The organism is Streptomyces sp. NBC_01497 (assembly GCF_036250695.1).
Classification (GTDB): domain Bacteria; phylum Actinomycetota; class Actinomycetes; order Streptomycetales; family Streptomycetaceae; genus Streptomyces.
The window spans coordinates 6,963,579-7,021,249 of sequence record NZ_CP109427.1; the positions used below are offsets into that span (position 1 = coordinate 6,963,579).

A 57,671-nucleotide genomic window follows, 5' to 3' on the forward strand; every position below is an offset into this window, starting at 1 on the left:
GTACCGCCGGACCCGGTGCTCCCGCCGGGCCGGGACCGCGCCGGCCACGCGATCCGGCGCGTCGGCCGGCCTCGTCGCTACGGGCGAATCGGGGCGGCCCAGCGGGCGTCCGGGGCGAGGGCGGCGAGGATCGCGGGCAGGCCCGGCGGTTCGACCCGGTCCGGCAGTGCGTCCAGGTCGGGCCGGGCCACCCACCTGTGGCCCTGGAGCGAGTCCCGTTCGCCGGGGAGCAGACCGTCGCGGCCCAGCGCGGGGCGTTCCTCGCGAAAGCGCGCCACGAAGAAGTGCTCCGTACCGACGTGCCGGCGGCCCATCCACCACACGTCGCGGTCGACGGGCACCCATCGGTCGAGCACCGCCGACGGATCGAGCCCGGTCTCCTCCACCAGTTCGCGCCGCGCCGCGACGAGCGGTGACTCGCCCTGCTCGATGCCGCCGCCTGGCGGTTCCCACAGCAGTGAACCGTCCAGTGAATCGCGCCAGTTGAGGAGCAGCAGGCGGTCGGCGAGGTCCAGGCACAGTACGCGTGCGGCCGGCCGGTGTGGGGTCTGCATCGGTGTGCGTCCCTTCATGCCGGGGGCGCCCCTTGCCTGCCGGGCCGTCCGTCGCGGAGGAGCCCGGACCTGATGGGTCCGGGGCGGTGGGAGATGACACGGGCCGGTCCGTCCACGCCAGGCCGTGACGCGCCACAGTCTGGCAGCGACCGGTGCGGGAGCCGTCGGCTTTCGGCGGTGACGGGCGGGCAGCGAGGCGTTGGCGCAGGTCGGACGGGGGTTGTCGTAAGCGTGTTTCCGATATATCGTTGAGGCATCGCGATCGATCAAAGATCGTACGTGGAAGACCTTGTGACATGAGAACGGGAGTATCACCATGCACGGAACACACGGACACGACCATGGACACGGACACGAGCGCGGACCCGGCTTCGGGCCCGGACCCTGGGGTGGCGGCCCGCACGGCCGCGGCGGGTTCGAGGGACTGCGCGCGGCCTTCGGGCCGTTCGGACCGCCCTTCGGCGGACCCGGGGGACCGTTCGGCGGACCCGGTGGACCCTTCGGGGGCGGTGGCCGCGGGCGGGGCGGCGGCCGGGGGCGTGCGCGCCGCGGTGACGTACGCGCCTCGATCATCGCGCTGCTCAAGGAGCGGCCGATGCACGGCTACGAGATGATCCAGGAGATCGGCGAGCGCAGCGGTGGGGCCTGGCGGCCCAGCCCCGGCTCGGTCTACCCGACGCTCCAGCTGCTGGAGGACGAAGGCCTCATCGAGAGTCGCAGCGAGGGTGGCAAGAACCTGTTCACGCTCACCGACACGGGACGCACCGAGGCCGAATCGGTCCCGGACGCGCCGTGGGAGGACGCGGGACGGGGGATCGACTGGGACACGATGAACGAGATCCGGCAGGCCGGGCTCGGCCTGATGGAGGCGTTCGGCCAGGTCTGGAAGACCGGCAGCGCGGACCAGCGCAAGAAGGCCCTCGCGGTCATCAACGACACCCGTAAGAAGCTCTACCTGATCCTCGCCGCCGACGACGAGAGCACCGAGAACACCGGGAAGACCGAGAACACCGAGGACTGACCGGCCTCGATGAACCGACGGCGACGACGGGGGAGAGGCAGGGGCACGACAGCGGGGGGCGGCAGGGCTCCGCGGCGACGCGCCGCGGGGCCCTATCGTGTGGTGGGACCGCTGCCCGACTTCGGGCAACGGGCCCCTCAGCGCCGCGGGCCGCGCGCGACCGACGGGCGGCCCGGCGCGAGAGCGGAGCCGGACCGGTACGACCGACGGGCGGCCCGGTGCGAAGTTCGACAGCCGGACCAGTGCGACGACCGATCGACGGACCGATGCGAAGTTCGACAGCAGGACCGGCGCGAAGACCGATCGACGGACGCCCGCGGGGACCTTCGACGACGGGCCCGGCGGATCCATGGACGGCCCGGAGCGGGGGAACGGCGACAACCGGCCGGCGGATGGACGGATGGACGGTCCGACGCAGCGACCGGCCGGCGGATGGACGGATGGACGAACCAGTGGAGGAGACCGCATGACGGACGCTCGATGGACCGCCGTGGACGCGTACTTCAGCGACCGGCTCGTCCCGGAGGACGAGGCGCTTCAGGCCGCGCTGCGCGTGAGTCGCGAGGCAGGGCTGCCCCCCATCAACGTGGCCCCCAACCAGGGCAAGCTGCTTCACCTCATCGCTCAGATCCAGGGAGCGCGCCGCATCCTGGAGGTCGGCACGCTGGGCGGCTACAGCACGATCTGGCTCGGCCGCGCGCTGCCCGACGACGGGCATCTCGTGTCGCTGGAGGCCGATCCCCGGCACGCCGACGTGGCGCGCGGGAATCTCGCGCACGCGGGCCTCGCCGGTCGCACGGAGGTTCGGCTCGGGCCCGCGCTGGACACGCTCGCCGCGCTCGTCGAGGAGGGTGCCGAGCCGTTCGACCTGGTCTTCATCGACGCGGACAAGCCCAACAACCCGCACTACCTGGAGTGGGCCCTCAAGCTGACCCGGCGCGGCAGCGTGATCATCGGCGACAACGTCGTGCGCGGGGGAGCGGTCGTCGACGGGGACGCGGCGGACCCGACGGTGCGGGGCGTCAGGGATTTCCTGGAGCTGATGGGGCGCAACCCGAGGCTGTCCGCCACCGCCGTGCAGACGGTCGGCGCGAAGGGGTACGACGGGTTCTCGCTGGCGCGCGTGATCGCCTGATCCGCGCGTGCCGGGCCATCGGGCGGGCTGGGCGGGACGGAGGTGTGAGTGTCCGCGTGGGCGGGGTCACAAGGCGGCGCGCCTGCCCGCGCGGACGTTCAGGGGTCGTGCCCCGGGATCTCCTTCGCAAGGATGACGGCCGGCCCCCGCGCACCCACCCAGTGGCGGATGCGGGGATGCTTCCCGGCGGGGATGCCCTCCTGCCGTGAAGCTGATGTGGTGGAAGGGTGCAATGCCCCACCTCGCGGGTGACCGAAACCCCCGCCGCCCTCCGCGCCGACCTGGACGCCCGCATCACCGTGGAACTCGCCTCGGTGGTGGCGGGTGCGCGCCGGCGTGCGCACCGGGACGGGGACGGCCAGATCGACACCGCTCACCTGCTGCACTCGCTGGTCGAGTCGGATCCCGAGGTGCGTGACGTGTTCGCCGACGACGGGCAGGTCGTGCGGGTGCTCGGCTACCTGGTGCAGCGGAGCATCGGCTACGGGCTGCGCTGGCACGGGACGGTCGAGGACTCGGGCGCGATGCCCCGCGTGGCGCCCGGGGGACTGGGCGGATGGTCGCCGCCTGCCGTCCTGGCCATGGAGCGCGCTCTTCGCCGCGCCGGGCGCCGGGGCGCCGAACGCGCGGCAGGAGTGGACCTGTTGGCGAGCCTGGCGGCGGACGCCGAGTGCCGGGCGGTGGAGGTCCTGTCGCGGGCGGGCGTCGACGCGGCTGCGCTGGCGTGGCGGATCGCGGGCGGCTGACGGGGCCGATCGCGGTCCGGTGGCCGGTGCGGACCGGGGGCTGGTGACGGCGCCGCCGTGCTCCGCGCGCGGGCGCCCGGCGGGGGCCGCTGTGCGACAGGGCTCTGGGTGCGGACGCTCCTGACGGCACCTGTCATGATGGCGTCATGCGTGTCACTCAGGGCAGTCTCCCCGGCGGCAGGGGCACGGGCCTCGGCCTCGCGCTGATCTCCGCCCTGGCGTTCGGCGGCTCGGGTGTCGCCGCCAAACCACTGATCGAGGCGGGCCTCGACCCGCTGCATGTGGTCTGGCTCCGCGTCGCGGGCGCTGCCCTGGTCATGCTGCCCCTCGCCGTGCGCCACCGCGCGCTCCCACGGCAACGGCCCGCGCTCATCGCCGGGTTCGGGCTGTTCGCGGTGGCGGGCGTCCAGGCCTGCTACTTCGCCGCGATCTCCCGCATTCCCGTCGGGGTCGCGCTGCTCGTCGAATACCTCGCGCCCGCGCTCGTCCTGCTGTGGGTCCGCTTCGTCCAGCGCCGCGTGGTGACCCGGTCGGCGGCCGTGGGCGTCGTGCTCGCGGTGGCCGGCCTCGCGTGCGTCGTCGAGGTCTGGTCGGGGCTGAGCGTGGACCCGGTCGGACTGCTGCTCGCGCTGGGCGCCGCCTGCTGCCAGGTCGCGTACTTCGTCCTGTCCGACCACGGCAGCCAGGGGTCCGACGCCGCCGATCCGCTGGGAGTGGTCGCCTACGGCCTGCTGGTCGGCGCGCTCGTGCTGACGGTGGTGGCGCGGCCCTGGGAGATGCGGTGGGGGGTGCTGGGCGGCACGGCCCGTATGGACGGCACACCGGTCGCCGCGGGGCTGCTGCTGTGCTGGATCGTGCTGATCGCGACCGTTCTCGCGTACATGACCGGAGTGGTCTCGGTGCGCCGGCTCTCGCCGCAGGTCGCGGGCGTGGTCGCGTGCCTGGAGGCGGTCGTCGCGACGGTCCTGGCCTGGGTACTGCTCGGCGAGCACCTGTCGGGGCCGCAGATCGCGGGCGGGATCGTGGTGCTCGTGGGCGCGTTCGTCGCGCAGAGCAGCACCCCGGGCAAGCCCGCCGAGGCCGTCGTGGCGACGGGTGGGAAGCGGGCCGGCGGCGTGGTGCCGGAACACACCGTCAAGGCCGGTGCCGGGAGCCCCGGGGATCCCGGAGGGGCGGCGGACGCCGAAGGGGCGCCCGGCGCGGACGGGCTGCCAGGTGCCGACGGGACGGGGGAACGGGGCACGCCGCAGGAGCGGTTGTCCGGCGGCGGGGCCGGAACGTAGGGTACTGATCATGCATTCGACCGTGCTGCCTCCGCCCGCCGCCTGACGCGGGCGGAACCCACCGACGAAGACCCGGCTCGGGCAGTCCCCGAGCGGCTCGCCGCTGCCCGCGCACCGGAGCAAGCGACCAGTCCGCGCTTTTCGTCCACGGAGTGCCCACGTGTCAGGTTCGTCCTCCCCGTCGTCCGCGTCCTCCGCGTCGTCGGAGTCGTCCTCCGCATCCCCTTCGTCCCCGTCCGTCCCCGCGTCGTCGGAGTCGTCCTCCGCATCCCCCTCGTCCCCGTCCGTCCCCGCGTCCCCTTCGTCTCCGGTCGTTCCCGCGTCGGCGGCCGTCCCCCCGTCCTCGGCCTCCCCTTCCGGCACCCCCGGATCCCGGCCGGTTCCTGCCGATCCTCCTCCTGCTTCCCCCCTCGCCTCCCCCGGTGGTACCCGCGCCGTTTCCTCCCTCGCTCGTTCGGTCACCTCCCGCGCCGCCGTGGAGATGTCCGTCGGGCGGGGGCTGCTGTACCTCGCCGTCGCGGGCCTCGCCTGGGGTACGGCGGGCGCCGCCGGCACGCTCGTCTACCGCGTCAGCGACCTGGGCCCGTTCGCGCTGTCCTTCTGGCGTTGCGCGGGAGGCCTCGTGCTGCTGCTCGGCGCGCTCGCCCTGCGCCGGCGCGGTGGCGCCGGCGGTCGGCGTGATCACACGAGGGAGGGCTCAGCGCCGCGTCGGGCGCCGGTGGAGCCGTGGCGCCGGAGGCTGCTGCGGATCTCCGGATCGGGGATCGCGTTCACGGTCTTCCAGACCGCGTACTTCGCCTCGGTCCACTCCACGGGTCTCGCCGTCGGCACGGTCGTCACCCTCGGCGCGGGCCCGGTGTTCATCGCCCTGGGCGCCCGGGTGCTGATGGCGGAACGGCTGGGCGCCGGCGGGCTGTCGGCCGTACTGGGCGCGCTCGCCGGACTCGGTGTCCTGACACTGGGCGGTGACGGTACGGGCTCCGCCGCCGTACGCCCGCAAGGGGTGGCGCTCGCGGTGCTCTCCGCCGCCGGATACGCGGCGATGACACTGCTCACGCGGTGGCTCGGGCGCGACGGCGGCCGTTCGGACGCGCTCGCCACGACGGCCTGGGCGTGCGGGATCGGCGTGGTGGCGCTGCTGCCGTTCGCGCTGGTGACGGGTGCGGGGGCGGTGCCGCACACGGCACACGCCTCCGAGGTGATCTGGCTGCTCGTGTATGTGGCCGCCGTGCCGACCGCGCTGGCGTACGCGCTGTACTTCGCGGGTGCCGCGGTCGTCCGGGCCGCGACGGTCTCGGTGATCATGCTGCTCGAACCGGTCAGCGCCGCGATCATCGCCGTCTGGGTGCTGCGCGAACGGCTCACCGCGGCGACTGTGGCGGGCACGCTCCTGCTGCTGGCGGCGGTCGTCGGACTCGCCGGGGCGGAGGCGCGGGCTTCGCACCGACGCAGGCGGGGGACTCCGGTGGCGTGAGCGCGAGACGGCGCCGGAGATACGGCGCCGGATCGGGCACCGACGGGCCGCACCCGCGCGGCCGGACCGGTGCCCGGCCCGGTGTCCTGCGGTCCCGTCGACGTGACGTGCCCTCACCGACCGCGGCCCCCGCGCCCGTGGCCCCCCCGGCGCCCGGCCCGGTGACCCACTCCCGTTTCCCGGCCCTGGCCGCGCCCGTGTCCCCTAACCCCCGGCAGGACCGGGGTGCCCGTGACCGGTGCCCGTCCGGTGCCGGGTGTGGTGGGCCAGTGCCGCCTGGTCCCGCGGGGTGGCCCGGGCGCGCAGTCCCTCCGCCGTGCGCGCCTGCGCGCTCTCCGGTTTGTGCGAGCCGTATTTGAACTTCGCCCGGACCTCGCTCACTTCGAGCCGCAGCACCCTGATGCCCGGCAGCATCCGGCCGAAGGGCGGCTCGCCCGGCGTGGCCGGCGTGGTGACGCCGTCCTGCTGGAAGTGGGCGACCTGCCGGTTCAGCAGGGCTGCCTTCTCCCGCGCCTCGTCCACGATCCGTGCCCGGCACGTCAGCTGGACGGCCGTGTAGAAGCTCGTCGGCGTCCCGTGCTCCGGCGGGGTGTCGTCCGGCGCCTGCCAGGGGCCCGGCACGAACACGTAGTCGTCGACCACACTCAGCAGCACGGTCGGGCAGGCCTCGACCGCCGCCCAGATCGGGTTCGGGCGGGCCAGGTGCGTGAGCACCTCGCCGTGCGCGCCGGCGTCGGCGTCGTAGGCGAAGTGCAGCGGCTGTACGAAGGGCGGTTCGCCGGGCAGGCCGTTCACCGCCAGTTGGCCGAAGTCGTGTTCCGCGAGCCAGGCGCGCCAGATCCGGTCCTCTTCCGGGGCGTCCCAGGGATGGATCAGCATCAGGAGCTCCACTCCGCCAGGTAGCCGGGGAGCCCGATCGCCGGGTCGAGGTCGTCCGCCGGCAGTGGCTTCCCGTAGCCCGCCGTCACCGGTACCACTCCGCTCCAGTACGGCAGGCCGCTGTCCTCCGGCTCGTCGTTGGGGCCGCCGGTGCGTATCTTCGCCGAGACCTCGTCGAGGTCGAGCCGGACGACGGACGTCGCCGCGAGCTCCTTGTCGTTCGCGCGGCGGGAGTCGTCGGCGCGGCCGGGCAGGATGTGCTCCACGATCGCGTCCAGCGCGGTCCGCCGCTCCGCCTCGTCCGTGACCTGGTGGGCCACGCCGTGCACGACGACCGAGTGGTAGTTGATCGAGTGGTGGAAGGCGGAGCGCGCCAGCACCAGGCCGTCGACCTGGGTGACCGTCAGGCAGACCGGCAGGCCCGGGGCCGCCTCGCCGGCTCCCCGGGCGCCCGCCGCGCGCAGCGGGCGCGAGCCGGTCGAGCCGTGGACGTAGAGGCTCTCGCCGATCCGCCCGTACAGCGTGGGCAGGACGACGGGCGCGCCGTCGCGGACGAATCCCAGGTGGCAGATGTACGACGCGTCGAGCACCCGGTGCACCAGTTCCCTGTCGTAACGCGCCCGCTCCTTGGATCGGGTGGGGACGGTGCGGTCCGTCGGGCGGTAGTCGATGTCGATCGGATGGGGGGCCGCCACGGCATCCGCTTCCGGCATGTGGATCTCCATTGCACTAGTGCATAATCTTCTTTGTGCTAGGAGAATATCGAATCGAAGGTCGGCGCGCAGCCGAAATCGCCGCCAGCGTGGAGCGAGGGGTGGCGGCCGGCGACCTCGCGCCCGGGCAGATGCTGCCCCCGCTGAGGGAGTTGGCCGACGAGGTCGGTGTGAATCCGAACACGGTCGCGGCGGCGTACCGGACCCTGCGCGAGCGCGGAGTCATCGAGACGGCCGGACGCCGGGGCAGCCGCGTGCGGCACCGCCCCGCCAGCACCCCGCGCGGTTCACTGGGCATGGACGTGCCGCGGGGCGTACGCGACTTGTCCGACGGCAACCCCGACGTCGCGCTGCTGCCCCCGTTGCACGACGCGCTCGCCGCCGTCGCCCGGCGCAACGCGGAACGGCCCGCCCTCTACGGGCGGGGCTCCCAGCTCGACGCCGACCTCGGACGCCTCGCCCGGGCCGGCTTCGACGCGGACGGTGTCCCCGAGGGACCGACGGGCGTCGCGTCCGGGTCCCTCGACGTGGTGGAGCGCGTGCTCGCCGCGCACCTCAGACCCGGTGACGCCGTCGCCGTGGAGGATCCGGGCTGGGGCAGTCTCCTCGACCTCGTCTCCGCTCTCGGCCTGCGGCCGGTGCCCGTGGGCCTGGACGACGACGGTCCGCTCCCCGGGGACCTGGCGCGGGCACTGGAGTCAGGAGTACGCGCCGTCGTGGTCACCGACCGCGCGCAGAACCCCACCGGCGCCGCCGTGGGCGCCGTGCGCGCCGCCGAACTGCGTGCGCTGCTCGCGGGCCACCGGGAGGTGCTGCTCATCGAGGACGACCACGGACACGCGATCGTCGACGTGCCGCTGCACCCGCTCGCCGGGGCGACCTCCCACTGGGCGCTCGTGCGCTCCGTCGCCAAGGCGTACGGGCCCGACCTGCGGCTCGCGGTCTTCACGGGGGACCGCCTGACCGTCGACCGCGTGACGGGGCGCCAACGGCTCGGGCCCGGCTGGGTCAGCAACCTGCTCCAGCGCACCGTCGTGGAGTTGTGGGAGGCCGGGGCCGTGGACGTGCCCGCCGTGGCGGCCGCGTACGGCGCGCGCCGCGACGCCCTCGTGGCGGCGCTGGCGGAGCGCGGCGTCCCGGCGCACGGGCGCAGCGGGATGAACGTCTGGGTGCCGGCGTCCGACGAGACGGGCGCGGTGGCCCGGCTGCTGCAGGCGGGATACGCGGTGGCGCCCGGCGCCCGGTTCCGTATCGCGGCGGCGCAGGGTCTGCGGATCACGGTGTCCGCCCTCACGGCGGACGGCATCGCGCCGCTGGCCGGGGCGGTGGCGTCGGCGGTGCGCCCGGCGCCCGCCCGCAGCTACGGATGAGACGCGGCCAGGACGACCGGGGCAGACGCGCGACGAGGGGCCCCGCCGTGCGTGTGCCCCGGCCCGGCCCCCGGTGGACGGCCGGGCGGCGACCCGGCCCCGCGCTCTCTCCACGGGAGTGGCGGGGCCGGGGCAGCCCGGCGCGGTGCGCGCCCGGACCGCTCGCGTCAGGCGAGCGAGATCGACCCGCCGGAGACCTTGATCTGCTCCGGCGGCAGCGGCTTGGGGGCGGGCCCGCCCTTCACGCTGCCGTCCACGATGCTGTACTTGCTGCCGTGGCACGGGCACTGGATGGTGCCGTCGCTGACCGAGCCCACGGTGCAGCCCTGGTGGGTGCAGACCGCCGAGAACGCCTTGAACTCGTTGGCCTTCGGCTGCGTCACCACGACCTTCTGGTCGGCGAAGATCTTGCCGCCGCCCTCCGGGATGTCCGACGTCTTCGCGAGCACTCCGTCGTCGCCGCCCCCGGAGGAGCCCTTGGCGGGATCCGAGGCCGCGCTGTCCGAGCCGCCACCGCAGGCGACGAGCGCGGCCCCGAGTCCTGCCGCCCCCGCGGCCGCGACCACGGTCCTGCGCGTCACGATCCGCGCGGCTTTCTGCGTACCCGTCATGGCTTGCTCCCCTTGTTGCGATGTGGTGGTGCGATCGTTCCCGGGACGGCCGCGGGACGCGCGACCGGGTCATCCGGAGATACGGAAGAGCGCCGGCCGGCGTTCACCGGTGCCCGGGGAGAAGTTACTGCGGGTGCGGGTGAGGCCCGTGTGAAGGGGGCGAGCGTGTCGGGACGAAGACCGATTTCCGCGCGTCGGCGCGGGTGCGGATACCCGCCCGCCCTGGACCGGACCGGGAGCCGGTTCCTCGCGCGGACGCCGGACGCCCGGCGGGGCCGGTGGCCCCGCCGGGCGGCTGTGCGCGGGCGGACGGGTCCGAAGGGGATCAGGCGGTCCGCACCCGCCACGCCAGCAGGCCCCCGGAGACCTGGTCCCGCAACCGGACCGAGATCCGCAGCGCCGTGGTGCGCACCGCGTCGAAGCGGACGTCGTTGAACGCGTCCGGGGCGAGCCCGTAGGCGGACGCGCCCGTCACGGGTGTCCAGTCACCGGCGGCGGAGCGGTACTCCACCGTCCAGGAGGCGGGTACGCGGCAGGAGCCGTGGCCCGTGTCGTCGTACCAGTACACCGACACACCGTCCGCCGCCAGCGCCTCGTCCCAGGTGTACGCGACCCACTCGGCGCTGCCCGTGTGGTCCCACCAGGTGAAGCGCGGCAGGTCCTGGTCGTACGAACTCGCGGGTACGGACGACTCGTTGAGGATGAGCGCCTGGGGTTCGTCCACACCGCTGAAGGAGGCCGTGCAGGACGCCCAGGACGTCGCGTCCCTGCCGCTGCCGGCCGTGGGGAAGGAGGTGACGCGCAGCCGCGCGGCGCCACTCGGTATGAGGGTCAGCTGCTCGGCGCGCTCGGCGGTGCGCACCGGGCTGTCCCGGAGCGGGGTGACGACGTTCTCGTCGTCCGCCGTCCAGGCCGGAACCCGGCGGCCCCTGGCCCGCAGGACGACCGGTGTGCCCTGCGGGGTGAACGGATCGGCGCTCGCGGACGCGTGGGTCCTGCTGAAGGCGAAGGAACGCTCCGGGTGCCGCGCGTCGAGGTCGAGGGTGTAGTTCCAGGGGGAGCCCGCCCGCACCTCGTACTCGGGCCAGTCGTCGGTGCCGGCGTAGCGCGACCACTGCTCCTCGATGCGCAGCGAGTAGGTGAGCGGGCCCCGGTCCACGGAGACCGCGTCGCGGTTGCCGTCCCAGGTGCGCACGCGGACGTCCATCGGCAGCCGCAGTTCGACCCGGTCGCGCGCGTGCCACTCGCGGTCGAGTACGAGGTACCCGCCGTTCCTGCGGCCCTTCGTGGCAGCGCCGTTGACCTTGAGGGAGGGGGCCGCGCACCAGCCGGGCACCCGCAGGTGGAGCGGGAAGCGCACCGGCTTCGGCGACGACAGGACCAGGGTCACCGTCTCGTCGAAGGGGTAGTCGGTGTGTTCGGTGAAGGTGACGGTGGTGCCGTCGCCGACCTCGGCCGTGACGCTCGACTCCCCGTAGAGGGAGGCGCAGAGACCGCCGTCGGTGCCGGCGAGCCACATCTCCTCCGCGTAGTAGGGCCAGCCCATGCCGTAGTTGTGCGGGCAGCAGCGGTACTGGTGGATGCCGGGCTGGTAGGACTGCATCGCGAAGGAGTTGTCGAACTGGCCGTGCGACTTCGGGACGTTGTCGAGCTGCACGCTGTTGGCCGCGGTCACGTAGTGGGTGCCCCGCTGCCGCGGGTCGAAGGCCGCGGGCAGCATGTTCAGGGCGAGTTCCTCGCAGCGGTCGGCCCACACCGAGTCGCCGGTGATGCGGGTGAGCAGCTGGTGGCTGTGCATGAACTCGACGATGCCGCAGGTCTCGAAGCCCTGCCGGGGGTCGTGGTAGCCGCTGCGGGCGTTCTCGTCGCCCGCGAAACCGCCGCCGGGGAACTGGCCGTAGGTCCCCATCACCGTGTCGTAGACCCGGTGGGTGGCGGCGGTGAAGGACGGGTCCCCGGCGAGCACACCGTACTGTGCCGGTTCCCGGAAGCCCTGCGCCAGGTTGACGTTGTGCCAGGTCGGGATGGTATGGGTGTAGTCCGCGCCGTTGTCGTGCAGGGCGTGCACCAGGTCGAGCAGCCACGCGTCGCCCGTGCGGTTGTAGAGCCAGTAGGCGGTGTCGATGGTGTCGCCGCAGCGCGCGGAGCCCCAGCCCTGCGAGAACAGGGCGGGCGGCTGCGCGTGCAGGAACTTCAGCCAGCCGGTCAGGGCCGGCACCACCCGTTCGTCGCCGCTGTACTCCTGCCAGGTGCGCAGGGCGTCGAGCACCGGCATGTGCGGCCAGAAGTCCACACCGCCGTTGAGCGCGGTGCGCACGGAGGTGGGGCCGAAGAACCCGTCGGGCTGCTGCGTCGCGAGGATGCGGTCGATCCAGGTACGGGTGAGGTCGAGGGTCGCCGCGTCACCGGTGACGTAACCGAGGTCACCGAACCCCCGCAGCCAGTAGGGGAGTTCCTCCCACCCGGGCTGGTCGGGAACGGCCCAGCCGCTGGTGGTGAGGCCGAGGTAGTCGGACACCTCCGGCATCCGGCCGTTCAATCCCTTGAGTTGAAGGTCCAGTTGGGCGCGCAGCCAGCCCTTGGGGGTGATGCTGCCGGGCGGCAGCCGCAGGAACGCCTCGCGTTGCAGCGGCGCTCGGTTGGTGAGGTACCTGGCCTGGCCGTTCCCGCTCTTCGCGGGGTCCGCCGGCGCGCTGGGTGCGAGGCCATGCGGTGTGCTCGCGGAGGCAGCGGGCAGGCCCAGCGAGCCGGCCAGCGCGGTGCCTCCCGCGACGGTGGCGGTGTGGCTCAGGAACGAGCGTCGTTCCACGGGATGTGTCCTTCCTCGCCCCGGTGGCGGGGCAGCGCACGGCCCGTCCGGCCGCCACCGTGGGTCCGGTGCCTGTGTCGCGGTGGCGGTCGGCGGGCGGGTGAACGAGGTCCGGTGGGCAGGGGCCGGGGCCGCCGCGCGGGACCCGGCGGGGAGAGCCGGGCCCGGCGCCGCGGATCCGGCGGACGGGTGAGCTGGGCGGGCGCCGGGCGATCGGGGCCCGGTGGGCCCGGTGGTGCGTGTTCCGGAGCGCGGTCCCGGAGGCGGGACTCCGCGACGCGCGCTCCGGAACACGGTTTCGGGGGCGCCGGCCGGACGGCGCGGGAGAGCCGGGAAAACACCGGCTGGGGGCGCGGGCGTCAGGAGCGCAGACTCAGCAGGGCGAACACACCGCCGACGACGGGCCTGGCCTGGAAACCGCCGCTCTGCCGGTCGTTGATGGTGTCGTACCAGTCGGTGAGGGGCACCCGCGAGGGCGAGGTCGTCACGAAGTCGTAGAGCGAGTCGATCAGGTAGTCGCGTACCGGGTGGTCGTGCAGCCAGGCCGCCGTCCACATCTCCCAGTCGCCCTTGGTGTACGAGTGCCGGATGTCGAGCGGGATGCCGTACTGGTTGGCGCGGCTCAGGTACCAGTCGCCCTCCGCGGTGGCGACGGACCGGGGGATCAGGTTCAGCCCGAGCAACTGGTCCGGGTAGCCGTTGTACTTCAGGCTCCAGGTGGCCGGCTGGTCGTAGGCGAGCTTCAGGTGCCCGGCGTCGCCGTCCGTCGCCTTGTCCACCCACTGCGCGATGTAGCTCTTGGCGGTGGAGGTGTACGTGGCGGCGTCCGTGGGATGCCCGGCGAGGGTGGCGATCCGGCCCATCGCGCCGATGGCGAGGATGCCCTTCAGCGCCAGGTTGACACTGTGGCCGATGAAACCGGTGAAGTCGTCGGTCTGGTTCTGGAAATCGGGGTCGAGCGCGTTGGCCACCAGGTAGTCGGCCCACTGCTTGAGGATCGGGTAGTGGGCCGCCGCGAAGGACTTCGCCGTCGCCGCGGACGTCCGCGCCAGGTAGGCGGCCGTCATGATGACGATGTTGGCCGACTCCTCGATCGGCATGTCCTCCTCGTTGCCGTCGTTGTGCCCGTCCGCGTTCGGGTAGTGGCTGCCGAGGTCGTGCTCGGCGAACTGCTTGGGCCAGCCCCCGTTCTCCGCGTAGTCGAGCATCGGCGCGATGAGCAGCCCCAGGTACTCGGGATCGGTGGCGAGGAAGGCCGGTATGGCCGGGTAGGTGACGTCGAGCGTCGACATGTTGCCGTCGGACGAGATCTCCTTGAGGAACGCCCACGGCTTGCCGTTCCTGCTGACCAGCTCCGTGCCCGCGTAGGCCTGCCGCAGGGCGAGGGCGCATATCGCCGCGTACTTGGGGCCGCCCGCCGCCGTCGCGTCGCGCTGGATGCGCCGGTCGAGGGAGGCGGTACGGCTGCGCGCGCCGGAGAGTCCGGCGTGGAACGCGGACACCATCGCCTGCCACGAGTCCCAGTAGGACTTCCACAGCGGAGGCAGCCGCTCACCCAGGTAACCGACGGCCGGTTCGCGGACATGGCCGACGGAGAGCACCGCGCTCTCGCTCCCGGAGCCCACGGAACCCAGGTCGAAGTGGAAGGCGAACACCGGCCACTTGTCGTTGATCGCCCGGGGCTGCCCCCCGTCCATGGTGTTCGCCAGGGCACTGTTCTTCAGTGCCGCCGGGCGTACGTCGGTGTCCGCGCCGATCTGCCAGGTCAGTCCCGGCCGTTCGGTCGCACTCCACACGAGCGTGCCCCACGTCGCCATGTCGTTCTTCTCGGAGACCAGGACGGGCGCGTCGGGCGAGAACGACAGGGCGGTCACCCCGGCGCCGCCGCTCAGGTGGTCCTTCGCCCAGCCGATCTTCGTGCCCGCGTCGCCGCTCGCCCACTCCCCGGAGATGTCGAAGTACAGGCCGACCCGGTGCCTTCGGCCGTCGGTGCTGCGGACGTCGGCCGTGACGTACGACAGCGGCGCCGACTGCCACCGCAGATCGCCGGGTTCGACGGGCGAGAGGAACGTCAGGGTGAGTTCGACGCCGCCGCCCGTCAGCACGTACACCGAACGGGTCGCCGTCACCGTCAGCGAGGTCTGCACCATGCCGCGGGGCGCGGCGGCCGCGGCGTTCGGCGTGCCGAGGAAGAGGAACGGGTCGCCGTCGACGACCGCGATCCCCACCATGGCCGTCGTACGGCCGGTCCAGAAGCCGGGCCAGCTGCCGGCCAGGTTGTCCGCGGCGCTCCAGGTGCTCAGGTACGGCGAGCGCACCGCGAGCGGTACGGCGGGCGGCCGCACCGGGTCGAAGGCCGGCGGCTGCGGCCGCCCGGCCGCGGCGTCGGACACCTTGGCGGCGGGGTGGTCCGCGGCGAAGGCGGTACCGGGCAGCAGCGTGCCGCCGGCGGCGGCGAGGCCGGCCGCGCCGGTCCAGCGCATCAGGCCGCGCCGGCTCATCCGCCCCTCGCGGCCCTCCTGTCTGTCCCGGCCGCCGGACGCGGGTACGTGCGGTGCGTCGGGCGTGGGCGAGGCGCCCTGCGGCTCGTCGGCGGGGTCGTGGCCAAGAGGCATCTGGTGTTTCCTCCACTGCTGCTGGGGGCCGTGCTGCCGGGTGTCCCGTGTCCCGGCGGCCGGGCCGCTACGGGGGGAGTGCGGTGCGGGGGGAGGTGCGCCGTGCGGGAGGTGGGTGCGGGGGGAGGCACGCCGTCGGGGCAGGTGCGGTGTGAGGGAGGTGCGCCGTGCGGGCGGTGCGGTGCGGCACTGAGCGGTGCGGTGGACGGGCCGCTGGGCGAGAGGGACCGGGCGGTGTCGCGTGGACGGGTTCCGGGCCCGCTCGTCGAGTCGTCGTCCGCTCTGCGGTGGCAGTCCGTACAACGTTGGAAAGCGGGGCAGCCAGCATGACAGCACGCCGCCTCGACCGGTGTCCAGAGGTGCGACACGGCCTCGGGCCGTCGGCGTACGGATCGTGGCCGGCCGGCCCGCGGCGCTGACTCCGGGGCACCCGCCGCGCTCCACCTCAGGGTCGGCGGGGCGTAATAGCAGCTCAGGGAGGGCGTGTTGGGGACTGCTCGGCGCGCTGCGGCCGGCGATCCGGTGCCCGCGCCCCAGCGGAGGCCGACGCGGCGCCGGGCGGCCGCCGTCCGAAACCGTAGGGGTCCTGGCGCCGCGCCGCCGGGCCTGGCCGCCGTTTCCGACCGTAAAGGAATCGGTTCCCGCAAGGGCCTTGACTCCCCGTCGGACGTCGCGCAATCTCCTCCTTACATCGTTGGAAAGATCCGACGGCACCCGCCTCCACGGGAGGTGCCGGCCGGGGTGACGTATGCCGCGCTCGACGCCGCGCGGGGTGCGTTCCAGCCGTCCAGCTCCGTGTACGGCCGCGTCGGCCCGTACGAACGCGGACCTGTCCGCACCGCACCGATCGGTACCCACACGTACCGGACAGCGACGGTTCGGGCAGATCCGCACCCTGTGTACCGGCCTCGGCCGACCCGAACTGATCCGCACCGACCCGTATCGACGAGGATGTGATCCGCGCATGAACGCCTATCTCCGGGCCAGGTCCGCAGCGGCCGTGGTGGTGACCGCCGGCCTGTGCCTGGTGGCCACCGCCTGCACCAACTCGGGCTCCTCGGACTCCGCTTCGTCCCAGAACCCCCAGAGCGGTGCCACCAACTCGGCGGCCGAGCAGAAGATCGCGTCCTCCGCCGCCGCCGGGCCCGCCTGCACCTCCGCCACGTACGCGGGGGGTGTCCCGAAGCTCGACATCACCGACGGGAAGACGGTCGTCGGCTTCTCGCAGTCGGAGTCGACGAGCAACCCCTTCCGGGCGACCGAGACGGCGAGCATCACGGCCGAGGCCAAGAAGCTGCACGTCAAGCTCATCCAGCGGAACGCCAACGCCGACGTCAACGCGCAGAACTCGCAGATCGAGGACATGATCGCGCAGGGCGCCAAGGTCCTCGTCGTGGCGCCGGAGAACTCCGACGGGCTCGGCCCCGCCCTCGCTCAGGCCAAGGCGAAGAAGATCCCCGTCCTGACCATCGACCGCACGGCGGGCGGCACGGCCTGCACCGACTTCATGTCCTTCGTCGGCTCGGACTTCTACGGCCAGGCAGGGATCGCGGCCGACGACCTCGCCACGGCCACCGGCAAGAAGGCGCAGGTCGCCATCCTGTCCGGGACACCGGGCAACAACGTCACCACCGACCGCACCAAGGGGTTCCAGGACCGGATCAGGTCCACGTACCCGGACGTGAAGGTCGTGGCCTCGCAGACCGCCAACTTCGACCAGACGGACGGCCAGAAGGTCATGGAGCAGCTCCTCCAGGCCCACCCCGGCATCAACGCCGTCTACGCGGAGAACGACGAGATGGCGCTCGGCGCCCTCCAGGCGGTCCGTTCGGCCGGCAAGACACCCGGCAAGGACGTCAAGGTCGTGTCGATCGACGGCATCAAGCAGGTCGTGCAGGACGTCTCCGGCGGGCAGGTGGTGGCCGACATCGAGACCAACCCCCGCTTCGGGCCGCTCGCCTTCCAGGCGCTGCAGGACTTCTACGGCACCAAGGGCGTGCAGGCCAAGGTGATCATCCAGGACGGCCATTTCACCGCCAAGAACGCCAAGCAGGCCCTGGACCAGGGCCTCGTGTACTGACGAAGGACCCGCCGCCCGGTGGCACCCGCCACCGGGCGCGTCGCGTCACCACCGCCCACCAGGGCCCCTGAGCGACCGCGGCACCGCAAGGGGACATCACCGGGGGCGGGGTGCCGGCGGCAGTCCGTGCGAGGAGGAGAACGGAGACCATGGACCAAGGCGACAAGCAGGCCCCGCCCGGCACGGCCCCGGTACTCGACGTCGTCGGTGTCGGCAAGAGCTTCGCCGGCGTCCACGCCCTGCGGGGGGTCGACTTCAGTCTGCGGCCCGGCGAGGTGCACGCGCTCATCGGGGAGAACGGCGCGGGCAAGTCCACCCTCATCAAGGTGATGACCGGGGTCTACCGGCCCGACGCGGGCCAGGTGCGTTTCGAGGGGCGGCCCCGGGAGTTCCGCAATCCCCTGGAGGCGCAGGCCGCCGGGATCTCGACGATCTACCAGGAGGTCAATCTCGTACCGCTCATGTCGGTCGCCCGCAATCTCTTCCTCGGCCGGGAACCGCGCCGCCTCGGGCTGATCGACGTGCGCAGGATGAACCGTGACGCGGCCGAGGCGCTGGGCCGCTACGGCGTCGACGTCGACGTGACGCGCCCGCTGCGCACCCTGGGCCTGGGGGCCCAGCAGATGGTCGCGCTCGCCCGTGCGGTGGGGATCGACGCGCGCGTCGTCGTCATGGACGAACCCACCTCCTCCCTCGAACCCAGGGAGGTCGAGACCCTCTTCTCCGTCATCCGTGACCTGCGCGCGCGGGGGATCGCGGTGGTGTACGTCAGCCACCGCCTCGACGAGCTGTACGCCATCTGCGACCGCGTCACCGTGCTGCGCGACGGGGCCCTGGTGCACACCGGCGCGATGGCGGATCTGCAACGGCTGCGGCTCGTCTCGCTGATGCTCGGCCGCGAGATGTCGACCGTGCGCAGCGAGGGCGCCACCGCCTTCGACAGTGACCGGCACGAGCGCGCCGGTTCGCGGCCCGTGCTGCGCGCCACCGGACTCGCCGTCCGCCACCGGGTGCACGACGTCTCCCTCGACGTGCGGCCCGGCGAGGTCGTCGGCCTCGGCGGCCTGCTCGGGGCGGGCCGCAGCGAGACGGTGAAGGCCGTTGTCGGCGCGCTGCCCACGGACGCGGGTTCCGTGGAGGTCGACGGGCAGGTCATGCGGCGGCGCAACCCCGCCGCGGCGATCCGGGCGGGCGTGGTGCTGCTGCCGGAGGACCGCAAGGCGGAGGGGGTGATCCCGAACCTCTCCGTGCGCGAGAACATCACCCTGGCCGCGCTGCCCCGCCTCTCCCGGGCGGGCGTGGTCTCGCGCGGCAGACAGGACGAGGTCGTCCGGTTCTTCATGGACCGGCTGCGCATCAAGGCGTCGGGCCCCGACCAGAAGGTCAGCGATCTCTCCGGCGGCAACCAGCAGAAGGTGCTGCTGGCGCGCTGGCTCTGCCTCGGCCCCAAGGTGCTGCTCCTCGACGAACCGACGCGGGGCATCGACGTCGGAGCGAAGGGCGAGGTGCAGGCGCTCATCGACGAACTGGCGGGCGACGGGCTCGGCGTGCTGCTCATCTCCTCGGACCTGGAGGAACTCATCGAGGGGTCCGACCGGGTCGTCGTCCTGAAGGACGGCCGTGTGGTCGGGCACCTGGAGGGCGAGGAGGTCGACGAGGAACACCTGATGCGCGCGCTCGCCGACGCGCCGTCCCCGGACGCGCCCGTCCCTGGCTCCGGCCCCACCCCTGACGCCGGCCCCGATCCCGTCCCGGACGCTGATCCCGACCCCGTCCCCGACCCCGACCCCGGGCCCACCCCCGTCCCCGATCCCGCCCCGGCCGCATCGGCCGCGGAGCGCGGGGACCCGGGCCGTCCCGCCGCCGGCGGACCCGGCCCCTGCGACCCTGGCACCATCGAGGAGGCAAACCGGTGAGCGCGACCACCGTGGGGCCCGCGGCCCCCGCCCGCGACCGGGACCGGATGTTCGTGCTCCTGCAGGAGTACGGCGTCTACGCGGCGCTCGTCGTGCTCGCCGCCGTCGCGGTGGGCCTCGACCCGCACTTCATGTCCCCCGACAACGTCCGGGTCCAGCTGTTCCAGGTCGCTCCCACGCTCCTGGTGGCCCTCGGCATGGCCCTGGTGATCGGCACCGAGGGCATCGACCTGTCCGTCGGCGCGGTCATCGCGCTCGCCGCGTCCATCGTCCCGCTCTACGTCGGCTACGGGCTGCCCATGGCGCTGCTCGTGGCCCTTCTCCTCGGGGCAGCGTCGGGTGCGGCGGGCGGTGCGATGGTCGCCCTCACCCGGGTGCAGCCCATCGTCGCCACGCTCTCCCTGATGATCGGTGTCCGCGGCCTCGCGGAGATCGTCAACGGCAACTCCGCGAAGTCCGTCAGCCAGAGCGGTGTCCTGGGCCTCGGCACCCGCAGCGTCGCCGGGGTCCCGCTCATGGCGTGGATCGCGCTGGCGGCCGCGGTGCTCACCGCCCTGCTCGTACGCCGCACCACGTTCGGCAGGCGGCTCGTCGCCATCGGCGACAACCGGCAGGCCGCGGGCCTGTCCGGGCTCCCGGTCCGCCGGGTGCTGATCACCGTGTACGTGATCTCCGGCGTCCTCGCCGCGCTGGCCGGGGTCCTGATCGTCGGTCACGGCGCGGAAGCCGACCCCGCGAACCAGGGCCTCAACATGGAACTCGACGCCATCACGGCCGTCGTGGTGGGCGGGACACCGCTGAGCGGCGGCCGGGTCCGGGTGCTCGGCACCGTCGCGGGCGCGCTGTTCATGCAGCTCATCAGCGCGGTCCTGACGCAGCACAACGTGCCTGCCTCGTACACCCAGATCGTCGAGGCCGTCATCATCTGCTTCGCCGTCTACGCCTCCCAGGAGCGTGGTACCCGATGAGCACCACCCTCAGCCCGGCGCTCGCCCCGGTACCCCCCGGCGCGGGTCAGGACTCCCGGGCGCCGCTGCGCGAGCGGCTGGCCGGCCGGATCCAGCAGCACGGGGCCCTCGCCGTCCTGGTGCTGGTGGTGATCGTGGCCTCGGCCACCTCGTCCGGATTTCCCACCTGGGCCAACATCAGCAGCATCCTCGGCGGCAACGCGTTCGTCTGGCTGCTCGCCCTCGGGATGACCTTCGTCATCATGACGGGCGGCATCGACCTGTCGGTCGGCTCCCTGTACGCGCTGGGCGGGGTGCTCGGCGCGGAGGGCGCGCGCAGCGGCACGTGGCTCGCCATCCTGCTGCCGCTCGCGGTCGGCGCCGCCTGGGGCGCCGTGCAGGGACTGCTGGTGGCGCGCGCCAAGATGGCGCCGTTCATCGTCACCCTCGCCGGCCTCCTCGGGGCGCGGGGCCTGCTCCAGGCGCTCACCCACGAGGGGTCGACGACCTACCTGGTGCCCCCGGGCTCCGCCTTCCGCCATCTCGGCGACGGCACCTGGGTACCGGTCCTCATCGTCGCGGCGCTGTTCTGTCTCGGCGCGCTCCTGCTCACGAGAACCCGCTTCGGCGCGAACCTCACGGCCCTGGGCGGCAACGAGAGCGCAGCCGCCCTGATGGGGCTGCCCGTCGTGCGCAGCAAAGTCCTCGTCTACCTGCTGTCCGGCACGCTCGCCGCGACGGCGGGGGCCCTGGGCAGTGCCCGGCTCGGCTCGGGCGTGACCACCATCGGGGTCGGCTACGAACTGACCGCGATCGCCTCCGTGGTGATCGGCGGTACGCTCCTGACCGGGGGGAGCGGCTCGATCGCCGGCACGGTCAGTGGTGTCCTGCTCCTCGCCGTGATCCACAACCTGATCGACCACTACTTCTCCCAGTACGGCTCCGCCTTCACCTATGCCGTCAACGGGGGCTTTCTGGCGCTCGTCGTGCTGTCGCAGACGCTGCTCAGCAGGACGCAGAAACTCCCCTGACCCTCTCCGGCCTTCCCCCGCGGCCGGCCGGACCGGTCGTCGGGGAGCGCCGCCGGAGCGTGCCGGGAGCGGTACGGAGCAGCACAACGCCCGGGTCCGACGGCCCGGCACAGGACAAGGAGCGCCGTGGGCGTCAGCCTCAAGGATGTCGCGCAGCGAGCGGGCGTGTCGGTCAAGACCGTCTCGAACGTGGTCAACGACTTCCCCCACGTCACACCGGGCACGAGGGCACGGGTGCAGCAGGCCATCGACGACCTGGGCTACCGGCCCAACCTGAGCGCGCGGCACCTGCGCAAGGGGCGTACGGGCATCATCGCCCTCGCCGTCCCCGAACTCGGCAACCCGTACTTCGCCGAGGTCGCGGGCGCGGTCATCGACGCGGCGGTGCGCCACGAGCACACCGTGCTGCTGGACCACACCGCCGGCCGCCGGGAGCAGGAGGTGCTGGTGTCCCAGGGGTTCAGGTCCCACGTCATCGACGGCCTGATCCTCAGCCCGATCGAGCTGGAGAACGAGGACCTGGCCGGCCGCCCCGACGGCCCCCCGATGGTCCTGCTGGGGGAGCGCGAGTACGACGCGCCCTACGACCACATCGCGATCGACAACGTCGCCGCCGCGCGCACCGCCGTACGGCACCTCCTCGACCTGGGCCGCCGGCGGGTCGCCTTCCTCGGGGCCCGGCACGAGAGCGCCCGGCAGCCCGCCCACCTGCGGCTGCGCGGCTGGCGGGCGGAGATGGCCTCGTACGGGATCGACCCGCCGGAGTCGCTGGTCGTCGCCACCGACGGGTACGGGCGGCACGACGGGGCGGCCGCGATGGCCGCCGTGCTCGACCGCGGCGAACGGCCCGACGCGGTCTTCGCCTACAACGACATGGTGGCCGTCGGCGCCATGCGCACGCTGTACGAACGCGGCCTGCGCGTACCCGAGGACGTCGCGGTGGTGGGGTTCGACGACATCGAGGAGGGCCGCTACGGTGCCGTCTCCCTCACGACGATCGCCCCCGACAAGGCGGCCATCGCCGAACTCGCCGTGGAGTGCCTGGTCGCCAGGATCGCGGCGCCGCCCGGCGAACCGCCCGCGCCGCGGCGGGTCCACCCCCCGTACCGGCTCATGGTGCGGGAGTCGACGCGGCTGCGGCGGGGCTGACCCCCACCGCCGGAATCCCGCCGCGTACCGTGGCCCCGGCCCGCCGTCCGTGTCCTTTCGCCCACCGCCGCCCGGTACGCGCCCGGATCCGGGCCGCGCTCCGCACGCTCGTCCCTTCCGCCCCCGCCCCCTGTGAGGATGACCCATGCCCCCAGAGTTGTGGACGCTTCGGTCGCCCACGGGTGTCCGCGCCGAGATCCTCGGCTACGGAGCCGTCCTGCGCTCCCTGCGGGTGCCGGACACCGGCGGTGAGAGCGCCGACGTGGTGCTCGGGCTGCCCACCGCCGCCGCGTACGCACAGCCGCACCCGTACTTCGGAGCGACGGTCGGGCGGTACGCGAACCGCATCGCACACGGCCGCTTCACCCTGGACGGCACGGCACACCGTGTCCCCGTCAACGACCGGGGCCACGCGCTGCACGGCGGACCGGAGGGGTTCCACCGCCGGGTGTGGCGGGCCCGTCCGCGCGCCGCCGCCGGGACGGACGCGCTGGAACTGACGCTCCACAGCCCGGACGGGGACATGGGCTTTCCCGGCGCCCTCGACGTCACGCTGGTCTACTCGCTGGACGAACACGGGACCCTGGCCCTCGACTACACCGCCCGGTGCGACCGGCCCACCGTGCTGAACCTGACCCACCACAGCTACTTCAACCTCCTCGGCGCGGGCGAGGGGGACGTCCTCGGGCACACCCTCGCCCTGGACGCCGCCGCGTACCTGCCGGTGACACCCGAGGGGATCCCGTACGGGCCGACGGCCGCGACCGCGGGGACGCCCTTCGACTTCGGGCGACCGCGCCCCATCGGCACGGACATCGACGACCCCCACCCCCAGGTGGCGGCGGCGGGCGGATACGACCACTGCTACGTCCTGTCTCCGGCCCGCCCCGACGGTGCGCCGCGCAGAGCCGCGCGCCTCACGGCCCCGGGCGGCGGCCGGCGCATGGAGGTGTGGACGACCGAACCGGGGATGCAGCTCTACACCGGCAACACCCTGGACGGATCGCTGCCCGGGGGATCCGCCAAACCGTACGGGCGGCACGGCGGCATCTGCCTGGAGACCCAGTCCTTCCCGGACTCCCCGAACCGGCCCGCGTACCCCTCCACCGTCCTGCAGCCGGGCAGCGTGTTCCACAGCCGCACCGAGTACCGCTTCCCCCATCTCGCCGGCGGGCCCGACGCGGCTCGCTGATCCCGGGGGCGGCCCCCGTCCAACGGCCTCGCGGCCGGCGCCGGGCGGCGCCGCGGGCTCCGGCACCCGCCCGTGCGGGGCAGGCCCGCGGTCGCGGGACGCACCACGGGGGCGTCAGGCGAGCGACGCGACCCGTCGCATCGCCGCGCCCGCGGAGCTCTCCCGCAGGGCCACTTCGCGCAGGATCTCCCGTACACACCGCACGAACCTGGTGACGTTGGCGGCGGCGAGCTCCGTATCGGGGTAGCGGCCGAAGAGGTAGAGGCCCTCCAGCGTGCACACGACCCACAGGCACGCCTTGCCGCTGTCGGAGAGACGCAGGAGGGCCCGCGCGTTCCAGTCCGCCCAGTCCCGGGCCCCGGGGGAATCCCGCACGTCCATGTACGACAGCAGCGAGAAGGGGTCGGGAGTCGTCTTCTTGAAGTCCATCCCGAGCAGTTCGCACACCCGGAAGAACGGCACCCGCGCCACCTGCCTGGCCTCGCGGGCCGAACGCTGCGCGAGGCGCACGGCGGAGCGGAAGTCGGCCGCGGGCGGAAGGTCGATCTCCACCGGGCCGCCCTCCACGTACCAGCCGACCGAGGACGACCACTCGGAGCGCGAGCGGGTGTGGAACGGCATGACCGTACGGTAGGGGTCGGGCGCGCCCAGCCGCCGTGCGGCCAGGGCGTTCGCCGCGAGCACGCCCGCGGGCAGGGCGGCGCGCTCGGCCCGGCAGGCAGCCGCGAAGGCGTCCGTCTCGTCGGGGTCGAGCAACCACTCGAACACGGACCTCTGGGGCAGCAGTTCCTCCCCGGAGGTGCCCAGGGGCAGGGGGAAGCCCGGCGGCCTGCCGCCGCTGTCCGCGATGAAGCGCTCCCAACGCAGCACCGCCGGGTGGTCGCGGCCGACGAGGGCCGCCTCCCGGCGCTGCTCGTGGCTGTAGTTGACGTGGCTTCCGGTGTCGGGCAGCGAGGGGGCGCGCCGCTCCAGGGCCGCGCGGTAGAACTCGTGGATCTCGTGGACCATCGCGAACAGCGTGTAGCCGTCCGTCTGCGTGTGGTCGAAGGCCAGCACGACCGTGACGGAGTCGGCCCGTTGCACCGTCTCCACCACGTAACTCGGCCACTGGAGCGTGTCGGTCGCCGCGTCGAGCCGGTCGCGCAGGAACCGGTTGAGGACGCCGGCGTCGCGGAAGTCGCCCAGCACGGCGCTGTCCACGCCGACGACTTCCTGCGGCAGCGTGAAGCGGTGCAACTCCTCGCCCACGCTGCGAAATCCGCTGCGCAGGGTCTCATGCCGGCCGATCCAGGCCACCAGCGCACTGCCGAACGCGTCCAGTCGGAGTTCGCCCGGCATCTCGAAGGCGACACCGCCCCAGTCGGGGGTGCGCACCCCCCGCTCCTGGAGGCGCGCCATGGTGCGGACGTGCGACTCCTGGTTGTACGAGGGCGCTACGGCGTCCCGCACCGCCGCTCGCGCGGCTGAGAGGGCAGGCGGGTGGAGCGTCCACTCCCGCACCTGCCCGGGACGTACGAGGTACTGGTTGAGTTCGGTCATTTTCACGCACGGCACAACGACGCCCCGCGGGGACGGGCACGTGACCCCCGGCGGGGCAAGAGTGTTCGGCGGCACCCTCCGACGGTTCGCGGATGCCCGCGCGCCCCTGCGGCGCCGGGCGGGCGGTGAACGTCCGTGTCTCCGTTGCGCTTTCGCGCCGAGCGCCGGTGCACGCCCCCGGGCGCGCCGCGTGGCGCAGTGCCCGGGTCCGGCCACGGCCGCGCGCCGCGGCGCACCCGTCGCCCCGCGCGTCGCGCCGGACGGGGTGACCTCGTCGCCGTAACGAGTCACGGAGGTCGCGGCAGCGGGGGCGGAGGCGGGGCCCGCCCGGAGTGCGGGCCCCCTCGACTCCCTGAGGCCGTACGTCCTACCGTGACGGAGCGCGCTCGGCCAGTTCCTTCAGCAGCGCGTTCGCGGCGGCCTCGCCCGAGGCGGGGTTCTGCCCGGTGACGAGGTTGCCGTCGACGACCACGTACGGAGCCCACGCGGGTCCGGCCTCGAACTGCGCCCCCGCGCCCCGGAGCCGCTCCTCCAGCAGCCAGGGCGCGTTCGCCGCGAGGCCGACCTGCTGCTCCTCGTCGTCGGTGAAGGCGGTGAGCCTGCGTCCCTTGAACAGCCAGCTGCCATCGGGGTTGCCGGCGGCCATGAAGCTCGCGGGTCCGTGGCAGAGGGAGGCGACGACCTTGCTCGGGTCGTGCAGCATGGCCGCGAGGACGCGGCCCACGTCGGGGTTGACGGCGAGGTCCTGCATGGGCCCGTGGCCGCCGGGAACGAGGACGGCGTCGTAGTCGTCCGGGTCGATGTCCTCCAGTCGCGCGGGGGAGGCGAGCACGTCCTTCGTCTCCTCCAGGTAGGCGCGCAGCCCGGCCACCTTCTCGGCGTCGCCCCCGTTGGCGGACAGGGACAGCCCGAGCTCGTCGGCGACGGCCGGCAGGCCGCCCGGCGTCGCGAGCGTGAGCTCGGCTCCCGCCCGGCTGAGGATGCCGTGGGGAACCGCGAACTCCTCCGCTCAGAATCCGGTGGGCCGTTGCGTCCCGTCCTTCTGGCTCCAGTACTTCGCCGAGGTCAGCACGATGAGTACCGATGGCATGGCATGACGTCCTCCTGTTGTTCACGAGGCCCCGGAAGGGGCCGGATGCGCACGGCTCACGCGTGCGGGCGTGGTGCGGCGGCACCGGTGGCGCTGATGCGGCCCGGTTCCTGGTTGCCGCGTGGACTCCCCTGCCTTCACCAGCATGCCTTCCACAGAAACGAGCTTCCATGGAAGTCGTGAGGTCAGGGGAATGCCCGTCTTGGAAAAGCACCGGGCCCCGCGGAAAACTTCCCCCGCGGCCCGCCAGGGCGGATGCCCCGTGGCGCGGCGAGCGGCTGCCCCGACGCGCCCGGTGGCCGTCGGGGCAGCCGCACAGGCCCCGCAGCGGCGCCGGACGTCAGGACCCACCGGCGGTGGACTCCTCGACGAGCTCCTGCAGCCGGGTGAGCAGGTCGAGGCAGATGTGGATCTGCTCCTCGCCGAGCTGGTCGAGTCCGCTGTAGCGCGATGAGCAGATCTCGCGCATCGCGGCGTCGGCGATCTCCTTCCCCGCCGGTTCGAGGCGTACGAGCAGACCCCGCAGGACGTCCGGGTCCGCGACCCTGGTCACCAGGCCGATCTCGACGAGCCGGTCGATCTGCTTGCTCACCGCGCCCGAGGTGATGAGCAGTTGGCGGAACAGCTCCGTCGGGCTCGCCGCGTACCTGGGAGCCGACCGGCCGAGGACCAGCAGGATGCGCATCTCGCCGGGCCCGAGCCCGTACGTCCGGGTGAGCGTGGTGAAGGCCCGTTCGAAATGCTGCGCCAGACGCCGTACGGCGGAACCGATCAGGAACGGGGAGACGTCCAGCCCGTCGAGCTCGGCGGCCCACGCCGCGGCGACGCGTCGCGGATCGGGCCGGGGGGCGGGCGCGGCCCCGGTCGGGTCAGCCGTCGAGGACACGACATCCGCCTTTCGACTCCGGGTGGGCAGGCCGCCATCGTATCGCCGCCTGTCAGGGGCTCGCGGCGGTCCGCGGGCCGGGCGGCGCAGCAGGTGCGTCCGCCGCTCCCGTCGTGCCCGCGGTGGCGGACCGGCCGCCACGGGCGCCGGGACGTCCGGCGCCACTTCGGTCCGTCGCAGGTCTTTACGCGAGTGCTACGCATGGATTACAACAGGCAATCATCCGATGTTATTTGATGCCCGCGCCGATCGCTGTCGCGTGGGCCCGGTGAAGAGCGCGCATCGCAGAACATTCGTCGGACCACTGTGGGTGTCACGGTGGGCGGCCCCTCGACGCCCTGGAGGGCATCGTGCAGACAAGACCTCCGCACCGGCGGCGGCCAGGACTCGGCAGAGTCCTCCCGCTCTGGCCGGCCCTGCTCGCCGTTCTCGCCGGCCTGGTCCTCGCGGCCCCCGGCACGGCGTCCGCCGCGAGTGCGACGACCGCGTGGCGAGGCGGCGCCTTCCACCTCGACCCCGAGGCCGTCGTCAGCCGCTCGGACATCGTGCTCGGGGCGCCCGGCCTGACCGGCAGCGCCTCCATGCCGCTCGGCAACGGTTCCCTCGGAGTCGCCGCCTGGGCGGAGAACGGCTTCACGGCCCAGCTCAACCGGTCCGACACCATGCCCGACCGCAAGTCGCCGGGCCAACTGGCCATCCCGGGCCTGTCGGTGATCACCCACGCGCCCGACTTCAGCGGCCGCCTCGACCTGACCGACGGCGTACTGCGCGAGTCGGGCGGCGGGATGTCCCTGAAGGCATGGGTCGCCACCGACAAGGACGAACTCGTCGTCGACGTCTCCGGAGCCGACCCGCGCATCCCGCAGACGGCCACGGTCAGCCTGTGGAACGGGCGCAGCCCCGCAGCCGCCGTCCAGGGCACCACCGCCACCCTCGCGGAGACCTGGAAGGACAGCGACCCGGCCATCGGCAGCGGCAGGACCTTCGGCTCCCTCGCCGCGCTCACCGCCGGCGGCCGGGACGTCCGGGTCGGCGTCGCGAGCCCCACACAGGTGAAGGCCTCCTTCACGCCGCACGCCGACGGCACCTTCCGTGTCGTCGTGGCCTCGCCGGCCTGGACCGGCGGCGACGCCGCCAAGAAGGCCCGGAAGGTCATCGGGAACGACGCGTCCACCGCGGCCACGAAACTGATGTCCCGCCAGAACGCCTGGTGGAAGGGGTTCTGGAAGACCTCGGGGCTCGTCACCATGGACTCCGCCGACGGCAGCGCCGCGTACATCGAGAACCTGCGCACGCTGTACCTCTACGAGGAGGCGGCGTCGATGAAGAAGGGCATCTACCCCGGCAGCCAGGCCGGCGAGGCGGACATGTTCGCCTGGGACAAGGACACCCAGACGTGGACGCCCTCCGCGTACTGGCTCTGGAACCTGCGCACCCAGATCGCCGCGAACATGAGCTCGGGCAACTACGACCTGAACACCCCGATCTTCGACATGTACGCCGAGGACGTGCCCGGGATCGAGGCGTGGACCAAGCTCGCCATGGGCGGCAGGCCCGGTTCCTGCGTGCCCGAGACGATGCGCTTCAACGGCAACGGGCTCGACGTGGCGACCGGCAACTGCAGTGAGGCCAGTTCGCCCAACTGGAACGCGCTGGACATCTCCAGCGGGCCCGAGGTCGCCCTCTACATGTGGGAGCAGTACGAGGCCACCGGTGATCGCGCCATGCTCCGCACGTACTGGCCGTTCATCAAGTCGACCGTCCGCTTCCAGCTCGCCTACCAGAAGGTCGGCGCGGACGGCCTGCTGCACGCCAACGCCAACGCGCACGAGACGCAGTGGGCCGTACAGGACCCGACCACCGACATCGCGGTGGACAAAGCCGTCTTCCCGGTGGTCGTGGCGGCGGCGAAGGCCCTCGGCACCGACCTCACCGGTGACGCCGGCCTCGTACGGCAGGTCAAGAAGGCCGAGACGCAGATCCCCCCGTACCCGCGTACCGACGACGCCACCCGCACGCAACTGCTCAACCCGCACTACACGCAGGCCGAGACGGACGCGGCCGACGCCACGGGCACCGACATGGTCGGGATCTCGTACGAGCCGGCCGCCCAGCGCCAGAACGGCGAGAACATCGAGCTCGAACCGCTGTGGCCCTGGAACACCGTAAGCGACCAGGACACGGGCCTCTTCGCCCTCGAACAGCGCTCCTACGACCACCGGCCCAACAAGGGCGGCAACGACTGGTCCATGGACGCGATCGACGCCGCCCGCCTCCAGCGCCCCGACGAGGTCCGCGCGGACCTCGTCTCGATCACCGAGGGCCACCAGGTCTACCCCAACGGCTTCGCCGACCTCGGAAACACCGTCGGCTACCAGCCCTACATCGAGCAGGAGGCCGGCGTCGCCACCGCCGTGGACGAGGCGCTGGCACAGGACTACGACGGCATCATCCGCTTCGCGCCCGCCTGGCCGAGCGACTGGAACGGCGCCGGCAGCGTCCACATCCAGCACAAGGACACGGTGGACGTGCAGGTCCACGACGGGCAGCTCACCACGGCGGCGATCGAGGCCGGCACCACCGGCACCCTCAAGGTCAAGAACCCCTGGCCCGGCCACCAGGTCACGGTCGTGGACGGCGACAGCGGCCGCACCGTCGTGCGCCCCACCGGCTCGGCCCTGCTGAGCGTCCCGGTGCGGGCGGGCTCGTCCTACCTGGTGGAGCAGGCGGCAGCGCCGACGACGAAGGCGCCGTACGCGGCCGTCGGCGGCACCGCCCCCGACACGGCCCGCCACCTCGGCCCGGTGCAGATCGGGCTGGACCCCGACACCTCCCGGGGCACCTCGACGGTCGGTACCGTCCTCGGGGCGTCCGACGCCTCCTTCGGCCTGACGCGGATCGACGACCCGTCCGATCCCGCGCCGGCGGGCACCGTGGCGGGCCGGACCGCCCGCACGGCGGGCACCGGCACCGGTCCGGCATCCATGGCCTTCGACGTCGACAACGCCGTGGCCGCCACCGGTTCGTACAGCGGCACGGTCTCCGTCTCCTACTACGACGCGGGCACGGGCAGCCTCACGCTCCGCTACGACGCGGGCCCGGGCAAGACGGACCGCGTGGCCGGGACCATCCATCTGGGCGGCACCGACACCTGGCGCAGCGCCGACCTGCCCCTTACCGGCGCGTACTTCGGCGGCCTGGGCGAGGGCGGCGCCGACCTGTCACTGCAGGGCACGGCGCCCTTCAGCGTGCACAGCGCCGCCCTCGCCGTCACCGGTGCCCGGGTGCCCGACCGGCAGGAGTTCCCACCGGCCCCGGCGATCACGTCGCCGAAGTCCGGTGCCACCGTCCCGCTCTCCTCGCCGGTCTCGGGGACCGCGATCCCGGACGGCGCCGTGGCGGTCCTGAACGGGACGTCCCCCCTGTGCACGGCGACCGCCGACGCCTCGGGCGCCTGGAGCTGTGCCCCGGACGGCGGGTTCACAGCGGGGCGGCAGAGCCTCACCGTCACCGTCACCGACCCGACAGGTGTCACCGGCCCCGCCTCGGTGGCCACCGGCTTCACCGCCTCCGACCGGCCCCCGGGCACCGACGTCGTCGGCGCCGTACTGGGCACCGAGAACCACGCGTACGGCATGAGCCAGGACGAGAAGGCGTCCAGCGGCTTCGACGGGCCGACCACGGCGGCCACCGTGGACGGGGTGTCCGCGCGCAGCAGCACCCAGAGCAACATCTACTTCGACATCGACGACTCCGTGGCGCACGCCGGGTTCTACACGGCGGCGTTCACCATCTCCTACTACGACCAGGGCACCGGCTCCTTCGCCGTCCACTACGACGACGGGAGCAAGGACCCCTACAAGGCGACCGGCTCCGTACAGCTGACCGGCACGGACACCTGGAAGACAGCGACCGTGAACGCCCCCGACGCCTACTTCGGCGGCGGTCAGCACTCCGGCGCCGACTTCCGTATCCGCAACGGCGGCGGTCAGGTGACGGTCCACAGCGTGGCGGTGCGGCTCAGCGGCGCGGGCGTGCCCGACGCGGCCGACTTCCCGCCGCCCGTGCGGATCACCTCCCCGGCCGAAGGGGCGACCGTCACGGGCGCCCTCGAAGTGCGGGGCGCGGCCGAACCCGGCGCCCGGGTGACCGTACAGGCGGACGGCACCGACCTGTGCGCCTCCCCGGTCTCGGACGACGGGACCTGGACGTGCACCGCGTCTTCGGCGCCCGCCGGCGGATCGCACACGCTGACCGCGAGCGCTCAGGACGCCACCGCCACCCCGGCCCGGTCAGAACCGGTGACCGTGACCATCGGCTGACGCCCCCCGGGTCACCGTCGTGGCCGGCGCCACCGGCCCGCGGTCCCGGCCGGCGGTACGGGCTGACGCCTTCGGCCACCCCCGGTCGACGGCGCCCGTCGCCCCCCTCCAGGGGGTCGGCGGGCGCCGTCGCGTACGGGTCCCGCCGTACGGTGCTCACGGACTTCGCACCCAGGTACGGCAGCCAGGCCGGGCGCCGTACCGCGTTCCGCGCTGGTTCCGCGGTGGATCCGGGCGGGATCCGGGCGGGATCCGAGCGGGATCCGGGCGGCCCGTGTCAGCGGCTCCGGAGGCCGTTGAGCCGGGCGGCCCGGCGCGTCAGGTGCTCACGCTCGGCGAGGTTCGGTGCCTTCATGGCGGCCTCGGCGTACAGCCGTGCCGCCGTCGTCAGGTCACCCTCGCGCTCGTGGAGGTACGCCGCCACCGCGGTGTGACGGGGCAGGGAGTCGTCCAGCGCGGCGAGCGCCACCAGCCCGGCGCGCGGCCCGTCGGCCTCGCCGACGGCGACCGCGCGGTTGAGCCGGACGACCGGACTGTCCGTCAGGCGCGCGAGCTCGTCGTACCACTCGACGATCTGCACCCAGTCCGTCTCCTGCGCCGTGGGCGCGTCGGCGTGGAGCGCCGCGACGGCGGCCTGGGCCTGGAACTCGCCGAGCCGGTCGCGGACGAGTGCCGCCTGCAGGATCTCGACGCCTTCGGCGATCAAGGCGGTGTCCCACAGGGCGCGGTCCTGTTCGGCCAGCGGCACCAGCGCACCGTCGGGCGTTCTCCGCCCGGCGCGCCGGGCATGGTGGAGCAGCATGAGGGCGAGCAGCCCCGCCACCTCGGGGTGGTCGATCGCCACCGCGAGCTGCCGGGTGAGCCGGATGGCCTCAGCGGCGAGGTCGACGTCGCCGGAGTAGCCCTCGTTGAAGACCAGGTAGAGGACGCGCAGCACCGTCGCCACGTCACCTGGCTTCTCGAAGCGCACACCGGAGACGGTGCGCTTGGCGCGGCTGATCCGCTGCGCCATGGTCGCCTCGGGGACCAGATAGGCCTGGGCGATCTGCCGGGTGGTCAGGCCGCCGACGGCGCGCAGGGTGAGCGCGACGGCGGACGCCGCCGTCAGCGACGGATGGGCGCACAGGAAGTAGAGCTGCAGGGTGTCGTCAACCGCGGACGCGGGCCCGGGCGACGGCTCCTCTCCGACGAGGTCCTCACGCCGACGGCGGGCCGTCTCCGACCGGGTCGCGTCGAGGAACCGGCGCCAGGCCACCGTGACGAGCCAGCCCTTCGGGTCCCGCAGGGGATCTCCCCCGCCCGAGGGGGTCGGGGAGGGGGCGGCCCGCCACACCCGGACCGCCTCCACCAGTGCCTCCTGCACGGCGTCCTCGGCCGCCGCGAAGTCGGCTCCGCGGCGGACGAGGATCCCGAGCACGCTCGGCACGAGGCTCCGCAGCAGGACCTCGTCCACCGCGGATCTCACTCCGTGATGGTGGGCGGCGCGGACAGGAACGGACGCAGTTCGAGCCACTCGTGGATCGGCTCCCCGCCCGCCCCGGGGGCGGCGGACAGCTCCCCGGCCAGTTCGACGGCGCGCTCGTAGGTGTCGACGTCGATCACCATCCAGCCGGCGATGAGGTCCTTGGTCTCGGCGAACGGTCCGTCGGTGACCGGCGGCCGCCCCTCGCCGTCGTAGCGGACGAACGTCCCCTCGGGAGCGAGCGCCTGACCGTCGACGAACTCGCCGGTCGCTTCCAGCCGGGCCGCGAAGTCGTTCATGTACGTCATGTGCGCGGTGACCTCATCGGGCTTCCACTGGTCCATCGGCACGTCGTTGACCGCGGCCGGGGCCCCGCGGTAGTGCTTGAGCAGCAAGTACTTGGCCATGACGTTCTCCTCGGTGCTGGTGCGACCCATTGTGGTCACCTTCGCAGCGGGGACGGAGCCGGTCACGGATTCTCGACATTGGCGGCCGATATTCTTTTACCCGGAAGCGGTCCGGGGCCCGGGCTGCCCCGGTCGCCCGGGCGCTGCCCGCCGCGTGTGGACCGCACGGGCCGAGCGGACGAATGCGGAGACGGCCGGACGGGACGCCCCCTGAGGCCATGCCAGGGCAAGGCGCGTGGGCGGCAGGTCCGAGACCGGTAGCGCGCTCACCTCGGGCGGGGTCCGTTCCGCCGCCCCTGAACCCACGAGGGTGATCAGACGCCCGACGATCACCCGGTCGACGATTCCATCGAGCCCGAGAGGCGGGCACTGAGGCGCGAAGAGATTCTTGATCACGAGGCCGCTGGGGCGGGGTGCCCCGTCTCCCCGGTGGGTGATCCCGCGTTCCAGTGCTGCGAGGAGCTGCTTCATGGTGCGACCGCCTTGATCGCGTCAGCGATCTCGGGCACCAGCTTCTCGTAGGCCCCGCGCGTCAGATGGATGCCATCGTCGTCGTACGCCGCCGGCGCGAGTGTTCCGGTTATCACCCCTACATCCAGTGCGATGCCGCCGGATGCCTTGACCAACTCGGCCAGAATCCCGCTGAAGCCCCGGATCCGAGGGTTGACCTCGTCGGCTGTGCAGGGGGCGAAAGCGCGGAGCAGGTCACGCGGTAGAAGGGCGATCCACCGTCCTCCGCTTTCCAGTTCCCGGGACAGGTTCTCGCGGAAGGCTGCCGGGGAACTGCCGTAGGGCGGGTGGCTGTCGCTGCTTCCGATCGACACCACGACCGCCTCGTAGTCCCGCGCTGTCCGGTCGCCGATCTGGTGGCGAAGGGATCCGGACCATGCGCCTCCTGCGGCTCGGCACTCGACGTCGGCGCCGAACGCTTGCGGCACCAGGTCGGGGAGTTCGTAGTACAGGCGAGCGAGATTGCTGTCACCTACAAGAAGGACCGTCATCTTTGAACATCCTTGGGCCGGTCGGTCTCACTGGACGACTGCAGCTTGCCTGTCATACATGACGGGTTCCGTCATGTTTCCTGAGATTCTTGATCCCGTGACGTCGGATCGATTCTTCTCACTGCTGCTGGCGCTGCAGTCTCGGCAGACCATGACGACCGCCGATCTGGCGGCGGAAGTCGGTGTGTCGGTCCGTACCGTCCTGCGAGATCTGCAGTGGCTGCAAGAAGCGGGCTTCCCGCTGCTGATCCGACGAGGCCGTTGGGGCGGGGTGACCCTTCTCTCCGGTGGGTTGCTCGACAGGTCACGGCTCACCCCCAGCGAACGGGACCATCTCGCGCTCTACGGACTCGACGACATGCAGCGCGAGCAGCTGGGAGCTGCGGCCGACACCCAGCGCGCGCACAAGAAGATGCGATCGACCCTGCGCCTGTCGGACACCGATGTGCTGCCCTTGAGTGCGGTCGTGACCACCGACAACAGACCGTGGTTCTCCGGGGACACCGAGGGACTGCCTCCGGCAGCGCTGGTGGGTGACCTGCGGCGCGGTGTGCGGTTGCGTATCTGCTATCGCCGATCCGAGGACATCGAGGCCACCTGGCGGGTCGTCGACCCGTATGGGCTGCTGGCCAAAGCCGGGAGGTGGTATCTCGTGGCCGACTCCGCGGGCCGTCCTCGACTGCACGCGCTGGAACGGATCGTCGACTGGGAGCCGATTCGGGCAGCTCGTCGAATGCGTCCGGATGTGACCCTGAAAAGCGTCGCAAGCGAACTGACGGCACACTGGGACAACGCGGAAGCCTTCCATATCCACGCCGAACTTGACTCGAACCAACTCAGTCGAGCGAGGCGTATCCTCGGCCGCCGCTTGACCATTCGGGACACCGCAGGAACGCAACGAGTACGCATCACGGTCACCGCTCGGGACGTGGAGGACGTTCGCCTGCTACTGCAGTTCGGCAACAGCGTCACCGTCACCGGCCCCGCAGAAGCCCGCGAGCGCATCCGGGAAATCGCTGCACAGATCCTCCAGAAGTACTCCTAGAGGCAGTCCCCGCCCCATGTGACCGCCGGGGCCACGTCCGGCAGGATCTTGCCCGGATCGTGCACCGCCCGAGCTTTTCGCCGCGCCGTCAGCGCCGCTGATATCGCCGTGTCCAAGTCGGCCTTGCGGACGGTCTCGACCAGCGGCACGCCCCCGGCCTGCGAGACCACCGCCCGGCCACCGCCCTCGATGCGGACACGCGGGTACGACCCGATACGCTTCTTCACCTGGAGAGTGCTTCCTTGCGTGCAGCCAACAGGACCCTGGACAACTCCAGTCGTTGCGGGGCAGGGACACTCTCCGCGTATTTGATCAAGCCTCGAACACCCCGCCTCGTGAAAGCGCGAGGCTAGTGCGTCCAGGGGCGTCCGGCGCAGACCTGCAGATGGATGTTCGCCGGGGGCGGCCCTTCATCGCGCTGATTCACGATGGTTTGAGCCGACGATGGCCGCCGTGGGTTTCTGAGGTGACTGCACCCTGCTCGGCAGTTCGAGCCCCGTCGTGTCGCTCGCGCCTTACCATGCGGTGCACTGCCTCGCAACGGCACCTTCGTTCGCGCAGCAGCGGGGCACTTCCAGAAGTCCTGCCTCCGCGCGCCGAGTCCTGCTGTTCCGTCCCCTCTCAAAACGTCGGTATTGCTGGGCCGTTCGATGATTGACAGCGGCCAATCTGCTGAATTTGTTTCCCGTATATCATTTCCGGCGCGCAGGGCGGAGCGGGCCAAAGTAATCTGGGGCTGTCGATCGGAATGGTGGCGCGGCCTTGTCGGATGGTCATCCGAGGCCACGTTTCCTTGAACCCCCGCATCCTGGTGAACTGACCAGGCAAGGTGGGGGTTTTGGATGCATCCATGGAGGCGAGAACGGGGAACCGTCCAGTATTTTGTCGCTTCTTTGACCATGGGCCCGTCGGTGTCGGAAATTCCGGACCCCTCTCCATCCTGATGAGGGCTCCGCACCTGTTCCGCGCGGCCACCGGACTCCTGAATCCCGGCAAAAAATCCTGCGCCATGCCCGATCGGGCGAAGCCATGGACCGTGGGCCGTAGCCCCCCAATACGGCCGTTCCAATCCGGCGACGGCGGCACTCAAGCTGACGTCGAGAGTCGTTTCCCGCCGCGTTCACGTCGGGTAGGGCACATCATGTGAACGCTTCTTCGCCGGCTCCGCAAACGAACCCCACGAAGGAGAGACACACGTGAAGAACAAGCGACAGCTGACTCTGGTCTCGCTGGCGACGACCGCGGCATTCACCCTTGCGGTGAGCTGTGCCTCCGCCAGCAGCGATCACGCCCCCGCCGGTGGGCCCTCGCACGGTCGTACACCCACGATCGTGCTGCTGCACGGGGCTTGGGCGGACGCCTCCAGCTGGGCCGCGGTCACCGAGCGTCTTCAGAAGCGCGGGTTCACCGTCCTGGCTCCCCCCAACACGCTGCGCGGTGTGGCCACGGACACGGCGAATCTGAAGGCGTTCCTCCAGACCCTCAAAGGGCCTGTGGTGCTGGCGGGGCACTCCTACGGCGGATTCGTCATCACCAACGCCGCCACGGGCAACAAGAACATCAAGGCACTCGTCTACGTCGACGCCTATATTCCCGACAAGGGCGAAACGGTGGGGCAGCTGACTTCGGCCAAGCCCGGATCGGCGCTGGCCGTGCCGGATCCCAGCACCGTCTTCAACTCCGTCCCCATCCCCAACGGCGGTGGTGACGTGGACCTGTACGTGAAGCCGAAGCTGTTTCCCGGGTTCTTCGCCGCGGGTGTCCCTCTCAACAAGTCCGCGGTACTGGCAGCGGGACAGAGGCCCTTCGCCGCCAGCATTCTGAACCAGCCGTCCGGGAAGCCCGCCTGGAAGAGCATTCCGTCCTGGGCCCTGATCGGCACCGCGGACAGGGTCCTTCCCCCGGCCGAGCAGAAAGTCATGACGGCGCGGGCCGGCTCCCACACGGTCAGTGTGAAGGCGCCGCACCTGTCGATGGTGTCGAACCCGCAGGCCGTCACTGACGTCGTGATCAGAGCGGTCCAGAACAGCGGCTGAAAAGCGCGGACGAACACAGCGCGGTGGGCGCGCTGTTGCGAACCCGAGCTCTCGTAGGATGCCGGTCCCGACGCCCCGAAGGGCGAGCGTCGGGACCGGCATCCTGCTGTGTGCTCGTCATACGGTGTTGTGGTCGCGCATCCGGCAGGGGGGAGAGCGCGTGGAGCCGGGGATGCCGAGGCAGTCCTCGCCCGGATGGCGGGACGCTCTCGGGCCGGGGCTACCGTGAAGCACGTGCTCACAGACATCGAAACCTTCCAGGAGACGGTCACGGCGAGTGGGTTGCCGCCTGTGCTCAGTGGACGCCATGACAGTGGGAGATTCCGGGCCAGTGTCCATGCGCGCAACCTCGGGTTTCTCAAGCTGATCGAGCTGACCACGCCTGAGGGCGAGTGTTTCCGGGACGCTCGTTGTGCCCGCGCCGGTGACGAGGAGTTGTGGCAGATCGACCTGATGACGCGTGGCCGGGCACACGTCGAGCAGGGCCGCGGCTCCGCCGATCTGGGGCCGGCCGACCTCGTCCTCATCGACCCGACGCGGCCCGCCCGGTTCGCCAGCACCGCCAGCACGCATGTGACCATGCTGGTGCCCCGGCTGGAGCTGCGGCTCCGCGCCGGGGACGTCGCCCGCCTGGTCGGGGTACGCATCAAAGGCGACCGCGGTCCTGGGGCCCTGGTGTCATCGCTGGCGCGGGACATGGCCCGGTCGCTGGCGGGGTTTCGCGCGAGTGAGGCGGACCGGTCCGCGGCCGCGGTGGCCGAGCTGATCTCGGTGGCGCTTGAGGCCCAGCTGGGCGACGTGCGCCCGAGCCCTGACATGGCGCTGCGCGACCGCATCGTCGGCTACATCGAGGCGCGGTTGTCCGACTGGGATCTCACTCCGGCCAAAATCGCCGCAGCCCACCACATCGCTGTGCGCCGGCTCCACAAGCTCTTCGAAGACCAGCCGCTGACAGTGGCGGCCCTCATCCGCCGGCGGCGCCTGGAGCGGTGCCGCGCTGACCTGGCGCGAAGCGACCAGAGAGTCGCGGCCGTCGCCACGCGCTGGGGATTCACGGATCCGGCCCATTTCAGCAGACTCTTCAAGGCGACGTACGGCTACAACGCGAGTGCGCTGACGTCCAACAACCGTGCACGGACAGTCAAGGCGCCCGCTGCCCGGCCCGGTGAGGATGGTGGTGAACACAGCAGAGAAGGGTGATCGCATGCAGCAGACAGTCGAGGCGCTGAGCGCTGTTCCGGGCCGGATGTACGAGGCCTGGAACCGTGGGGACGCCACTGGTTTCTTCGCCGACTTCGCCGAGGACGCCCTGTTCGCGGATCTCGAAGGAACCATCTACCGGAACCGCGCGGAGATGATCACAAGGCACGAGGAACTCCTCGGGACCATGATGAAGGGTTCTCGGCTGGTCCAGGGCGATGTGCCGTTCGCCCGCATCGTCAGCGCGGGCGTCGGCGTGATCCACGGTCGCGTCGGTATGCTCCTGCCGGGCGAGGAGCAGCCGCCGACGACGCGCTTCTCCATGCAGCTTTTCGTCACGGTGTGGCGGGACGACCGCTGGGTGGTCGTGGCCCTGGAGAACGCGCGCGTACTCTCCCTGGAGAGCATGGCGGCCCTGGAAACCTGGGCTGCCGCCTGACGGGGGTTGTTCTCTCCGTGGGAAGCGATTCGGCTTTCGAGTAGCCGGTCTGGTGGTTCTGGCGTCGCCCGGGACACTTCGGTGTTCCGGGCAACGCCGTCCGACCGGCCGGGGCCACCGGGCAGGCGGCAGGTCCCAGCCACCGCCACTGCCACCGCGGACCGGGCCGGGGTGGTGGTGTACGCGGCGGGACACCGGGCCGTTTCCCTCGTGCCGCAGCCGCCCGCGGTGAGTCGGGGCGCCGGCCACGATCGTGCAGTCCTGCTCGATGACGGCAGCCGTCGTCGGTGTGCCCGATCCGCCCGCAGGGAGCACGGCGGCAGGACCCGACCCGTCCGCCCGCGCCTGAACCGCGGCACGGGCGGTGCGCGTGCGCTGTGGATCAATCAGGCCGGACCACCCGCTGACCGCGTGCACGACGTGCGACGGCTGGTTCGAGGAGAAACCTGCGGGAGCCGTAGGAGGCCGCCTGCAGGGGGCGACGGCTGCGGCCGGCGCGGTCGGATTCCACCTGACTGATTGCCTGTTCGCCCAAGACTGACCGGAGTTGACCGTGTCATGGTGTCGGAGCCGTTGTGCGCTTGGACACCCACAACATGTGCCGTTGTGCGTTGCGGAGTGGACGACCGACCGTGAGTGAAGAGATCCCGGGCTTCGGCAGTGGGGCCGAGGCCGCGCGGAGTGTCATGAAGATGGTGGAGATGATATCCGGCTACTGGGTGACGCAGATCCTGCGCGCCACCGCCGAACTGTCCCTGGCGGATCACGTGGCGGCGGGAGCCACGACCGCTCAGGAGATCGCGGAGCGCGAGGGCAGTGATCCGGCGACCACGTACCGGCTGCTTCGCGCCGCCTCGTCCATCGGTGTCTTCGGTGATGCGGGAGAGCGCCGGTTCCGTCTGACCGCGATGGGTGGCCTGCTGCGCAGGGATGTCCCGGGGTCTCTGCGGGAGATGGCCATGGTGCGGGGGGCGCCCTTGCACTGGCAGTCGTGGGGGTCGCTTCCGGACGCTGTACGCAAGGGCACCACGCAGATGCATGCGGCCCTCGGGCTGGCCGAGGGCGCGACGGCCTTCGACTACTTCGGTCAGCACCCGGAGGAAGGAGCATGGTTCGCCTCCTCCATGTCCAACGCGACGGGCATGGTCATCGACGACGTGACCGGGGCACTCGACCTTGACGGCGTCTCGGTGGCTGTTGACGTCGGCGGGTCCACCGGAGCCCTGGTACAGGAACTGCTGAAGAAGAACCCGGGTCTGACGGGCGTGGTCCTGGACATGTCCCATGTGGTGGACAGCGCCGTCGAGGCAGCGGCCAGAGCCGGCGTCCAGGACCGCTTCAGCGCGGTCGGCGGAGACTTCTTCACCGATGTCCCGGCGGCTGACCTCTACCTGCTCAAGATGATCCTGCACGACTGGAGTGATACGCAGTGTCTGACGATCCTGCGCAACTGCCGTGCGTCGGCGCATCCGGGCGCGCGCGCCGTGGTCATCGAGTCGGTCGTGGGCAGCCCGGGTGAGCCGAGCTTCGGCGCGCTCCTGGACATGAACATGCTGGCAGCCACGCACGGACAGGAGCGGGACTTCGACGAGTTCGACGCGCTGTACGCAGAGAGCGGATGGAGGCGCGTCGCCACCAGGCCGACCCGTACCCCGCAGTTCATCCAGGAACTCGAAGCCATCTGACTCCCTGTCCGACAACGTCAGGCAGTTGGTAGGGACAACCGCTTCCCGGGCTCCTCCAACTGACCTCGATCGCCTGCGGCGACCCAGCGACTGGTGTCTCGAGCCGGTGCGGTGCGGTGCGGCGGCGGGGCGCCGCGGCGGGCGATTGCGGCCTGCTCGTCAGGCGTGTCCGTGGCCGGGACGATCCGCTTGTCGGCCTCCGGCCCCACGTGGGCCGGCGTGCCGCAGGCATACGGGGTCCGGGGCCGCACTGGAGATCGCGTGCGGGATCAGCCCGCGGAAAGGCCGAGGCCCCAGGGCCGGCCGGCTTGGGTCCCGCCCCACCGACAAAGCCACCGTCTCCATCAACGGCCCTTCGGGAAAGATGGTCATTTTTGTGGAGGATCCAGGGCCGAAAGGTCACCCACTCGATCCAGCCAACTACCTGTGCAACTTTATTGACGTCTTGACCGGCCCGTTCGCCGCCCGTACAAAGTGGTCTTGACCAATCCGCTCGACTGGTCAAGACCACTGCGTTCGCCCGCCCCGTGCGATGTGGTCACCTTGCCGGTCCACCAGCTCAGCGCATGCCGCAATCGCAACAGCTCCTCTCCCTCCTGGAGGTTCCATGCGCGTCGGAAGACGGATTCTGCTCAAAGCTCTCATCGCCGGCTCGGCGCTCGGGCTCACAGTCGGCGGCTCGGCCTTCGCGGCGGCCGCAGCGCCCGCCGCGCAGGCGGCCACCGCATGCGCGGGGGCGTGGAGTTCCACCGCCGTCTACACCGGCGGCCAGCAGGCGAGCGAGAACGGGACCAATTACACCGCCAACTACTGGACCCAGGGCAACAACCCGGCGACCAGCAGCGGCGGAAGCGGTTCCGGACAACCGTGGACGTCCAACGGCGCCTGTACCGGCGGGTCGTCGGGCGGAGGCGGAGGCGGAGGGGGAGGGACCGGCACGGGCACCGGAACGGGTTCGGTGAGCGGGCTCCTCTTCAGCCCGTACAAAGACGTCACCATCAACATGAACTGGAACACGTACCAGATGCAGTCGGCCGCGGGCGGGTCCGTCCTGCCGGTGGTGGGCTCCGGCAGCCTGGTGTCGCAGTACGTCCCGAAGCTGCCTGCCCTCACGCTCTCCTTCGCCACCGGAGCCTGCGGCAGCGAGACCTGGGGCGGTGTCTCGGGCGCCAACTGGGCCGCCGAGAACGTGCCACAGCTCCATTCCGCCAACCTGAACTACGTGGTGTCGACCGGCGGTGCTGCAGGGAACTTCACCTGCGGCTCGACAGCCGGCATGGAATCGTTCATCGCCCGCTACGCCAGCCCGAACCTGGTCGGCATCGACTTCGACATCGAAAGCGGCCAGAGCCAGTCGGACATCCAGAACCTGGTCGCCGCGGCGGCGGGAGCACAGGCGCAGTACCCGAACCTGCAGTTCTCGTTCACACTCGCCACGCTGGGGGCGTCCGACGGCAGTTACGGCGGTGTGAACTCGCTCGGCAATCAGGTCGTCCAAGCAGTGCTCGGCTCCAGCCTGAAGAAGTACGTCATCAACCTGATGACCATGGACTACGGCAACGCGTCCAGCAGCGTGTGCGTCGTCTCCTCCGGCAGCTGCCAGATGGCGCAGTCGGCGATCCAGGCGGTGAAGAACCTGGAGCACACCTACGGGGTCCCGGCAAGCAAGATCGCCGTCACGCCGATGATCGGCATGAACGACGCCACCAGCGAGACCTTCACCCCCGCGGACGTGGACACACTGACGTCGTACACGGTGAGCAACGGCCTGGCCGGGCTGCACTACTGGTCACTGGACCGGGACACGCCCTGTTCCGACACGTATGCGTCCCCCACCTGCAACTCGGTCCCCAGCACGACACCACTGGAGTACACCCACAAGTTCCTGAGCGACCTCGGGGACTGAAGAAGAACCCGGGGCGGGCCGCGCACGGACCACCGTGCGCGGCCCGCCCTCGTTTCGGGGGGAAGCGCGCGGCCTCGTCCGGAAGCCCGTGCCGGCCGCAGCCGGCGTGATCCCGCCGCGGGCCGAGGGTGCGAAACCCTGGTACCGGGCGGCTGCCCCGCAGGACGGCTTCCCCGTGGCGCGGGACACCGATGCCCCGATCATGCGGGAGGCGGGTCGAGAGCCAGCCGTGACCTTGGCGCGGTGGAAGGCTGTCCCGCAAGTCGGGGCTTCTTCCCAGCGACTGGGCCTCAGTCGATATCCCCCGGGCCCGTGACCGCGTGCTGTGGCAGCTCTGCCGTCACGCCAGCAGAGCTGAGAGAACATGCAGGTCGTTACTACGCCATCCACGAACACACCGCCCCCGGCGCTACCGCCGACGTCACGATCGAGGTCACGGGCAGCCGACTGCGCGTGTGCGTCACCGACACCGGTTCACCCTCGCCAAAACCCTCCACGACCCCTCGGCGGGAAACCGGACACGGCCTGGTCGGCATTGGCCAGCGGGCCACGCTCTACGACGGCACCGTCACCATCAGACCCCGCGACAACGGCCAGGGCTGGATCGTGCAGACGCTCCTTGACCTGTCCGCAACGGCCACACCCGGGTCGCCTATGCCAGACGCGACTGGGCCGAGTACCTCGCCGCCCGAGCCGAAGACGAGAGCGACAAGCGGGAGAAGAAGGGGAATCCCGGTGTACGGCTTGACGTGCGTCGTGCAGGAAGGGGCCATGGCGCGCGCCGGCCTGGAAAGCGACAGCAACCTTCTGTGGCACGCCCGAGCCGTGGCGGCGAGACTACTGGAGCAGTTGTGACCCCAACATCCCCGCAGGGCCCGCCAGTGCGTCGGGAACCGCTCCGCACGACATTTCGAAGTCCACCGCGCATCGCCGGTTCCTGGTCTGGTCGAGAGCCGGCGTGTGGGGTCGCGGCTCCACGAGGCCGTGCTGGGTCGGCGAACTCATAGGTGCGAGCCCCGTGGACCGAGGCAGGCCGGGTTCCACGATGCACGTCTTGTCGGACGTGAACGGGCTGCCCCTCCTCGTGGGCGTCCGCGCAGGCATCACCCCTGACGGTCAGGGCCTGAAGGTGATGGCGGCTGGCCTCCACACGAGACACGACCCCGAAAGCGGCTGGCACTACAAACCCCGCAAGGTCCGCGCCGACAGGGCGTATGACCAGCGCGACCTGCGACGATGGCTCCGCGGTAAACGCATCGGCGTCCGCATCGCCCGCAAAGGAATCGAGCGGCGCTTCCCGTCACGACGTTCGTCACCTGTCCCACGGTGCGGAGGCACCCCGCGCTCAACGCCCAGGTTGCGGCCACGGCAGCGGTCCTGACCGAGGGCGCTTCCGGTTCGGTGTGGGAACGGGAGAGTCACTCAACGAGCACATCCTGGGCGACGCCTGGCCCGGGGCCTGTACTCCCAGTGCGAGACGACGCAGGCGCACGCATACGGGTCAGGCGCCGCGCTGTTCGGCTACTCAAAGCTCTACGGGCAGGTGCCCGGCGGGCAGGCCGAGTTCCTGCGCGTGCCGTTCGGCGACCAACTGCCCGTGAAGGTGCCACACGGCCCCGCCGACGATCGCTTCGTGTACCTCTCGGCTGTGCTGCCCACCGCGCGGCAGGCGATCGAGTACGCGGCGATTCCGCAGGGCGGCAGCGTCACCGTCCTCGGGCTGGGCCCGATCGGCGACATGGCGGCCCGCATCGCCCTGCACCGGGGCGCGGAGCTGGTGATCGGCGTGGACCGGGTGCCGGAGCGGCCGGCGCGGGCAAGGCGCGTGGCGTCCACACCCTGGACATGTCGGAACTCGGTGCCAATCTCGTGGACGAGATCCGGCGTCTCACCGGCGGGCCGGGCACCGACTCCGTCGTCGAAGCCGTCGGCATGGAGGCCCACGGCAACCCGGTGGCGAAGAACGCGCAGCGGCTCGTCGGCCTGCTGCCCGACTCGGTCGGACAGAAGGCGATGGAAAGCACGGGCGTGGACAGCCTGGCGGCGTTAGAAACCGCGGTGGACGCCGTCCGCAGGGGGGCGGGACCATCTCGCTGTCCGGGGTGTACGGCGGCTCGGTCGACCCGATCCCCACGCTGACCCTGTTCGACAAGCAGATCCAGCCGCGCATGGGCCAGGCCAACGTCCACCACTGGGTCGACGACATTCTCCCGCTGCTCGTCGACGACGATCCCCTCGGCGTCGACTCGTGGCCACGCACCATCTCCCCCTGGAGGGCGGCCCGCAGGCGTACAGGACGTTCCAGGCCAAGCAGGACGGCATGGTGAAGACACTGCTCAAGCCCTGACCCCGTCCGGTTCCGGCACGCGGCCCGGTCCCGGTCCCGCCCGTGGTCCGGCGTCGGCGCGCCGGGGCCGGGACCGCCCATGGCTGTCTCCAGGCGCGATCCGGGCCGCGCACGCCGTCCGGCGGCCGCCTACCGAACGCCCGGCGCCGCGCCCCATACGTTCGGCGCAATGCCGGCGCGCGGATGTGAGTCCCCCCGTCCCCGGTCCGGCGCCGCGGTTTCCCACACATCCCGCGGGCGGGAAGGAGCACGCGGGCTGCGACGCCGTGGGCCGTAGCAGGGTGGCCGTTGCGGCACGCAGGCCCCTGGGCGACTCTGATCGGGGGACCGATGAGCACCGGAGGTGGCGATGGGTGTCCGCAGGCTGGTCGGCAGCTGGCCGGTCTACCGGCAGCTCACCGGGCCCGACCGGCTCGCCCGGGGCAGTGCGGCGGCCTCGCCGGGCACCGGTCGGCTCACGCCGCGCACGGAATCGGCCGATCGGGTCGTCAAGTCGGTCTGCCCGTACTGCGCCGTCGGGTGCGGGCAGGAGGTGTACGTCAAGGACGACGCCGTCGTTCAGATCGAGGGCGACCCCGACTCGCCCGTGAGCCGCGGCAGGCTGTGCCCCAAGGGTTCCGCCACGCTCCAGCTGACGACCGGCGACGCCCGGCGCCACGAGGTGCTCCACCGCCGCCCGCACCAGAAGGAGTGGGAGCGGCTCGACCTGGAGACGGCGATGGACATGGTGGCGGAGCGCGTCATCGAGACGCGCCGCCGCACCTGGGAGTGGGAGTACCAAGGCCTGCGCACCGCGCGGACGATGGGCATCGCGAGCCTCGGGGGAGCCACCCTCGACAACGAGGAGAACTACCTCATCAAGAAGCTGCTGACGGGCCTCGGAGTCGTCCAGGTGGAGAACCAGGCCCGGGTGTGCCACAGCTCCACGGTCGCCGGTCTCGGCACCTCCTTCGGCCGCGGCGGCGCCACCACCTTCATGCAGGACCTGCAGAACTCCGACTGCATCGTCATCCAGGGCTCCAACTACGCCGAGGCGCACCCCGTGGGCTTCCAGTGGGTCATGGAGGCGAAGGCGCGCGGCGCGAAGGTCATCCACATCGACCCCCGCTTCACCCGCACCAGCGCGCTCGCCGACCTGCACGTGCCCATCCGGGCGGGCAGCGACATCGCCTTCCTCGGCGGCGTCATCAACCACGTGCTCACCGAGGGCAAGGACTTCCGCGAGTACGTGCTGTCGTACACCAACGCCGCCACCCTGGTCGGCGAGGACTTCCGCGACACCGAGGACCTCGGCGGCGTGTTCTCCGGCCTCGACGAGGAGGGACACGTCTACCAACCTGCGAGCTGGCAGTACGAGGGTGCCCAGGTACAGGCACCGGCCGGCGACACAGACCAGCAGTACGAGGCCCGGGAGAAGGACGCCGAGACGAGCCGCCGCATCGGCGCCGCCGGCGGCTCCGAGACCCACGGCTCCGGCGGGGCGCGCACCCGCTCGGGGGCGCCGCGGGACGAGACGCTGCAGCACCCCCGGTGCGTCTACCAGATCCTCAAGCGCCATTACGCCCGCTACACCCCCGAACTGGTCGAACAGACCTGCGGCATCCCGCGGGAGACCTTCCTCGCGGTGTGCGACGCGCTGACGAAGAACTCCGGGCGCGAGCGCACCAGCGCCTTCTGCTACGCGGTCGGCTGGACGCAGCACACCGTCGGCTCGCAGTACATCCGCGCCGCCAGTGTGCTGCAACTGCTGCTGGGCAACATCGGCCGGCCGGGCGGCGGCATCCAGGCGCTGCGCGGCCACGCGTCCATCCAGGGTTCGAGCGACATCCCCACCCTGTTCAACCTGCTCCCCGGCTACCTGCCGATGCCCCACGCGCACACCCACGAGAACCTCGACGCCTTCGTCGACGCGAGCAGGACCGACAAGGGCTTCTGGGGCGACATGCGCGCCTACTTCGTCAGCCTGCTCAAGGCCTATTACGGCGACGCCGCCACCGCGGACAACGACTTCTGCTTCGACCACCTCCCGCGCATCACCGGCTCCCACGCCACGTACGACACGGTCATGGCGCAGCTGGAGGGCACCTGCAAGGGCTACTTCCTGATGGGGGAGAACCCGGCAGTCGGCTCCGCCAACACGCGTCTGCAGCGCCTCGGCATGGCCAACCTGGAGTGGCTCGTGGTGCGGGACTTCTCGCTGATCGAGTCGGCGACGTGGTGGAAGGACGGTCCGGAGATCGAGACCGGCGAGCTGCGCACGGAGGACATCGCCACCGAGGTTTTCTTCTTCCCCGCCGCCGCCCACACCGAGAAGTCCGGCTCCTTCACGAACACCAACCGGTGGGTCCAGTGGCACCACGCCGCTGTCGAGCCGGGCGGCGACGCGCGCAGCGACCTGTGGTTCATGTACCACCTCGGACGGCGCATCAAGGAGCGTCTGGCCGACTCCACCGACCCGATGGACCGGCCCGTCCAGGACCTCGCCTGGGGCTACCCCGTCGAGGGTGAACTCGCCGAGCCCGTGGCCGAATCGGTGCTCGCCGAGATCAACGGCACGGCGGCCGACGGCTCCCCGCTCAGCTCCTACACGCAGCTCGCGGACGACGGCTCCACCCGATGCGGCTGCTGGATCTACTGCGGTGTCAACGCCGACGGCGTCAACCAGGCGGCCCGCAGGAAGCCGGGCGCCGAGCAGGACTGGGTGGCCGCCGAGTGGGCCTGGGCCTGGCCCGCCAACCGGCGGATCCTCTACAACCGTGCCTCCGCCGCGCCGGACGGCGAACCGTGGAGCGAACGCAAGGCGTACGTGTGGTGGGACGCCGACCGCAGGAGGTGGACGGGCCACGACGTGCCGGACTTCATCGTGGACCGCGCTCCGGACCACGTCCCCCCGGAAGACGCCACCGGCCCCGACGCGCTGCGCGGCGACGACCCGTTCATCATGCAGGCCGACGGCAAGGGCTGGCTCTATGCCCCCGCCGGACTGGAGGACGGGCCGCTGCCGACCCACTACGAGCCGCAGGACTCGCCGTTCCCCAACGCCCTGTACCCGCGCGTGCCACGCTCGCCCGTGCGGCAGTTGAAGGAGCACGAGGGAAACCGCTACCACCCGAGCGGTGACGAGCCGGGCGCCGACGTGTACCCGTACATTGTCACGACCCACCGGCTCACCGAGCACTTCACCGCCGGTGGGATGAGCCGGTGGTCCCCGTATCTCGCCGAGCTCCAGCCTGAGTTCTTCTGCGAGGTCTCCCCGGAACTGGCGCAGGAGCGCGGCCTGGAGCACGGCGGGTGGGCCACTGTCGTCACCGCCCGCAACGCCGTCGAAGCGCGCGTCCTCGTGACCCGGCGGATCAGGCCCCTGACCGTGCACGGCCGCACCGTCCACCAGATCGGACTCCCCTTCCACTGGGGCCCCAACGGCGTGTCCACCGGAGACGCGGCGAACGAGCTCGTCGCGATGGCCCTCGACCCCAACGCCCACATCCAGGAGGACAAGGCGCTGACCGCGGACATCGTTCCCGGCCGGCGGCCGCGCGGCCCGGCACTCCCCGCGTTCGTCGAGGAGTACCGCGTCAGAGCCGGCATCACCCGGCGCACCGGAACGGAGACCGTCAAGTGACCGACGCGACCCGCACGTCGAGCCATCTGCTCAGCGGCATCGAACCGGATCCCGCACGGGACGCGGGGCACGAGGACGCGCCTCCGCGCGTCGGCTTCTTCACCGACACCTCGGTGTGCATCGGCTGCAAGGCCTGCGAAGTGGCGTGCAAGGAGTGGAACGCCATCCCCGAGGACGGCATCACGCTGTCCGGAATGAGCTACGACAACACGCAGGGGCTCGGCGCCTCCAGCTGGCGTCATGTCGCGTTCGTGGAGCAGCAGGTCCCGGTGCCCGCCCCCGAGGGACGCAGGGAACTACCCCTGCTCGGGGGCGGTTCCCCGGCCGCCCAAGGTCCCACCCCCACCCCGGGGGGCCCGGCTCCCGAAACACAGGGGCAGGCGCAGGCGTCGGACAGCGGAGTGCGGTGGCTCATGTCCTCGGACGTGTGCAAGCACTGCACCCACGCCGCGTGCCTGGACGTGTGCCCGACCGGATCACTCTTCCGCACCGAGTTCGGCACCGTCGTCGTGCAGGAGGACATCTGCAACGGGTGCGGCTACTGCGTCCCGGCCTGCCCCTATGGGGTGATCGAGCAACGCCCCGAGGACGGACGGGCGTTCAAGTGCACCATGTGCTACGACCGGCTCGGCGCGGGACAGGAACCGGCCTGCGCCAAGGCGTGCCCGACGGACTCCATCCAGTTCGGGCCCCTCGACGAGCTGCGGGAACGGGCGGCGCTGCGAGTCGACCAGCTGCACGAGGCCGGCATCAGCGACGCCCGGCTGTACGGCGAGGACCCGGAGGACGGCGTCGGCGGAGACGGCGCGTTCTTCCTGCTCCTCGACGAACCAGAGGTGTACGGACTGCCTCCGGCCCCTGTCGTCACCACGCGCGACCTGCCCGTCATGTGGAAGCACGCGGCCGTCGCCGCCGCCTCTCTGATCGGCGGTGTGGCCGCCTCGTTCGCCGCCTCGGCACTGACCGGAAGGAAGGCCGGCCGATGACCGGATCCGACGTGACCCGCGACGGGGTGCAGGGCCAGCGCCCCGGCCGCGACGCCTCACCGCAGGCCCTGCAACCGGCGGGCCGCCGCGGGCGCAGGCGCCGTCGGGGCGAGGAACTGATGGTGCCCCGCGCCGAATTCGGCTCCTACTACGGACGTCCCATCATCAAGCCGCCGTCCTGGTCGGCCCGCGACATCGCGGGGTACTTCTTCTTCGGTGGGCTCGCCGGTGCGGGATCCGTCGTGGCGGCCGGGGCGCAGGCGACCGGACGCCCCACCATGGCGAAGGCCATGAAGCTGTCCTCGATCGGTGCGCTCTCCCTCTCGACGGCCGCGCTCATCAACGACCTCGGCCGGCCCGCCCGTTTCCATCACATGCTGCGGGTGATCAAACCCACCTCGCCGATGAGCGTGGGCTCCTGGATCCTGTCCGGCTACGGCGCCTTCGCGGGCGCGGCCGCGCTGAGCGCGGTCACCGGCCGGCTGACGCGCACGGGCGCCGCCGCCACCGCAGGCGCGGCGCTGCTCGGCCCCGCCGTCGCCACGTACACGGCCGTGCTCGCGGCGGACACCGCCGTCCCCGCCTGGCACGGAGCGCACCGCGAACTGCCGTACGTGTTCGTGGCGTCGGCCACCGCGGCCGCGTCCGGCATGGCGCTGGCCGTGGCACCGCTCGCCGAGAACCAGCCGGCCCGCTGTGCCGCGGCCATCGCCGCGATCGGCGAGGTCGTCTCGATGGCTGCGGCCGAGAAGAGGCTCGGAATGGTCGCGGAGACCTACCGTACCGGCCGCGCCGGGACCCTTCTGAAGACTGCCCGGGTCCTGACCGTTGGCGGCGCGGCCTGCGCCGCCGCGTTGGGTCACCGCAGCCGCGTCGCGGCGGCCGGCGCCGGGGCGATGCTGCTCGCGGCCTCCGCATGCACGCGCTTCGGCATCTTCGCCGCGGGCATGGCATCGGCGGAGGACCCCGTGTACACGGTCATTCCCCAACGCGAGGGCCTGCGGCGGGCGGCAGCCTCGGCCGCGGAGGCGGGCGCCGGTAGCCGCGGCGGTGCCGACTCCGGTGCTTGACCCCGTTCCCCACCGGGCGGCACCGCGGCGCGCGCCACCCGTCCGCGACCTCGCCACAGCCCGGGGCACGACCGCCGCCCCCGGCACCGCTCGAACACACCGCCCCACCACACGAACGAGAATGGAAGCGACGATACCGGCGGGATCTCACCGCAAGCGTGCGCGCCAGTACGAGCACATCAAAGAGGGTGCCGAGAAGCGCGGCACCTCCGAGGGCCGGGCCGAGGAGATCGCTTCGCGCACCTTTAACAAGGAGCGCGCCCGTGCGGGCGAGGCCCGCTCTGCGAGCAGGACGTCCACCCGAGACGCCAAGTCCGCCTCGCAGCGGGGCGGCGAGCGCTCGCTCCGGGGGCCGGTCAGTCCCACCAGGGACCAGCTCGACGAAGAGGCGAAGAAGAACATCGAAGGCCGCTCGTCGATGAACAAGGAAGAACCGCGCAAGGCGCTGGGCCGCTGAAAACCACGGCACAGCCGGGCGATCGTGCCCAGACCGAGGCCCAGCGTGGCGGTGGTTGAACGGCCGTCGCGCATCGAGGCCGTCCCATCCGCCACGCCTGGCCCGCTGTCCGTGACCAGGAACTCGACCCCCGCTTGCTGTGCGGTGCGCACCACCCGCAGCACGACAGCTCCCGCGACGGCGTGCTTGGCCAGGCTGGCGGCGGCTTCGGACACCGCCAGGGCGACCTCGCCGGCCCGGCGCTCGCTCAGCCCGATCCGTTCGGCCAGCCGGACGGCTGCCCCTCGGGAACCGATGAGGTCGTCGCGGAACCACGCCACGTCCTCGCATTCCGGCAGCACCACACTCATGGCATCCGCCCGCCACCGCGTGCCCCAACCGCGGGCCGCTGCACACCGGTACGGCCGTAGTCCATCGACAACCCCCGAAGGAGACGGTTCACCGGAAGAGATCACCGCCGGTACCGCTGCCAGCAGTCCGCCCCCGAAACGACACCCTGATCGTCTGCGGCCGAACCTGACCAGCCACCTGGGACGAGTGGGATCAGGACGGTCCCGCCGACTGCAGGCGGCGTGACCCGCAGCAGGCTGCCTCCGTCCTGGCCAACACAAAATCTGTGTCGGCTGGAGTAGACATTGGGGGGTGGGCGTGGTTATGGTTTCTCTCGTAGCCGAGATCGAGCGAGGGCCCGGCAGAGATGAACTGGCGGGCAGTTGTGCAGCAGTTGCAGTACGCAGGACGGTGCGGTGGTGGAGTTTCGAAGCCAGGGTTGTCGCAGGACGGCGACGGGACTGACGACCGCACCGGGTGGCCCGCGGTGATCAGGGGCCGCCGCCAGTAGCAGTGCGGTTCAGCAGTACCCAGCAGTGAAGTCACAGAGTAGCACCTTGGTGAAGGCGTCGGCTGCGGGCGCGCGCACCGGGAGGTTCGGCAGTGGGGTTCCAAGCCAGGGCAGATGCAGGACGGGCGACGGGGCTGGCTGTCGAAGAGTGGCGCTGTCACAGGTCACCGAGCAGTACGCATCACCAGCAGTATCGGCAGTAGGTACGTGATCGCTGAGGGAAGAACGGAGGAGTTGAGCGCCATCAGGATCGCCCGGGCGGAGTCCCAGAGCCCGGGTACCGCAGGACATCGATAGTGAGGTGGTCTCCGGTCAAGCAACCGCGATCCCCGCATGCCCCGTCCTCTCCCGGACGGTCGTGCGGATACAGAGGGCCGGCGCAGTATGAGGGCCGGCGGATGGTGTAGCAGTTCCTTCGGGGCCCTGGTGCCAATGGCACCAGGGCCCCTCCGCATGTTCCACGAGAGAGGTGCGATGGCAGCAGAGGTCTCCTACGGTCGTCTCGATGACGACGACTATCCCGCCTACACGATGGGCCGGGCCGCGGAAATACTCCACACCACCCCCGCTTTCCTGCGCGCCGTCGGCGCGGCCCGCCTCATCACACCCCTGCCATCCCAGGGCGGATACTGAGCTTCGGGGCCTGGGGGGCCTTATGTGCAATATGGCAGTTTCTGGGTTTTATCGAGCAATGAGGAGTCGCAATGAGCGCAGCAGGGCCGGAGGGCCGGCGGGCCTCTCGTCCTGCCGGGGGCGAGGGCCGACGGGACAGCGCGATGGCGCTGGCGGAGACCTTGGAGGCTGCGGAGGCCGCCGCTCCCGTGGAGTCGCTGGACGTGGTCGCGCGCATGCTCAAGGACCACCTCGGGGCCGTGTCGGTGTCGTTCCTGATCACCGACTTCACCGGCAGCTCAGTCGTCCGGTTGGGGGCTGCGGGCAGTGTCGAGACCGGTGAGCCGGCCCGGCGTATCTCACTGCGGGGCACCCTGTACGACGATGTCATCCGCACCCAGCGCCCGAGCGTGGAGGACGGGGGCGGGGGCGCGTTGGTGCGGGTCGTTGCTCCCGTGACCAACCGCGGCGACGCGATCGGGCTCCTCGAACTGTTCCTGCCTGAGGCTCCGGAGCCGGAGGAGATGCGAGAGATCGGCGAGGCCGCGCACGCGCTGGCGTACATCGTCATCGCCAACCGGTCCTTCACCGACCTCTACCAGTGGGGCCGGCGCACCATTCCGCTGAGTCTTGCCGCGGAGATCCAGCACCGGCTGCTCCCGGCGTCGCTGGCGTGCGAAGCGGCACAGTTCGCGGTTGCCGGGGCTCTGGAGCCCGCCGATCACGTGGGGGGTGACACCTTCGACTACGTGATCGACCGGGACACCGTCCAGCTCTCCGTCACCGACGCCATGGGCCACGACGTCAACGCCGCACTGCTGGCCACCCTCCTGGTGAGCGCCCTGCGAAGGGCGCGGCGGGCGGGTGCCGGCCTCAAGGAACAGGCGCGCCAGGCCGACCAGGCGCTGCGTGAGCGCGGTCGGCAGGAATACGTCACCGGTCAGCTGCTGCGTATCAGCCTGGTCGACGGCAGGGCCGAGTTCGTCAACGCGGGGCATCCCTGGCCACTGCGGATGCGGGAGGGACAGGTGCGGGAGATCACTCCTGAGGTCGATATGCCGTTCGGCTTCGACGTCCCTCACACCTACCGGGTCCAGGCCCTGGATCTGCGTCCGGGTGACCGGCTGGTGATGCTGACCGACGGCATGCTGGAGCGCAACGCGAACAGCCTCGACCTGTCGGAACTGATCGTCCGCACGCGTGCGCTGCACCCCCGCGAGGCCGCCCGCGCCCTCATCGCGGCAGTCGTCGACGTCAACCGCGGTCATCTGCAGGACGACGCGACCGTCATGTGCCTGGACTGGCACGGCGTCGGCTACTCCCAGCGTGACGCCGCTACCGGCGCTGACCTTTCCGACACCTCACGACCGTCAAGGACGATGTGGACCACTCCCGGACGATGACTCGGGGCGTGTGGGGGGAGAGCCAGTAGCAAGGTGTCTTCTGGTGAAGCCGCCGTTGGGAGTCTGCGCGGTGGCCACGTCGTCAGGGTGTGGGCACGGTGCTCGACGTGACTGGGAATGGTCGGGTGGAGCGGCGCCCCGCGACGGCGCGGCGAGGGTGAGTGTCGAGCGGGCGCCCTCGCCCCTCAGGCAGGTACGCCCCGTTGTCGAGGGAGTTCTTCTCCAGATCGCGGATGCGGCTCCATCCGTTCGCGACAAGCGAGCGGGGTGTCGTACGACGTAGTCGTGCCGCCAGGCATTCCGGGTGGGGGTGGGACATGCGGATCCCTACGCCCGTTCCTCCGAACCGCGTACGGGGGGCCGGCTCGTCGAGCCGGTAGTCACTCATTCGCCATGTACCCCCCCACGTACGAGGGGTCGAGTGGTGTGTCTCGGGGACACGCTGTCGGCCTGGCGGTGAAGCTGTCCGCGCGTGATGCGGACCTCGGCGCGCCAGTTGGCCCTGCACGGGGGCTCCACGCACTGTCTCGAGCGAGGAGAACCGACTGTGAGCTTCAATCCTCTGGAGCACGGGGCATTCCCCTGGACCGGCAGCTGTGCAACTGGCGTGAGCTGAACGTGGAGCCGATCGATCCGGATCACTGTGATCCGTACACGCGCTGCCGGGTCATCACGATGAACGGCATCGAGATCGAGGCGATCCTCTTCGGCCACCAGTTCGCCCGGCACTGTCCGGACCTGGAGGTCAAGCGTCAGCTGGCGCGCACTCGGTACATCGAGGCGCAGCAGCAAAAGGCGGTGAACTGGCTGCTGCCTGGCGTGTCGTCGGTGCTGGAGACGACCATCGCCTACAAGCAGGTCGCCGTCGATCGCAGCGCCGACACAGCGAACCCGGCCGCCATGGCCAGGGCGATCAAAGCCGCCGCAGCGACGGCGCCCACCCGCCCGCATCCCGGCGTGGAATCCGGCGCCGCCAATGCGGCGGCGTCACAACTGGGTCTGGCCGCCGTTGACCTCGTAGACGGAGCCGGTGACGAAGGAGGCCTCCTCTGACAGCAGGAAGGCAGCCACGGTGGCGACCTCGTCCACGGTGCCGGGTCGCCTCATCGCGGTCTTGTCGGCGATGACCTTGCGGACTTCCAGAGGCAGGCCCTGCGCCGACGGTCCGTCGATCGGGCCGGGTGCGATCGCGTTGATCCGGATGCCGCGTTCGGCGTACTCGACGGCGGCACTGCGGGTCAGACCGATGATCCCGTGCTTGGAGGCCGCGTAGGCGGGGCGTCCAGCGTGTGCCATCAAGCCTGCTGTGGAGGCCATGTTGAGGATGGCGCCGCCGCCGTGGCCGACGAGGTGGGCCAGCTCGGCCTTCATGCAGAAGAAGGTGCCGGTCAGATTGATCCCGATAACATCGAGCCAGTCCTGCGGGTCGACCTCGTGTGTGTCGGCCGGCGTGGGGGTCACGCCGGCGTTGTTGAGGGCGAAGTCCAGATGGCCGTAGGCACGCGCCGCGAACGCGACGAGTTCCTGCGCCGCCTCGAAGGTGGCGATGTCGGCTGTGAAGGCGACGGCCCGCCCTCCCTCCGCGGCGATGTCCTTGGTAACTCGTTCGGCGCTGACGGTGTCACGGTCCGCGACGACGATCTTTGCACCCTCGCGGGCGAGCCGCTTGGCGCTGGCCTCGCCCAGGCCGGATCCGGCACCGGTGACGATTCCGGCCTTGCCGTTGACGGACATGGTGCTCCTTCGTTGTGATGGGCGTCGGGCAGTCAGTGGCTGGGGGCAAGAACGGTGAGCAGTGCTCCGACGGAGTCGCTGAGGACCGCGATGACACCGTGCTCGGTCGCGGTGGCCGGCATCAGCATCGTGGCGCCGAGCCGGACTGCGGCGTCGGTCGTCTGCGCGGCGTCGGCCACGGTGAAGTACACGTCCCAGTACGGTGGCAGCTCGGAGGGCATGGCCGGTGGCCGAGGCAGCAGCACCGCCACCATCCGGCCGCCCAGCTGCCAGTCCCGGCGGTTCAGGGGGCCGTATGGCTCACCGAGCGTCCAGCCGAAAACCTGACGGTAGAACGCCGAGGACGCACCAGTGTCGTCGGTGATCAGCTCGCCGCCGTGGAAGGCTCCGGGCTCACCGCTGACACCGAAGCCGTGGTGCTCATCGCCCTCCCACAGCCCGAACGGGGTCCCGGCGTGGTCGGCCACCACGGCCGAGCGCCCAGCTGTGCCCAGCGATCGGGGTCCCTTCACCACCCTTCCGCCGGTTGCGGCGATCTTCTCGACGGTCTTTGCAAGGTCCGTCACGTTGATGAACGTGGTCCAGGAGCCGCGTTGCGTACCGGGCGTCGCGGTGACGGCGGCGGCCGGGCGCCCACCCAACTCCGCCATCTGCGAATGGGGTTGGCTGCCGAACCCGTCGGCGAAGGTCCAGCCGAACAGCTGCCCGTAGAAACGCTTGCTCTTCTCGGCGTCGGGCGTACGCAGCTCCACCCACGCCGGGGCGCCGTCCTCATGGAAGTCGATATCCACTGCCTTCTCCTCTCGTTGCATGTCAACCATAGACATGGATGGCATCAAGTGACAAGTTCATCATTGAGTGACGGATGTAGCGGTCGCTGCGACATGCTCTGCGTGCCGAACGGAGTGCGACCAGGGGGAGGGGCAACGGGATGGCAGCAACTGACAAATATGGCACGCTATGATGCGGTGATGGGGACTCTGGCAGCGAAGACGGAAGCCGGTGGGATGCGCGATGTGGCCCGGCGGGCAGTGCGCGCCGAGATCGCGGCCAAGGCGATGGAGCTGTTCCTGGACCAAGGGTTCGAGGAGACGACCGTCAACCAGGTCGCGGCCGCGGTCGGAATGTCCAGCCGGAGCCTGTTCCGCTATTTCGACACCAAGGAAGACATGGCGATGGGCGGGCTCGTCGAACTCGGACACGACGTTGCCACGGCACTGCAAGACCGACCGGCCGACGAGGGGCCCTGGGCCGCTCTGCGGCACGCGCTGGAAGTGTGCGTCGAGTCGCTTGAAGACGACGAAGGCGGCCTGCGCCGGGCGAAGATGCTCGCCGGCACCCCCTCGTTGCGCACCGCCATGCTCGACAAGCAGACGCGCTGGCAGCAGATGCTCGTTCCGCATGTCGAGCAACGCCTACAAGCCTCGGGGCGACCGCAGGCCCTGCAGGCTCGCGCTCTGGTCTCTGCAGCTTTGGGCTGCCTGGACGTCGCGGCGACGGTGTGGACCGAGGTCGAGGGCGGGCGGCCGTTGACGAAACTCGTCGACGACGCGTTCGCCGCCGTACGTTCGTAGGCCCGGCCGTTCGCGGGACTCGATGCCTTCGCGTGCGATGCGGACTCCGATGCGCTTGCCCCATATTGCCTAGTCACCGTGGTCGTCCTGCAGCGTGCGGCGACGTTCCTGTTCGCGCTTGGAGTACGCGGCTGCCCGGATCGCCTCGTTGCTCTCCAAGCCCGATCCCAGTGCGCCGCCCACCGTGGCCACCGAAGCGACGAACCAGGACAGCGTCCAGTACTCCGTGGCGTGAAGCGGGTTTCGCGTCGTGGAGGCGAATACCCGGTCGTTGAGGATGAACAGCGCCCACACCAGGTTGATGGCCAGCAGACCCGCGTAGCAGACGAGCACCCCGATACCCACGGTCACGACGGTTGAGGCGTTGTAGAGAGCCGCCCTCTTCCTCGCCTGAGGCGAGACCTCCGCTGTTCGATGCCACAGGTTCGCGTCCACGATCAGCCAGCCGATCATGAGCCCGACAGAACCGACCATGGCGATCA

General features: G+C 71.5%; 39 protein-coding genes and 8 pseudogenes (1 of these 47 only partly in view). 30 read left to right on the plus strand and 17 right to left on the minus strand.

Features of this window, described 5'->3' with window-relative positions; genetic code table 11:
- Positions 1 to 77: 77 nt before the first annotated feature.
- The gene (locus OG310_RS29470; RefSeq protein ID WP_329458872.1) at positions 78 to 554 is read right to left on the minus strand and encodes an NUDIX domain-containing protein; all 477 of its coding nucleotides are present in this window, start codon (positions 552 to 554) and stop codon (positions 78 to 80) included.
- Positions 555 to 870: 316 nt separating this feature from the next.
- Between OG310_RS29470 and OG310_RS29475 the strand changes: the two genes are divergently transcribed.
- The 5 genes from OG310_RS29475 (at position 871) to OG310_RS29495 (ending at position 6,213) form a co-directional block, all read left to right on the plus strand.
- On the plus strand, positions 871 to 1,575 hold the full coding sequence (locus tag OG310_RS29475) for a PadR family transcriptional regulator (protein WP_329458873.1): 705 nt from the start codon (positions 871 to 873) through the stop codon (positions 1,573 to 1,575).
- Between the two features lie 466 nt (positions 1,576 to 2,041).
- The gene (locus OG310_RS29480; RefSeq protein ID WP_329458874.1) at positions 2,042 to 2,710 is read left to right on the plus strand and encodes an O-methyltransferase; all 669 of its coding nucleotides are present in this window, start codon (positions 2,042 to 2,044) and stop codon (positions 2,708 to 2,710) included.
- A 227-nt stretch (positions 2,711 to 2,937) separates the two neighbouring features.
- The gene (locus tag OG310_RS29485) at positions 2,938 to 3,456 is read left to right on the plus strand and encodes a Clp protease N-terminal domain-containing protein (protein ID WP_443078759.1); all 519 of its coding nucleotides are present in this window, start codon (positions 2,938 to 2,940) and stop codon (positions 3,454 to 3,456) included.
- Positions 3,457 to 3,602: 146 nt separating this feature from the next.
- Entirely contained in the window at positions 3,603 to 4,739 is a 1,137-nt protein-coding gene (locus OG310_RS29490; RefSeq protein WP_329458876.1) for an EamA family transporter, read from the plus strand.
- Positions 4,740 to 5,220: 481 nt separating this feature from the next.
- Positions 5,221 to 6,213, plus strand: a complete 993-nt coding sequence (locus tag OG310_RS29495; protein ID WP_329458877.1) for a DMT family transporter — start codon at positions 5,221 to 5,223, stop codon at positions 6,211 to 6,213.
- 204 nt (positions 6,214 to 6,417) lie between these two features.
- On the opposite strand, the gene OG310_RS29500 is transcribed toward OG310_RS29495, so the two are convergent.
- A complete protein-coding gene (locus tag OG310_RS29500) occupies positions 6,418 to 7,092 on the minus strand; it encodes an FMN-binding negative transcriptional regulator (protein WP_329458878.1) in 675 nt (224 codons plus the stop codon).
- A complete protein-coding gene (locus OG310_RS29505; RefSeq protein WP_329458879.1) occupies positions 7,092 to 7,805 on the minus strand; it encodes a pyridoxamine 5'-phosphate oxidase family protein in 714 nt (237 codons plus the stop codon). The genes OG310_RS29500 and OG310_RS29505 overlap by 1 nt, the downstream gene beginning before the upstream one ends.
- Before the next feature lie 35 nt (positions 7,806 to 7,840).
- Here OG310_RS29505 and OG310_RS29510 point away from each other — a divergent pair, with 35 nt between their 5' ends.
- The gene (locus OG310_RS29510) at positions 7,841 to 9,175 is read left to right on the plus strand and encodes an aminotransferase class I/II-fold pyridoxal phosphate-dependent enzyme (RefSeq protein ID WP_329458880.1); all 1,335 of its coding nucleotides are present in this window, start codon (positions 7,841 to 7,843) and stop codon (positions 9,173 to 9,175) included.
- 167 nt (positions 9,176 to 9,342) lie between these two features.
- Here the strand turns inward: OG310_RS29510 and OG310_RS29515 are convergent, their stop codons facing one another.
- The 3 genes from OG310_RS29515 to OG310_RS29525 all read right to left on the minus strand — a co-directional run bounded on the left by OG310_RS29515 (position 9,343) and on the right by OG310_RS29525 (position 15,210).
- Positions 9,343 to 9,786, minus strand: a complete 444-nt coding sequence (locus OG310_RS29515; protein WP_329458881.1) for a Rieske (2Fe-2S) protein — start codon at positions 9,784 to 9,786, stop codon at positions 9,343 to 9,345.
- Between the two features lie 325 nt (positions 9,787 to 10,111).
- On the minus strand, positions 10,112 to 12,595 hold the full coding sequence (locus OG310_RS29520) for a beta-L-arabinofuranosidase domain-containing protein (RefSeq protein ID WP_329458882.1): 2,484 nt from the start codon (positions 12,593 to 12,595) through the stop codon (positions 10,112 to 10,114).
- Between the two features lie 359 nt (positions 12,596 to 12,954).
- Positions 12,955 to 15,210 carry a glutaminase family protein gene (locus tag OG310_RS29525; protein ID WP_329458883.1) on the minus strand — a complete coding sequence of 752 codons (2,256 nt, stop codon included), beginning with the start codon at positions 15,208 to 15,210 and terminating at the stop codon, positions 12,955 to 12,957.
- A gap of 964 nt (positions 15,211 to 16,174) precedes the next feature.
- On the opposite strand from OG310_RS29525, the gene OG310_RS29530 reads away from it, so the two are divergent.
- The 6 genes from OG310_RS29530 to OG310_RS29555 all read left to right on the plus strand — a co-directional run bounded on the left by OG310_RS29530 (position 16,175) and on the right by OG310_RS29555 (position 23,525).
- A complete protein-coding gene (locus OG310_RS29530; RefSeq protein WP_329458884.1) occupies positions 16,175 to 17,290 on the plus strand; it encodes an ABC transporter substrate-binding protein in 1,116 nt (371 codons plus the stop codon).
- Between the two features lie 149 nt (positions 17,291 to 17,439).
- Positions 17,440 to 19,206, plus strand: coding sequence for a sugar ABC transporter ATP-binding protein (locus OG310_RS29535; protein ID WP_329458885.1), 1,767 nt, complete (start codon positions 17,440 to 17,442; stop codon positions 19,204 to 19,206).
- A gap of 47 nt (positions 19,207 to 19,253) precedes the next feature.
- Positions 19,254 to 20,174 (plus strand): ABC transporter permease, encoded by a 921-nt coding sequence (locus tag OG310_RS29540; protein WP_329460457.1) that lies wholly within the window; start codon positions 19,254 to 19,256, stop codon positions 20,172 to 20,174.
- Positions 20,171 to 21,184 carry an ABC transporter permease gene (locus tag OG310_RS29545; protein ID WP_329458886.1) on the plus strand — a complete coding sequence of 338 codons (1,014 nt, stop codon included), beginning with the start codon at positions 20,171 to 20,173 and terminating at the stop codon, positions 21,182 to 21,184. Before OG310_RS29540 ends, OG310_RS29545 begins: the two co-directional genes overlap by 4 nt.
- A gap of 126 nt (positions 21,185 to 21,310) precedes the next feature.
- The gene (locus tag OG310_RS29550; protein WP_329458887.1) at positions 21,311 to 22,333 is read left to right on the plus strand and encodes a LacI family DNA-binding transcriptional regulator; all 1,023 of its coding nucleotides are present in this window, start codon (positions 21,311 to 21,313) and stop codon (positions 22,331 to 22,333) included.
- Positions 22,334 to 22,478: 145 nt separating this feature from the next.
- Positions 22,479 to 23,525: an aldose epimerase family protein gene (locus tag OG310_RS29555; protein ID WP_329458888.1), complete on the plus strand. Its 1,047-nt coding sequence runs from the start codon at positions 22,479 to 22,481 to the stop codon at positions 23,523 to 23,525.
- Between the two features lie 114 nt (positions 23,526 to 23,639).
- Here the strand turns inward: OG310_RS29555 and OG310_RS29560 are convergent, their stop codons facing one another.
- The 3 genes and pseudogenes from OG310_RS29560 to OG310_RS29570 all read right to left on the minus strand — a co-directional run bounded on the left by OG310_RS29560 (position 23,640) and on the right by OG310_RS29570 (position 27,040).
- Entirely contained in the window at positions 23,640 to 25,064 is a 1,425-nt protein-coding gene (locus OG310_RS29560) for a condensation domain-containing protein (RefSeq protein ID WP_329458889.1), read from the minus strand.
- 367 nt (positions 25,065 to 25,431) lie between these two features.
- Positions 25,432 to 26,055: pseudogene (locus OG310_RS29565) on the minus strand (type 1 glutamine amidotransferase domain-containing protein); the annotation flags it as partial.
- A 439-nt stretch (positions 26,056 to 26,494) separates the two neighbouring features.
- Complete coding sequence (locus tag OG310_RS29570) at positions 26,495 to 27,040, minus strand: MarR family winged helix-turn-helix transcriptional regulator (protein WP_329458890.1); 546 nt, start codon at positions 27,038 to 27,040, stop codon at positions 26,495 to 26,497.
- Positions 27,041 to 27,390: 350 nt separating this feature from the next.
- On the opposite strand from OG310_RS29570, the gene OG310_RS29575 reads away from it, so the two are divergent.
- Positions 27,391 to 31,362: a DUF5703 domain-containing protein gene (locus OG310_RS29575; RefSeq protein WP_329458891.1), complete on the plus strand. Its 3,972-nt coding sequence runs from the start codon at positions 27,391 to 27,393 to the stop codon at positions 31,360 to 31,362.
- A 277-nt stretch (positions 31,363 to 31,639) separates the two neighbouring features.
- Here OG310_RS29575 and OG310_RS29580 read toward each other — a convergent pair whose 3' ends face one another.
- From OG310_RS29580 to OG310_RS29590, 3 genes are all read right to left on the minus strand, one after another.
- Positions 31,640 to 32,815 (minus strand): RNA polymerase sigma factor, encoded by a 1,176-nt coding sequence (locus OG310_RS29580; RefSeq protein ID WP_329460458.1) that lies wholly within the window; start codon positions 32,813 to 32,815, stop codon positions 31,640 to 31,642.
- A gap of 8 nt (positions 32,816 to 32,823) precedes the next feature.
- Positions 32,824 to 33,231, minus strand: a complete 408-nt coding sequence (locus OG310_RS29585) for a YciI family protein (RefSeq protein ID WP_329460459.1) — start codon at positions 33,229 to 33,231, stop codon at positions 32,824 to 32,826.
- 467 nt (positions 33,232 to 33,698) lie between these two features.
- A complete protein-coding gene (locus OG310_RS29590; RefSeq protein WP_329458892.1) occupies positions 33,699 to 34,232 on the minus strand; it encodes an SGNH/GDSL hydrolase family protein in 534 nt (177 codons plus the stop codon).
- Between the two features lie 58 nt (positions 34,233 to 34,290).
- On the opposite strand from OG310_RS29590, the gene OG310_RS29595 reads away from it, so the two are divergent.
- The gene (locus OG310_RS29595) at positions 34,291 to 35,277 is read left to right on the plus strand and encodes a helix-turn-helix transcriptional regulator (RefSeq protein ID WP_443078761.1); all 987 of its coding nucleotides are present in this window, start codon (positions 34,291 to 34,293) and stop codon (positions 35,275 to 35,277) included.
- On the opposite strand, the pseudogene OG310_RS29600 reads toward OG310_RS29595, so the two are convergent.
- Positions 35,277 to 35,504 (minus strand): annotated as a pseudogene (locus OG310_RS29600) (IS1380 family transposase); the annotation flags it as partial. The gene OG310_RS29595 and the pseudogene OG310_RS29600 sit on opposite strands and share 1 nt — an antisense overlap.
- 969 nt (positions 35,505 to 36,473) lie before the next feature.
- Here OG310_RS29600 and OG310_RS29605 point away from each other — a divergent pair.
- The 12 genes and pseudogenes from OG310_RS29605 (at position 36,474) to OG310_RS29660 (ending at position 51,025) form a co-directional block, all read left to right on the plus strand.
- Positions 36,474 to 37,313 carry an alpha/beta fold hydrolase gene (locus OG310_RS29605; RefSeq protein ID WP_329458893.1) on the plus strand — a complete coding sequence of 280 codons (840 nt, stop codon included), beginning with the start codon at positions 36,474 to 36,476 and terminating at the stop codon, positions 37,311 to 37,313.
- A 234-nt stretch (positions 37,314 to 37,547) separates the two neighbouring features.
- Positions 37,548 to 38,513, plus strand: a complete 966-nt coding sequence (locus OG310_RS29610) for a helix-turn-helix domain-containing protein (RefSeq protein WP_329458894.1) — start codon at positions 37,548 to 37,550, stop codon at positions 38,511 to 38,513.
- 4 nt (positions 38,514 to 38,517) lie between these two features.
- Positions 38,518 to 38,952 carry an SgcJ/EcaC family oxidoreductase gene (locus OG310_RS29615; protein ID WP_329458895.1) on the plus strand — a complete coding sequence of 145 codons (435 nt, stop codon included), beginning with the start codon at positions 38,518 to 38,520 and terminating at the stop codon, positions 38,950 to 38,952.
- 632 nt (positions 38,953 to 39,584) lie between these two features.
- On the plus strand, positions 39,585 to 40,637 hold the full coding sequence (locus OG310_RS29620; RefSeq protein ID WP_329458896.1) for a methyltransferase: 1,053 nt from the start codon (positions 39,585 to 39,587) through the stop codon (positions 40,635 to 40,637).
- Between the two features lie 607 nt (positions 40,638 to 41,244).
- Complete coding sequence (locus tag OG310_RS29625; protein WP_329458897.1) at positions 41,245 to 42,543, plus strand: carbohydrate-binding protein; 1,299 nt, start codon at positions 41,245 to 41,247, stop codon at positions 42,541 to 42,543.
- Between the two features lie 907 nt (positions 42,544 to 43,450).
- Positions 43,451 to 43,831, plus strand: a pseudogene (locus OG310_RS29630) (transposase); the annotation flags it as partial.
- A gap of 2 nt (positions 43,832 to 43,833) precedes the next feature.
- Positions 43,834 to 44,003 (plus strand): annotated as a pseudogene (locus OG310_RS29635) (LLM class flavin-dependent oxidoreductase); the annotation flags it as partial.
- Positions 43,997 to 44,890: pseudogene (locus OG310_RS29640) on the plus strand (zinc-binding dehydrogenase); the annotation flags it as partial. The pseudogenes OG310_RS29635 and OG310_RS29640, both read left to right, overlap by 7 nt.
- A gap of 349 nt (positions 44,891 to 45,239) precedes the next feature.
- Positions 45,240 to 48,512 carry a formate dehydrogenase gene (gene fdh, locus OG310_RS29645; protein WP_329458898.1) on the plus strand — a complete coding sequence of 1,091 codons (3,273 nt, stop codon included), beginning with the start codon at positions 45,240 to 45,242 and terminating at the stop codon, positions 48,510 to 48,512.
- Positions 48,509 to 49,498 (plus strand): 4Fe-4S dicluster domain-containing protein, encoded by a 990-nt coding sequence (locus OG310_RS29650; RefSeq protein ID WP_329458899.1) that lies wholly within the window; start codon positions 48,509 to 48,511, stop codon positions 49,496 to 49,498. The genes fdh and OG310_RS29650 overlap by 4 nt, the downstream gene beginning before the upstream one ends.
- Positions 49,495 to 50,568, plus strand: a complete 1,074-nt coding sequence (gene nrfD / locus OG310_RS29655) for an NrfD/PsrC family molybdoenzyme membrane anchor subunit (RefSeq protein WP_329458900.1) — start codon at positions 49,495 to 49,497, stop codon at positions 50,566 to 50,568. The genes OG310_RS29650 and nrfD overlap by 4 nt, the downstream gene beginning before the upstream one ends.
- Before the next feature lie 133 nt (positions 50,569 to 50,701).
- A complete protein-coding gene (locus tag OG310_RS29660; RefSeq protein WP_329460460.1) occupies positions 50,702 to 51,025 on the plus strand; it encodes a plasmid stabilization protein in 324 nt (107 codons plus the stop codon).
- Positions 51,026 to 51,036: 11 nt separating this feature from the next.
- On the opposite strand, the pseudogene OG310_RS29665 reads toward OG310_RS29660, so the two are convergent.
- A pseudogene (locus OG310_RS29665) lies at positions 51,037 to 51,375 on the minus strand (ATP-binding protein); the annotation flags it as partial.
- A gap of 965 nt (positions 51,376 to 52,340) precedes the next feature.
- Between OG310_RS29665 and OG310_RS29670 the strand changes: the two are divergent.
- The 3 genes and pseudogenes from OG310_RS29670 to OG310_RS29680 form a co-directional block, all read left to right on the plus strand.
- Positions 52,341 to 52,496: pseudogene (locus OG310_RS29670) on the plus strand (MerR family transcriptional regulator); the annotation flags it as partial.
- Between the two features lie 146 nt (positions 52,497 to 52,642).
- Positions 52,643 to 53,881 carry a PP2C family protein-serine/threonine phosphatase gene (locus OG310_RS29675; protein WP_329460461.1) on the plus strand — a complete coding sequence of 413 codons (1,239 nt, stop codon included), beginning with the start codon at positions 52,643 to 52,645 and terminating at the stop codon, positions 53,879 to 53,881.
- A 547-nt stretch (positions 53,882 to 54,428) separates the two neighbouring features.
- Positions 54,429 to 54,760: pseudogene (locus OG310_RS29680) on the plus strand (hypothetical protein); the annotation flags it as partial.
- Positions 54,761 to 54,868: 108 nt separating this feature from the next.
- Here the strand turns inward: OG310_RS29680 and OG310_RS29685 are convergent.
- Together OG310_RS29685 and OG310_RS29690 are read right to left on the minus strand one after the other, a co-directional pair.
- On the minus strand, positions 54,869 to 55,615 hold the full coding sequence (locus OG310_RS29685; RefSeq protein WP_329458901.1) for an SDR family NAD(P)-dependent oxidoreductase: 747 nt from the start codon (positions 55,613 to 55,615) through the stop codon (positions 54,869 to 54,871).
- 32 nt (positions 55,616 to 55,647) lie between these two features.
- Entirely contained in the window at positions 55,648 to 56,406 is a 759-nt protein-coding gene (locus OG310_RS29690) for a VOC family protein (protein WP_329458902.1), read from the minus strand.
- A gap of 159 nt (positions 56,407 to 56,565) precedes the next feature.
- On the opposite strand from OG310_RS29690, the gene OG310_RS29695 reads away from it, so the two are divergent.
- Entirely contained in the window at positions 56,566 to 57,189 is a 624-nt protein-coding gene (locus OG310_RS29695) for a TetR/AcrR family transcriptional regulator (protein ID WP_329458903.1), read from the plus strand.
- 69 nt (positions 57,190 to 57,258) lie between these two features.
- Here the strand turns inward: OG310_RS29695 and OG310_RS29700 are convergent, their stop codons facing one another.
- Positions 57,259 to 57,671, minus strand: the 3' end of a protein-coding gene (locus OG310_RS29700) for a hypothetical protein (RefSeq protein WP_329458904.1). Its footprint extends 709 nt past the window's final position; 413 of the gene's 1,122 nt are visible here — the last part of the coding sequence; its start codon lies beyond the right edge, outside the window — the gene reads right to left on this strand; the stop codon is at positions 57,259 to 57,261.

What these genes read in the sequence shown, in the direction of transcription:
- OG310_RS29585 (WP_329460459.1), bottom strand. Translation starts at nt 33,231, where the DNA reads ATGGCCAAGTACTTGCTGCTCAAGCACTACCGCGGGGCCCCGGCCGCG.
- OG310_RS29495 (WP_329458877.1), top strand. Translation starts at nt 5,221, where the DNA reads ATGTCCGTCGGGCGGGGGCTGCTGTACCTCGCCGTCGCGGGCCTCGCC.
- OG310_RS29545 (WP_329458886.1), top strand. Translation starts at nt 20,171, where the DNA reads ATGAGCACCACCCTCAGCCCGGCGCTCGCCCCGGTACCCCCCGGCGCG.
- OG310_RS29500 (WP_329458878.1), bottom strand. Translation starts at nt 7,092, where the DNA reads ATGCTGATCCATCCCTGGGACGCCCCGGAAGAGGACCGGATCTGGCGC.
- OG310_RS29685 (WP_329458901.1), bottom strand. Translation starts at nt 55,615, where the DNA reads ATGTCCGTCAACGGCAAGGCCGGAATCGTCACCGGTGCCGGATCCGGC.
- OG310_RS29535 (WP_329458885.1), top strand. Translation starts at nt 17,440, where the DNA reads ATGGACCAAGGCGACAAGCAGGCCCCGCCCGGCACGGCCCCGGTACTC.
- OG310_RS29530 (WP_329458884.1), top strand. Translation starts at nt 16,175, where the DNA reads ATGAACGCCTATCTCCGGGCCAGGTCCGCAGCGGCCGTGGTGGTGACC.
- OG310_RS29470 (WP_329458872.1), bottom strand. Translation starts at nt 554, where the DNA reads ATGCAGACCCCACACCGGCCGGCCGCACGCGTACTGTGCCTGGACCTC.
- OG310_RS29595 (WP_443078761.1), top strand. Translation starts at nt 34,291, where the DNA reads ATGACGGGTTCCGTCATGTTTCCTGAGATTCTTGATCCCGTGACGTCG.
- OG310_RS29560 (WP_329458889.1), bottom strand. Translation starts at nt 25,064, where the DNA reads ATGACCGAACTCAACCAGTACCTCGTACGTCCCGGGCAGGTGCGGGAG.
- OG310_RS29695 (WP_329458903.1), top strand. Translation starts at nt 56,566, where the DNA reads ATGGCACGCTATGATGCGGTGATGGGGACTCTGGCAGCGAAGACGGAA.
- OG310_RS29625 (WP_329458897.1), top strand. Translation starts at nt 41,245, where the DNA reads ATGCGCGTCGGAAGACGGATTCTGCTCAAAGCTCTCATCGCCGGCTCG.
- OG310_RS29505 (WP_329458879.1), bottom strand. Translation starts at nt 7,805, where the DNA reads ATGCCGGAAGCGGATGCCGTGGCGGCCCCCCATCCGATCGACATCGAC.
- OG310_RS29515 (WP_329458881.1), bottom strand. Translation starts at nt 9,786, where the DNA reads ATGACGGGTACGCAGAAAGCCGCGCGGATCGTGACGCGCAGGACCGTG.
- nrfD (WP_329458900.1), top strand. Translation starts at nt 49,495, where the DNA reads ATGACCGGATCCGACGTGACCCGCGACGGGGTGCAGGGCCAGCGCCCC.
- OG310_RS29555 (WP_329458888.1), top strand. Translation starts at nt 22,479, where the DNA reads ATGCCCCCAGAGTTGTGGACGCTTCGGTCGCCCACGGGTGTCCGCGCC.
- fdh (WP_329458898.1), top strand. Translation starts at nt 45,240, where the DNA reads ATGGGTGTCCGCAGGCTGGTCGGCAGCTGGCCGGTCTACCGGCAGCTC.
- OG310_RS29525 (WP_329458883.1), bottom strand. Translation starts at nt 15,210, where the DNA reads ATGCCTCTTGGCCACGACCCCGCCGACGAGCCGCAGGGCGCCTCGCCC.
- OG310_RS29490 (WP_329458876.1), top strand. Translation starts at nt 3,603, where the DNA reads ATGCGTGTCACTCAGGGCAGTCTCCCCGGCGGCAGGGGCACGGGCCTC.
- OG310_RS29540 (WP_329460457.1), top strand. Translation starts at nt 19,254, where the DNA reads ATGTTCGTGCTCCTGCAGGAGTACGGCGTCTACGCGGCGCTCGTCGTG.
- OG310_RS29590 (WP_329458892.1), bottom strand. Translation starts at nt 34,232, where the DNA reads ATGACGGTCCTTCTTGTAGGTGACAGCAATCTCGCTCGCCTGTACTAC.
- OG310_RS29475 (WP_329458873.1), top strand. Translation starts at nt 871, where the DNA reads ATGCACGGAACACACGGACACGACCATGGACACGGACACGAGCGCGGA.
- OG310_RS29480 (WP_329458874.1), top strand. Translation starts at nt 2,042, where the DNA reads ATGACGGACGCTCGATGGACCGCCGTGGACGCGTACTTCAGCGACCGG.
- OG310_RS29675 (WP_329460461.1), top strand. Translation starts at nt 52,643, where the DNA reads ATGGCGCTGGCGGAGACCTTGGAGGCTGCGGAGGCCGCCGCTCCCGTG.
- OG310_RS29615 (WP_329458895.1), top strand. Translation starts at nt 38,518, where the DNA reads ATGCAGCAGACAGTCGAGGCGCTGAGCGCTGTTCCGGGCCGGATGTAC.